Here is a 56,054-nt window from a genome sequence, read left to right as displayed (position 1 = left end):
CGCGGCGGCGACCTGGTATCCGGAGGCGTTGACGGCCATGGCGAGTGTCGGGGCTTCGGCGGCGGTCGCCATCATGCGGGCTTGCATGCCGGGGATGATCGCGAAGCCGAGGAGGCCGATCGCCACGACTGCCGCCACGGTGAGCGCCGGGGAGGTCGCGACGAACCAGCTGCCCGCCAGGACCGCGGTCAGCAGGCCGAGAAGAAGAGGCTGGAAGAGTCGCGGGTTGCGGTCGTAGAGCGTGCCGCCGACGAGGTTTCCGATGGTCGCGCCGACGCCGTAGGCGAGCAGGAGGACCGGCAGGCGAGCGGCCGGATGCCCGGCCAGGCCGGTGAGCAGCGGGGCGAGGTAGCTGAACACCATGAGCACCCCGGCGTTCCCTACCGCGGTGACGGCCAGCGACATCAGCACCGGGCACCGGCGCAGCATCCGCAGCTCCGCGACCGCCGAGGTCCGGTGTTCTTCGTTCGGCGAGGCGAGCTGCCAGAACACCAGGCCCAGCCCGATCAGGCAGGCCGCGGCGATCGCGGCGAACGTCGCGCGCCAGCCCCACAGGCCGCCGATCCGGGTGCCGATCGGCGCCCCGAGGATCATGGCGAGATTCATCCCGAACGCCAGCCGGGCGACCATGGTCCCGGCCCGCTCGGGCGGCGCGGATCTCACCGCGAACACGATGGCCTGGGCGAAGAAGGTCGAGGTCACGAGCGCGGTGACCACCCGGGCCGCGAGCAGCGGCGCGAATCCGGGAGCGAGGGCGGAGACCGCGTTCCCGAGCACCGCGACGGCCAGCAAGGCGAGCATCAGCCGCTTCCGGTCGATCCCGGCGGTCGCCGCGGTGAGCAGCGGGCCGCCGATGATCATGCCGACGGCGTACGCGGTGACCAGCAGTCCCGCGGCGCCGACGGAGACGTGGAGGTCGGCGGCGACCTCGGGCAGGATTCCGGCCACCACGAATTCGCCGGTGGTGATGCTGAAAACGCAGAACATGAGGATGAGGAGACGAAGCATGCCCGCACGCTAAACTCTCACGTCGACGTGAGAGTCAAGCCGGACAGCGAGGGAACCCAGGTGAAGATCGGAGAACTGGCGCGCCGGACGGGAGTCAGCGTGCGAGCGCTGCGCTACTACGAGGAAAAAGGCGTGCTGCGACCGGAGCGGATGCCCAGCGGGTACCGGATTTTCGCTGAATCGGACGTCCGCAAGGTCGCGCACATCCAGACCCTCCTCGCCGCGGGCCTCGGCATGGAGGTCATCGGCGAGATCCTGGCCTGCCTGTCCGGCGAGTCCCTGCTGCTGGACGACTGCCGCGAACGCCTCGAAGCGGAGCGCCGCCGGATCACCGGCGACATCGACCGGCTTCTGCACACCCGGTCGCTGCTCGACGATCTGCTCGCGACCACGCGCTCCCCGGCCGCAAGCGGGGTCGGTTAAGCGTCGGGGGTCAGTTCTCGGCGGAGGCCTTCCCGTCGTCTTCGTTTCCGTTGTGGTGTGCGGGAAACCCGTCGGTGTATTCGCGTAGTTCGGAGAGTCGCGGTGGACAGTTCGGCGAATGCGACCACGCGCCCCGGCCGCGCTGGTGTAGTCCGGGTTCCGCGGCTTCGCGATCGGGCAACCGCGGTCGCTTAACCGTCGGCGGCCAGTTCCTCGTGCAGGCCTTCCAGTGCGATGACGTCGTCCTCATTCCCGTTGTGCGGCGCGGAAAACCAGTCCGTGTACTCGCGCAGTTCGGACAGCCGCCAGTCGAGGGCGAACAGTTCGACCATTTCCGGGTCCAGGCCCGGAGCGCCGGGCAGGTCGGCGTAGTCGCGTTCGCGCGGGGCGACCGCCAGGGTTTCCCAGTCGACCAGGCGCAGGCCGTCGGGCGTGGCGACCTGGTTGTCGTTGTGGGGTTCGCCGTGGGTCGGGACCCAGGAATCGCGGCGGGACGCGGCCAGGGCGGCCAGTTCGAGATAGCGGTCGGTCCAGCGTTTGATCGCGTCGCCGCGGGCGGCCAGCGCGGTACGGGCTTCCTCGGCCAGCGGGCCGGACGTCCAGGGGTCGGCGGTGCGGGCGCGCAGGTCATCGGCGAAGCCAGGGCCGACCTGCGGGGACCAGTCGCGCAGGCCAGCGGGTGGCGGGGTGCGGTGGAGGGAGTCGAGCGCGGCCAGGAGTGCCGGTTTGTCGACCTCGTCCTCCGCGGGGCTGCGGCCGTCCAGCATCGGGGTGACGCTGAGCGCGCCGACTCCGGTGTCGACGGTGAACCGGCCGGATCGGGCCGGCAGCGGCGCGCAGACGAAAGCCAGCCCGGAGGCGGCCAGTTCGCCGGCGCTCGCGTAAGTGCTTTCCAGCGACGCCGCGGTGTGCCGGGGTTCGAGCTGGTCCAGCGTGACGAACAGCGTGTCGGTGCGCCAGTGGTGCGCGCCGAAACCCCAAGGCAGGTAAGCGATCTCGGAGACGGGCTGCCAGTGTTCGGCGAGGACGCGGGTGATGGCGTCGTCGGCGAGGAAGGCCGGGCGGGAGCGCACAAATCGGATACTAGGCAGGGCTTCGCGGCGGGAGCAACGGAGTTTCAGAACAGCTCGGTCCGGTAGTTTTCGTCGATCACGTCGTACAGGCCGCCGCTGACGAGGTCGCCCAGGCTGTTGTTCATCTTCTGCGCCTGCTCGGCGATGGACAGCGTGTAGAAATCGCCGCCGAGAGTGGCCGCTTCGGCGAGTCCGCGGGTGTCGCCCTCCCACAGTTTCGCTCGGATGACGGCTTTTCCGCACTGTCCGAACACTTCGCGCACGCGGACGATCGTCGCGAGCACGGCGGGTTTGCCGTCGGCGCTGAGCATGGCCAGCAGTTCCTGGTCGTCGGTGACGAAGGCGTCCCCGTTGACCCGCATCACCTCGCGCAGGCCGGGCACGAAGAAAACGAGCCCGATCGACGGGTTGACGCTGAGATTCTCGAAGGTGTCGGCGAATTTGTTGCCCGGACGGTCGGGGATGGCGAGCGTCCACGGGTCGAGGATCCGCACCGACCCGGGCGGGTCGCCTTTCGGGCCGACGTCCATCAGGCCGTCCGCGCCGAAGGTGGCGGCGCAGAAGAACGGGCTGTGCGCGATGAACCGCATGGCGAATTCGCCGAGCTGCGGTTCCTTTTTCTCGGCGATGAACTGGTCGGGGAAACCGATGATCTCCCGGACGCGTGCCATGGTGATCGGAGCGAAGGAATCTGCCGCGGTGGTCATGGTTTCTCCCGTCACAGGTCGAGGACGAGGCGTGAGGTGCGGGCGCGGGACACGCAGACGAACATCCGGTCGCCCGCCTCCTGCTCGCTTGAGGAGAGAATGCCGTCGCGATGGTCGGGGATGCCGCCGAGCACCTTGGTCTCGCACGAACCGCACAGGCCGGACCGGCACGAGGTCACCGTCCGGATGCCCGCCTTTTCGAGCGCGTTCACAATGCTTTCGTCGGCGGCGACGGACACGGTTTTCTTCGAGGCCGCGCATTCGACTTCGATCGGCTTGTTTTCCGCCGGGGGTGCCGACGGGGCTTTGAAGCGTTCCAGGCGCAGGGTTTCGGCGGGCCAGTTCTCCGCTGCGGTGTCCAAATCGGACAGCAGGGACGCCGGTCCGCAGGCGTAGACCTTCGCGCCTGCCGCCACGGGCTTTTCCAGTGCGGCCAGCGAAATCCGGCCGACGGTGTCCGACGGGCGACAGTGCACGCGCTCGCCGTAGCCGCGAAGTTCGCCGAGGAACGGCATCGACGCGCTGGTGCGTCCGCCGAAGTGCAGCTGCCAGTCGGCGCCCTGGGCTTGCGCGGCGCGGACCATCGGCAGGATCGGCGTGATGCCGATGCCGCCCGCCACGAAAACGTACGAGGCGGCCGGGCGGAAGGCGAAATTGTTCCGCGGCCCCTTGATCGCGATCCGCTGGCCGGGCCGGAGAAACGCGTGCACGTATTCCGAACCGCCGCGGCTCGCGCGTTCCCGGCGGACGCCGATCCGGTAGTACGAGCGTTCGCCGGGCGGACCGCAGAGCGAGTACTGCCGTTCGACGCCGTTCGGCAGCACGAGGTCGAGGTGTGCGCCCGGTTCCCAGCTCGGCAGCGGCTTCCCGGTGGTGGCCGCCAGGTCCAGCGAGACGACGCCGTCGGCTTCCCAGCGCAGCTGCCGGACGAAGACGTCCAGCGGTCCGGCGGTTCCGGTGTTCGGGGGCATCGGCTTCCCTCCTTTTGTTAACGCTGTTACTTGCCGCCTCGCCGAGGGTATTGGTAACGTCGTTAACATGTCAACCGGCACGAAACGGGCGGGAATCGCGGCGACGCGGGCCGAGCGCGCGGTGGCCGAGGCGCTGGACCTGGTCGACGCGGGCGGGCTGGAGGCGCTCACCATGCGCCAGCTGGCCGACCGGATGGGGCTGCACCTGCCCGCGATCTACCGCCTGTTCGACGGCAAGGACGCGCTGATCGACGAGATGGCCGAAGCGATCCTCGCCGGCGCGGTCGCGAAGCTGCCCGGCGAGGACGGCGACTGGAAGGACCGCGTGCGGGCCATGGCGGCCGGCTTGCGCACGGCGCTGCTCGCGCACCGCGACGGTGCACGGATCGTCGGCGGGAACTACGCGGCCAAGCGCAGCAATCTGACCTTTGTGGACAGTCTGCTCGGCGGGCTGCTGGCGTCCGGGTTGCCGCGGCAGCGGGCGATCTGGGCGACGAGCGCGGTGTTCTGCTACGTGCTCGGCGAGACGCTCGAGGAACAGGGCGCGACCGGGGACGAGGTCGAGGTGCTGAAGAGCGTGCTCGGAAAACGGAAGTACGGCCACCTCGAGGCGGGGCCGGTGGAGCCGATGCTCGATTTCGACGAGCGGTTCCGGTTCGGGCTGGAGTTGCTGCTCGCCGGGGTGGACGCGTTGGTGGAGCGGCGCTAGGTCTTCGGCGGTCGCGGAGCGAGGGGGCCGGGCATTCGCGGATTCCGTCCAGTCGGTGAGCGGTGCGCCGGGCGTCCGGCGAATCAGGGCCGCGGGCTGATTCCCGCCACTGCGATCCGGAACAGGCGGCTTGCCTCGGCGGCCGGGTCGGGGTGGTTCTCGGAGGTCAGGGTGATGCCGACGATCAACGCGATCAGATCGCCGATCGTCACGTCCGGCGAGACGGCTCCGTCGCGCGCGGCGTGCGCCAGCAGCGGGGCCGCGGAATCTTCCAAGGTTGCCGCGCAGGAGTTTCCGTGCACCGGATCAGGCACGTCGTACGCCAGGGCGGCGGCGAGGCCGCGCGCGGTCACGCAGTAGCTGACGACGTCGTCCAGCCAGTCCAGAAGCGCGCGGCGGCTGTCGGATTCTCCGGCGAGTTCCTGGGCGCGCGCGGCCAGCAGCGCGATCCGTTCCCGCGAAACCGCTTCCAGCAGGGCGTGCCGGGTGGGGAAGTGCCGCCGCACGGTCGCGGAGCCGACCCCGGCGGTGCGCGCGATCTGTTCCAGCGACGCGTTCGCCCCGTGTGCGGCGACCTCCGCCTCGGCCACCTCGAGGATCCGCGCGTAATTGCGCCGCGCGTCCGCGCGTTGCTGGCCGGGCATGGCGTGACCTCCGGGTTTGCTAAGTGGCGGGCCCCGCCGTATCGTAGCGGACACGAAACGGCGGGCCCCGCCATTTAGCGTTCGCAGGGAGAGTCATGGGCGAGCAAGCACCGGTACTGGTCGTCGGCGCGACGGGACAGCAGGGCGGCGCGACCGCGCGTGAGCTGCTGGCGGCAGGCGTTCCCGTCCGGGCGTTGGTGCGGGATCCGGTGTCGGACCGGGCGAAGGCGGTCGAGGCGTCGGGCGCCGAACTCGTCGTCGGGGATTTGCACGATCGGGACAGCTTGGCGCGCGCGGTGAAGGGCGTGCGGGCGGTGTTCAGCGTGCAGATGCCGGACCTGAGCGGGCCGGAGCCGGATTTCGCCGGCGAGGTGACCCAGGCGGTGAATCTCGTTGAAGCGGCGAAAGAAGCGGGTGTGCCGCAGTTCGTGCACACATCGGTGAGCGGTGCGGGATTGCCGGGACGGATCGACGAGCGCTGGGCGTTCCTGACGCCCGGGATGGAGGCGAAGGCGACGATCCAGGACCGGGTCCGGGCCGCGGGGTTCCCACGGTGGACGCTGCTCAAGCCGGGGTTCTTCATGGAGAACTTCCTGCCGTCCGCGCGGTACGTGTTCCCGCGCGGCATCGAGGGCGGGCTGGTGACGATCCTGCGGCCGGAAACCCAGTTGTCGCTGGCCGCGGTGCGGGACATCGGCCGCGCGGCCGCGGCGGCGATCGCGGAGCCGGAGCGGTTCGACCGGGTCGAACTGGAGCTGGCGAGCGACTGCCGGTCGATGGCGGAGATCGCGCCGATCCTGTCCCGTGTGCTGGGCGTGCCGCTGGCGGTGCCGGACATGACCGAGGAAGAGGCGCTGGCCGCCGGGATGCCGGCGATGGGGTTCTCGCACAAGATGCTGAACGCGATCGGGCAGCCGGCGCGGCCCGAGTTCGCGCGGGCATTGGGGATTCCGCTGACCAGTTTCGAGGAGTGGGCGGAGACGGCCATGCGGGGCTGAACGCCCGGCGCGGCAGGTCTTCCGGCCGGGACCGTTGCTCCGTTCGTGTCCTCCGGTTGGTGCTGACGGCACTTCTGCCCTCGCGGACTTTCCGGTTTTCGTGCCGCCGGAGCGCGGTTGTTTGTTACCTTCTTGGCCCGGAATCCGCGGCCGCACCGGCCAGTGAGGAGCGCTTCGATGCCCGCTGTCCAGCCGTCCGCCGGGAAACGCGCGGGCCGCGATCCGGACGCTACCCGGCGGGCGCTGGTCGACGCCGCGCTCGAACTGTTCGACAAGGACGGTTTCCACGCCACCTCGGTGCAGAAGATCGTGGACACCGCGAAGCTCACCAAAGGCGCGTTCTACTACCACTTCGAATCCAAAGAGGACGTGCTGCGCGAAATCCACGACCAGTTCATGGATTTCCAGCTCCGGCGGCTGCGCGAGGTGCTCGCCGAGGGCGGCGCGCCGGAGCGGGTGCTGCGCCGGGTGATGACCGAGGTGCTGGTCGAGCCGATCGGCCGCTACCGGTCCGAGATCTCGATTTTCCAGCAGGAGCGCCGGTTTCTTTCCAGCACGACGTTCGCCGCGATCGAGCGCAAACGCGACGAGTTCGAAGCGCTGGTCACGCAGGTCGTCGAGCGCGGCATCGCGAGCGGCGCGTTCAAACCGGTCGCGACCGCGCGGGTGCTGGCGTTCGCGGTGATCGGCGTGGCCGCGTGGGCGCACACCTGGCTCGATCCGCGCGGCGAGATGACGCCCCGGCAGATCGGCGACGCGTTCGGCGAGATCGTGGTCGCCGGTCTGCGCACCGGATCGCTGGCGGAGAGCCGGGCCTGAAGCTCTGTTCTGGCACGGCGGGCTGCTTTCCCGGTAGAAAGGGAAGATCATCGGGGAGGGAGCACCCAGTGAAGGTCCTTCTGCGTAAATTTGTCCCCATCGCGGCGGCCGCCGTTCTGGCGGTCGCGCTCGCACCCCCAGCGGCAGCGAGTCCGGCCGGTCCGGTGGCGGCTGCGGAATGGCGGGTCGCCGACGGGCAACTGCTGTGGACCGCGCCGAAACCGCTGTTCGGCGACGGTGCGGTGGAGTTCTGGTCCGGCGGCAAACTGCTCGGCCGAGCGCAGCCGCAGGCCGATCTGCGGACGTTCTCGCTGCCCGCGGGCGGGATCCGCGATCTGCGCGGGCTGGAGGTGCGTGTCGGCGGTCGTTCGCTGACCGAACCGCCGCATGCGACGGCGAAGCAACCGGCTGCGGCGCCGCTGCCCGAGTTGCCCGCGAACGCGGTGGATCCCGGTAAACCCGGGCAGTTCGCGACGGTCAAGGGCGAATACGCGCTCGACCCGGTGCGGCTGCCGGGACTGGACGGGCCGATCGAGATGCAAGGCGTGGTTGTCGCGCCGAAGCACGCGCCGGGGAACCGCCCGCTGGTGGTGTTCCTGCACGGCCGCCATCAGCCTTGTTACGACCCGAACGATCCGGACGGCTATTCGACCGCCTGGCCGTGCCAGACCGGGATGCTGCCGATCCCGAGCTACCGCGGGTACCTGCAGACCCAGGAATTGCTGGCGTCGCAGGGATTCGTGACAGTGTCCATTTCGGCCGACGCGATCAACGCGCTCGACCACGCGGCGCGGGACGGCGGCGCGCAGGCCCGGTCGTCGCTGGTCCGGCTGCACCTGGCGCACTGGGCGGCCGCCCCGCGGATCGTCCGGGACGCGCCCGCCGCGGATCTGTCGAATGTGGTGCTGGTCGGGCATTCCCGCGGCGGCGAGGGCGTCAACCGCGCGGCGATGGACAGTCTCTACCCGCCGCCGGGCGACACCGGGTTCTCCGGGCCGGTCCGGTGGAAGATCCGCGGCGACGTGCTCATCGCGCCGACGGTGTTCGGCCTCGATCCGGTGCCGGATGTCCCGTCGGTCACCTTTCTGCCCTCGTGCGACGGCGACGTCTCGGATCTTCAAGGGCAGCAATACCTCGACGCGGCACGCGGGGTCAGCCGGGACGCGGCCCTGCACAGCGCGCTGTATGTCTCGGGAGCGAACCACAACTACTTCAACGCGGAATGGACGCCCGGCGTCGCGGTGGCCCCGGCGCAGGACGATTTCCATTCTCCGGAACCGGATCCGAACTGCTCGCCCGGCGTGCCCGCGCGGTTGACGGACGCGCAGCAGCGAGCGGTCGGCGCGACCTATGTCGCCGCGGCGGCGCAGCTGTTCCAGAACCACGATCTGCGAGTGCAGCCGCTGCTCGACGGTTCCGGCGTGCGTGCGCCGTCCGCCGATCCGGCGCGGGTGTTGACGCACGCGCTCGGCGGCGCGCGGACGCCGGTGCTGGTCCCGGATTCGTCGACCAACGTCACCGGCAGCGGCGACGTGTGCCAGCAGGTCGGCCCGGACCGGCGGTGCCTCACGAATTCCGGCGCGTCCAAATCCCCGCATTTCACCGGGCTGGAAGAAGCTCCCGATCCGACGCGGACCGCCGTGCACGTGCGTTCCGCGACGGCCGGGGTTCCGGCGAAAATCTCGTTGCCCCGCCCGGTTTCCGCGAACGGCGCGCGGGCGCTGGCGATGCGGATCATCGCGCCGGAGAACGTTCCGGCCGAGTCGTTCGACGTCGCGGTCTTCGACGCGCGGGGCCAGCGGACGAAACTGGGCGCGGTGACGGTGGCCGGGCTGGCCGGGACCGAGCGGACGAAATCGTTCTGGGGCCAGGAAGTCCGGGTCCCGCTGCCGCCGCACCTGGAGATAGCCGGCCTGGAGCTGACGCCGCGGACGGCGGGCGGCGAGGCGTGGCTGCTGGACGCGTACGCCTGGCGACCCGGCCTGCCGGACCCGAATCCGGCTTCGCTGACCCGGATCGACCTGGGTTCGATGACGGTCAAGGAAGGCGATTCCGGCTCGAAGACCTACCAGATCCCGGTCACGGTGACCGGCGACAGCGGCGGTTCGGTGCGGGTGTTCCGGGCGGACCCGGTCTCGCCGATGTCGGTGAAGTGGACGTACCAGGCGGTCACGCTCGCGCCGGGGCAGCACACGCTCGACCTGCCCGTGACGGTCGTCGGGAACACCCGGTGGAGCTGGCCGTACCGGATGCTGGCCGAGGTGAAGGCCGCCCACGGCACGGTGGTCGGGGCGGCGGAGGGGTCGCTGAACGTCGACAACGACGATCCGGCGCCGAAGATCAGCGTCGGCGAGTCGAAGGTGTCGACGGTCGAGGGCGGTGCGCTGACGTGGCCGGTCGGACTGTCCACAGTGGCCGATTCGGGGATCAGCGTGCTCGGGCAGGTGATGGCGCCGAAGACCGGGCCGGAGCTGATGACGTCGGATGTCGACCCGAAATGGCTGGTCGAGCACGGCGTCGATCCGGAGAAGAAGCAGCCGCTGTCGGAGGCCCGGCTGACGGTGGCGGTGCAGATCCCGGCGGGGTCGACGAGCGGGGAGCTGACGATCCCGACCCTGCGGCACGCCGGGGCCGATCCGGCGAAGCAGGTGCTGCTGCACGTGACGGGCCAGCCTCGGGAATCCGGACCGGACGTGGACGTCACGGGGACGGTGACGGACGCGGGCTGACGCTGGGTCGATCCTCCTGGTCCGGCGTTCGGGCCAGGAGGATTTTCCGTTCGTTCCGGGCGGTTTCGCGGAAACCGTGCCGCAGGTAGAACGCCTGGGCCCGGGTGTTGACCGCGAGGACTTCGAGCACGAGCGGCTGTCCCCGCTCCGCCGCGACGCCGATCAGCCACCGGAGCAGCCGCCCGCCGATCCCGCGGCCTTGGAAGCGGGGGTCGAGTTCGATCCGGCCGAGAAAAACCTCGGCCGGCCGGTAGTCGACGACGAGCAAGCCGGCGTCCGCTCCGTCGACCGTGATGATCTGCCAGGTGCCGGGGACGAAGGCGCGGTCGTGGTAGCCGCGCTGGATTTCGTCGTCCCATCCCCAGATCGCGGCGACATGTTCGCCCAGCGCGGCCCGGTGCACCTGGAAACAGAAGTCGCTGTCCGCGGCCGTCGCGGGACGCAGGTCGACTTCGCTCGGCATGCGCGCCTCCGCTGCTCGGGAGCGCTCAGGGTAGCGCGTCCACCGGTCGTGCCTGCGCGAGCGCGGCAGAAGCCGCGGCGTGACCTGGACAGTCCAAATCGGACAAAGAAGCCCCGGCCTCCCGGCGATCGCGGTGCCTGCGTCTCACTGGGACTGACGGTGCGCCCGCGGAGTCATCAGCCGCGTGATGAGCGGCGTCGAGCCGAGCCCGTGCAGGACCACGCTGCCCAGGACGCAGACGACTGTCAGCGTCAGGACGAGGTCGCTGGCCTCGCCGGTCAGTCCGTTGATCGCCAGCAGTCCGAAGACGACCGACGTCGTGCCGCGCGGGCCGAGCGCGCCGACCAGGAACCGGTCCCGCAGCGGCATCCGCGTTCCGGCGAGCGACACCAGCACCGGGACGATCCGCAGGACGGTCAGCGCGAGCAAGCAGAAGACGACCGGCTGCCACGGCACCCCGAGGGACACCATGACCACCGCGGCCCCGCCGACGACGAACCACATCGCCATCGTCAGGATTCCGGTGACCTCTTCGAGCAGCTGCAGATCCTCGGCCGGCCGGGCGAAGTGCTCCCGGGCGGGGCTGTCCGCGGTACGCAGGTGTCGCGCGGCGAAGGCGCGGTAGACGTAGCGGAAGGCGATGCCGGAGACGAAACAGGCGACGAATCCGTTGCCGTCGATGGCGACTGTCGCGGCATAGGTCAGCAGGGGAGTGGTGAGAATGGTGATGCGCCGCCCCTGCCCGGAAGTCCAGCCGGAGCGGACCGCGAGGAAGAGCAGAACCCCGATGACCGTCCCGACGACGCCCCCGGCGACGACGGCTTTGAGCGCGAACGGCAACGCGGTCGCGAGGGCTTTTCCGGCGGTGTTCGCGGTATTGTCGCTGCGCGCGAGAATAAGCGCGAACAGGAACAGCGGCGAGACCAATCCGTCGTTGTAACCGCTTTCCACGTTCAGCACGCTGCGCACTTGCGGCGTCAGCGTTTTGTCCCGCACGACGCGTTCGGCGGCGGCGAAATCGCTCGGGATGACGATGCACGCGACGATCAGCAGCAACGGCCACGGCAGTTCCGGGAAAAAGGCCCAGCCGGCCAGCATTGCCAGTCCGAGGCTCAGCGGCAGCGCGAGGAACAGCACGCGCGCGACGAGACCGGGCGCGTGTCCCCACAGCCGTCCGCCGCGGACCTCGGTGGCGTCGACGAAAAGCAGCATCGCGAGAATGAGTTCGGCGACGTGCTGGGCGACTTCCGTGTCGAAGAGGTCGAGCAGTTTTCCCGGATTCGCGAACATCGCGGTCGCGGCCCCGCACAGCACCATCAGCACGGGTGCGGCGATGTTCCACCGGTCGAGCCGCTTGGCCGCGAGCGCGCGCAGCAGGACCGCGGTCGAGAGGACCAGCAGTGCGGGGATCATCGTTCGTCCGGCTCCACGGCGTTTTTTGGGACTGCCCAGCCGTCTTCGGCCGCTGACGCTCCACAGTGTACCGGCGGAGGCGGACGGGCTCCGGATTTCCGGGTGTAGGTCACGTCCACCCGGAATCGGTCGGTGGTTGGACGATTCGGCGGATCCGGGGCCCTAGCTTCGGGAAGGCGGGTGTTCCGGCCCGCCTGACTCGACAAGAAGGCCGTGATGACTGACGCTCTGATCATGGGCGGGATCCTGCTCGCCCTCGTGCTTTTCACCCAGGTGGGCCGCCGTCGGCACAACCTGGTCATGGGCATCATGCCGTTCGTCTCGTGCACCGTCATCGGGGTCCTGTACTTCACCGGCGGGATCTCGCTGACCGGGCCGAACGTGGTGGCCGGCCTGGTCGGGGCCGTCGCCGGGGCGGTCGCCGGCGCGGGGCTGATCGCGACCACCCGGGTGGAGCGCAGCGCGGTCACCGGGCGCGTGCAGACCTGGGCGGGCTGGCCGTACCTGCTGATCTGGCTCGCTGTGCTGGTCGGGCGGCTGGTGTTCGTGTGGGCGGTGGAGAACGTGCGCTCGTTCGCCGCGAAGGTCGGCGAATTCCTGGTCAGCGCCGGTCTGGACGAGGACGGGGTGGGCTTGTTCTTCGTGCTGATGGCGCTGGCCATGGTCGCGGTGCGGGCCGGCGGGGTGCTGTGGCGGGCGCGACGGCTCGAGCCGGCATGTGATGGGCAGCCGGTGCGGGCCTGACTACGCTGAGCAGCGAAGACGCCCAGGGGGAGGGAACGCGATGACTCGGCTGCCGCTGGTCCTGATGCGGCTGCTCACGCCGGTGGCCTTCGTCGCGATTCTCGTCACCGCGCAGCCCTCGGCGGAGTGGGAGTGGGCGCCGATGGCCGCTTCCGCCGCGTGCGGGCTGGCGTTCGGGATTCTGGACCTTCGCTGGCCGCGGGCGGGGGCCGTGCTGCTGTCGCTGGCCGCGCTGTTCGGCACGGTCGTGACGGTCGCGGACCAGAATCTCACCGGACCGTCGTTGATATGTCTGTCCTTGCTCGTGTTGTCGTCGCTCGAGGCGATCCCTCCGGTGGAGATCGGCACGGTGGCTGCGGTCGTGGGGGTCGCAGCCACTGTCGGAGGCTGGCTTGCCGGGCAGCCGGCCGGGCTCGTCGCGGGGAACGCGCTGGCGGTGGCGGTCGTGGTGCTGCTCGGGCTCAACCGGCGGCAGTACCGGGTGCAGGCGCGGCAGGCCCGGGACCTGCTGGACCAGACGCGGCTAGCCCAGGAGGCCGTGGCCCGCGGCGCGACGCTGGAGGAACGCGCCCGGCTGGCCCGGGAGGTCCACGACATCCAGGCGCATTCGCTCTCGGCGCTGTCGCTGCATTTGCAGGCCGCGGCGCGGATGGTGGCCGAGTTGCCGTCGCCGGACGAAAAACTCGCCGCCTGCGTGGAGAAGGCCGGGCAGTTAGCGCAGGAGGGGCTGATCGAGACGCGGCGCGCGGTGCACGCCTTGCGCGGTGCTCCGATGGCGTTGCCGGAGTTGTTCGGTTCGCTGCCGGACACCGCGTCGATCCAGGTGACCGGCGAACCGCGCGAACTCCCCGCGGACGGCACCCTGCTGCTGTACCGCACTGTCCAAGAAGGACTGTCCAATGCGCGCAAGCACGCGGCGGGCGCGCCGGTGTCGGTCGAACTGTCCTATCTGGACGATGCGGTGACGATGACAGTCCTCAACCGGACCGGTTCCGGCAGCGGACTGCCCGGTGCCGGATACGGCCTCACTGGCCTGCGCGAGCGCGCGGAGCTGGTCGGCGGCGAGGTGACCGCGGGCCCGGATGGCGCGGGCTGGCGGTTGTCGGTGAGGATCCCGGCATGACGATCGTGCGCGTGCTCGTGGCCGAGGACCAGCCCGCGGTGCGGGAGGGGCTGGTGCTGCTGGTCGGGCTGCTGCCGGAGATCGAGGTCGTCGGACAGGCGGGCGACGGTCTCGCCGCGGTCGAGGAAACCCTGCGGCTGCAGCCCGACGTCGTGCTGATGGACCTGGACCTGCCGCGCTGCGACGGGGCGGCGGCGACGCGGCGGATCGTCGCGGAGCTGCCGGGCACGCGGGTCGTCGTGCTCACCACCTACGCGGACAGCGCGTCGATCGTGCGCGCGCTGGACGCGGGCGCGGTCGGCTACGTGACCAAAGCGGCGAACGGCGACGAGATCGGCCGGGCGATCCACGCGGCGGCGGCCGGGCAGACCGTGATGGACCTGTCGGTGCAGCGGACGCTGCTGGCCGCCGCCCGCCGCCCGGCCGCGCCGCCGGAGGACGGGCTGACGGCGCGGGAGGTGGACGTGCTGAAGCTGGTCGCGGGGGGACGGAGGAACCGGGAGATCGCGCGGGAACTGCAGGTCAGCGAGGCGACGGTGAAGACGCACGTGAACCGGATCTTCGCGAAGACCGGCTGCGGGACCCGGGCGCAGGCGGTGCGGTACGCGCATCAGCACGGGTACGCGGACTGATCCCGGAGCTCTCCGGCGCGACAAACCAACGTCAGCGCCCGGCGGTGCCCCTTCGCGACCGACTGGCCGAGCGGCGGCGTCTGTCGCGGATTCGCGGCCTACCGCCCCGAACCCTCCCGCACATACCGCGAAAGCGTCGCCGCGCCAACGCGTTCCACCGACACGCATTCCAGGTGCGCGACACCCGTGCCGTCCGGGAACAGCCGGGTGCCGTTGCCCACGATGGTCGGGAACGTCAGCAGCCGGTACTCGTCGACGAGGTCCGCCGCGAGCAGCGTGTGCACGACGCTCAGGCTGCCGGTGACGACGACGTCGCGTTCTTCCCGTTTCACCGCGTCGACCAGGTCGCCGTCGAGGACCGACGAGTTCTGCCACGCGCTCGGGTCGGCGAGGGTGCGGCTGGCGACCAGCTTGGGCACGGCGTTCATCCGCCGCGAGAACGGGTCGTCGCGGTGCGGCCACAGGCCGGAGAACAGTTCCCAGGTCTTGCGGCCGAGCAGCAGGACCCCGTCGTCCAGCGTGCTCCCGAGGCGGAATTTGTCGCCCGCGACGGACTCCGGGCCGTGCCGGAACGCCCAGCCGCTGCTGGGGGCGCTGCCCGGGTCGGACGCGATGCCGTCGAGGGTGACGAACGAGATGACGATGACGCTCATGGCGGAGGTCCCTTCGGTCGGTGTCGCCAGTACCTACCGGCGGCCCCGGCCGAACTCATCGGTCTCGGCTAAAAAATCTTCGGCGGCAGGTCGAACGCCTCGAAAACGCGCGGATCGGCGAACACGACGTTGTGCGAAATCCGCCCGCCGGTCACGGTGAAGACCTGCAGGGTGTGCAGCTGCCCGTCGGAGGTGTAGGCGGCGAGCGCGGGCTGTCCGTTCGCGCGGAGCCCGCGGACGGTCCAGCCGGCCCCGCGCATCTCGAACACCCGGTGCAGGAACCGGCCGTAGTCCTCGCTGCCGCGGAACCAGAGCGGGACCGGCGGCATTTCCAGGATCGCGTCGTCGGTGAGCAACTGGACGAGTGCTTCGACGTCGGCGGCCTCGAAGGCACGCGCGTACCGGTCGATCACGGCCTGGGTTTCGGCGTCGTCCGGTTCGGCGATCTCGTCCATCCCGCCCGCGTCGGCGAGCGCGGCGCGGGCTCGCTGCAGCGCGCTGTTGACCGCCGGAACGGTCGTCTCCAGCTGGGCGGCGACCTCGGCCGCGCTGAACTCCAGCACCGACCGGAGCACGACGACCGCCCGTTGCCGTGCCGGGAGGACCTGCGTCGCGGCGATCCAGGCCAGCCGCAGCCCGGCGCGGGTGTCGGCGTCGCAGCGGGCGTCGGGAAACGGCTGCAGCCACGGGATGTCCGCCGACGGCCGCAGCGGCGCGCCCGGATCGTCGCTGGCGGCGCCGAGGCCGGACGGCAACGGGCGGCGGGCGCGGCCTTCCAACGCGGTCAGGCAGACGTTGGTGGCGATCCGGTACAGCCAGGTCCGGACCGAGGCGCGAGCCGGGTCGTAGCGGTCGCGGGCTTTCCACGCGCGCAGCAGCGTTTCCTGCACGAGGTCCTCGGCTTCGTGGAACGACCCGGCCATCCGGTAGCAGTAGGCGGTCAGTTCGCCGCGGTGCGGTTCGAAGTCCACCGCGTCATCATCCGGCACGCGCGACGCTGAGGAAACGGTCGACCACCGGGTTGGTCTCGTGGTCGGTGCGCGAGATCGCCGAGACGGTCGAGAACGCGCCAGCGTCGGTCAGGGCGAGATAGCGCAAGCCGGGCAACTGCAAGGCGCGCAAGGCGTTCGGCACGATCGCGATGCCGGTGTCCGCGGCGACGAGGCCGAGCATGGTCGGGAACTGGACGGCTTCCTGCACCACGCGCATCCGGAAGCCGGCCCGCAGGCACAGCGTTTCGATGTGGTCGTGCAGCCGCGAGACGCGTGTGCGCGGGAAGGCGAGGAAGGGTTCGTCGGCCAGCTCCGCCATCTCGACGGTTTCCTTGTCCGCCAACGGATGCGTCTCGGACACGGCCACGATCAGCCGTTCGCGGCCCAGCGGGTGCACGGTCAGCCCGGCGGCCTCGCCGACCTCGCGCGCGATGCCGACGTCGAGCTGACCGTCGCCGAGCGCGGCGATCTGCGCGTCGGTGGTCGACTCGGTCAGTTCGAAGCGGACATTCGGCCACTGCCGGCGCATTTCCAGCACCGTCGCGGGCACGATTTCGAGCGCGGCGGAGCTGACGAAGCCGATCCGCAGCAGCCCGAGTTCGCCGCGCGCGGCGTGCGCGACCGCGGTGAGAGCGTGCTGGCTGTCCGCGAGGACCCGGCGGCCTTCGGTCAGCAGCACGCGGCCTGGTTCCGTCAGCTCGACGCTGCGGGTCGTCCGCAGGAGCAGCCGTACGGACAGCTCCTTCTCCAGCTTCGCGATCTGCTGGCTGAGCGCGGGCTGGGCGAGGTGCAGCCGTTCGGCGGCGCGGCGGAAGCTGCGTTCCTCGGCGACCGCGACGAAGTAGCGAAGCTGGCGGAGTTCCACGCCAGTGATAATGGTTCCTTATCAGTGCGTAGGCAATAGATACTTCACTCTGTGTTCCGCGCGACTTAGCGTCATGGACGACAGGCACCGTCGCGAACGTCGAGGAGCACCCCGTGGATCACGCATTGTCGTTGCAGCACTTCGTAGCGGGACGGTGGGTTCCCGGCGACGGACCGGTCGCGCAGAGTGTCGATCCGGCGGATCCCGCGCAGATCGTGGCCGAATACCGCACGGCTGGTTCGGAGTTGCTCGACGAGGCGGTGCGCGCGGCGGTGGCTGCGCAGCCGGAGTGGGATCGCCAGGGCACCATCGCGCGCGGTCTCGTGTTGCGGCGGGCCGCCGAATTGCTCGCCCAGCGCGCCGAATCGGTGGCCGCGCTGATGACCCGCGAACAGGGCAAGACGCTGGCGGAGTCGCGCGGCGAGGTGGCCGCCTCGGTCGAGACGCTGCACTACCACGCGGGCCGGGCGCGCAGTGCCGACGGCGTGCTCTACCCGTCCGGCAACCCGGACGAGGTCGTGCGGACCGTGCGGCGTCCGCTGGGGGTCGTCGGCGTGATCACGCCGTGGAACTTCCCGGTGCAGATCCCGGCGTGGAAGCTCGCGCCCGCGCTGCTGTGGGGCAACTCGGTGGTGTGGAAGCCGGCCAGCGACACGGTCGCGCTGGCGGTGGCGTTCGCGGAGATCCTCGTCGAGGCCGGGGTTCCGGACGGCGTGCTCAACCTGCTGCTCGCGCCCGGTTCGCTCGGCGCGGAGCTGGTGGAGCGGCCGGAACTGGCTGGGGTCACATTCACCGGATCGGTGCCGGTCGGCCGGGCGATCCAGGCCGCGGTCGTGCCGCGCGGGGCGAAGGTGCAGCTCGAACTCGGCGGGCACAGCGCGGCGATCGTCCTGCCGGACGCCGACCCGGCGCAGGCGGCAACGGCGCTGGTCACCGCGTCGATGAGCGGGACCGGGCAGAAGTGCACGGCCGCTCGCCGGATCATCGCGGTCGGCGAGGCTTACGACCGGCTGGTCGCCGAGTTGTCCGCCCGGGTCAAGGGGCTCGTCGTCGGGCCGGCGACGACGCCGGGAGTCGAGATCGGGCCGTTGGTGTCCGCCCGCGCGGCGGAAGAGGTCGAGGGCGCAATCCAGCAGGCGGTCGACGAGGGCGCGACGGTGCTGGCCCGCGCGAATTGCCCGGAGGGCGGCGCGTTCGTCGCGCCGACGCTGCTGGCCGGGACGCCCGAACTGACGATCAGCCAGGAGGAGGTGTTCGGACCGGTCGCCACCGTGCTGCGCGCCGCCGACCTGGATGAGGCGATCCGGCTCGCGAACGGCACTCGGTTCGGGCTCACCGCGGCGGTGTTCACCGACGACGAGCGCGCGGTGCGGCGGTGCCTGCGCGACCTGGACGCGGGCATCGTGAAGGTCAACGCGCCGAACACCGGGTCCGAGGTGCACGCCCCGTTCGGCGGTCTCAAGGACTCGTCGTTCCCCGCGCCGCGCGAACAGAACGGCGAATCCGCCGCGGAGTTCTTCACCTGGACCAAAACCGCGTACCTGCGGACGTCCGCGCCTCGGGAACAGTCGTGACCCGGCCCGCGGACACGGCGCTCGCCCCGGAGGAACTGGGCGCCGCCCGCTACACCCGGCACAGCTTCGCGCGGTCCTTCCTCCGCCAGGCGGCTCGGGAGCGTTGGGCGGTTTCCACGGTTCGCTGGGAGTTCGACGACGTCGGGCACGGCGAGGCGCTCTACCGGATCGACGCGGGCGGAACGCTTCTGCACTTCGCGGTGTTTTCCACCGTCCTGCAGGAAAGCGAGCGCACTGACCGCGTGATCGCGAAGCGCTGGGATGTCACCGCTGCCCTGGTGGAAGGTCCAGTTCCGGACACTCGGATGGCAGAGCTGCGTCGTGAAGTACCACGGCAGGAAGCTGGCCGCGCCGACGCCGCGACGCTGGTGTGGACGCGGGCGAACCGGAGCGAGCGGTTCTTCGCCTACGTGGTATCTCAACTTGCTGCCGGTGAACAGCCGGCCACTGACACGATGGGCGACGCCTGCTATCTCCTGCGCAGCACCGCCTTCTACAGCAACGGAAAGTTCGGTCTCGCCGACTTCGACCGGCTCGCCGAACTCCCGCCGCTGCGGGTGCCGTACCGCGCGCAGATGCTGGCCGCGTGGCTGCTGCGCGAGTTCAGCTACGACCTGGCCGAACACTGTGCCGCACGGCGAAACCCTGCTGCGGCGAAGCTTTCCGGCGAGTGGCGGCGGTACCTCGGCCTGGGCAACGCGACCGGACTCGGCATGGTCCCGTTCGTGGTGAACCATCCGCATATCCTGGACGCGTGGTGCTCGGCCCGGGAACTGCCGCTGGCCCACGCCCTCGGTACTGAAGCCGATGCCGGTTCCGTGCGCCGGGCGAGCGAACTGCTCGACCGCGCCCGCCAGTACTTCCGCGAACGCGACACCTTGGCGACCGCGCCGTACCTGTCCGGACCCGAACTGGCCCAACGGCTCGACGGAATCGCCTCGCTGCTCGGCGAATACCCAGCGGGCGGTTTCCGTTGGCGAGACCTCGACGACCGGGCCGCGGCGTTCGGCCCCGAGGCCCGGGCGGTGCTGCACACCGTTCTGGTCGAGCTGGACGATTCGCTCGACTCGGAGATCGAGCACCTGCTGACCTGCGACCAGCGGCGGCGAGTCGACCTGAGGCAGACCTGCGGACAACTGCGCGACCTGCTGGCCGACCGGTACGACTGGACACGCGAATTCGACTTCACCGACCCGAACGAACAGGCGAGGTTCTGGTTCTCCGCGGAGGACAACGAGGAACCACGGCGCGGCAAACGCGGCCAGGACCCGGGCGAATCGATGGAGCACCCGATCGACATCGCCCGCTCCGTGCACGCCCTCCGGCACGACCTGGCCGCCGCGGACGCCGACCGTTCGGTCGCCGAGTTCCTGCTGGAATTCCCGTGGCACCGCGGCATTGTCGCGCGCGTGCAGTCGGTCGCCGGACTCCGTTACGGCGAGGTCCGCGCGAACCTGCTCGCCGACGATTTCCTCCCGCTGCACCTGCAGCGGTTCCAATTGGCCCTGTACGGCATGGAGAACTACAGCCCGCAGTCCACCGACTGGTTGCGCGTCACGTTGTTCTCGGGCGCGCCCCGGGCGCGCGACGTCGAGTCCGGAGTGGACGACGACTGGCTGTTCACCCGCAAGCCCGGAAAGGAGTCCTGAGTGGACCCCCTGGAGCACGGCGACCTCACGGTCGTCGACGGACTGCAGATCAACAACTGGGACCGCAAAGTCCTGGAGGAGCTGAAGGCCGGCGGCGTCACCGGCGTCAACGCGACCTGTGCGGTCTGGGAAGGCCCGCAGGAAACGCTGCGCGCGGTCGCGGACTGGTACGAACTCGCCCGGGACAACGCCGATCTGGTCGTCCTCGCCGACAGCGCCGACGACATCCGGACGGCGAAGCGCGACGGCAGGCTCGCCGTGCTGCTCGGCTTCCAGAACACCTCGCCGTTCGGCGACGACTACCGGATGGTCGAGGTGTTCCACCGTCTCGGCGTCCGCATCGCGCAGCTGACCTACAACATCCAGAACCTCGTCGGCGGCGCCTGCTACGACGAGCACGATTCCGGGCTCACCGCGTACGGCCGGTTCGTCGTCGCGGAAATGAACCGCGTCGGGATGCTGGTCGACCTGTCGCACGTCGGCAACCGCACCAGCCGCGACGCGATCGACGCCTCGGCGGGGCCGGTCGCGATCACGCACGCGAACCCGCTGTCCTTCGCGGATTCGCCGCGCAACAAGCCGGACGACGTCATCGAGGCCCTCGCCGCGCGCGGCGGAGTGCTCGGCTGTTGCTTGTACCCCAACGTGATCGGCGGCGAGAAGACGACCCGGCGGCAGTTCTGCGAGATGGTCGCGGGACTGGTCGAGAAGATCGGGCCGGACCACGTCGCGCTCGGCAGCGACTGCACGCGGAACTGGTCGCAGGACTACGTCGCGTGGCTGCGCAACGGCCGGTGGCGGCCCGCGTCCGCGGTGCCGGTGGAACCGCAGTGGCCGGTGTGGCCGAACTGGTTCGCCGGACCGGCCGATTTCCCCGTTCTCACCGAAGGATTGCTGGAGGCCGGCTTGGCCGAAACCGTGGTGGCGCAGGTGCTGGGCGGCAACTGGCTCCGGCTGTTCGACACGGTCTTCGCCGGAGCGGGACAATGACCGCGGCGCGGGCCGAGCGCGTGCCGGCGGCGGAAACCGTGCGGACCCGGGTGTCGGTGCGGGAGATCCATGAGGTCTCGCTGCGTGCCCTGCGAGCGTCGGGGCTGAGCAGCGGCGAGGCGGAGTACCTGGCCGAGGTCATCGCGTCCGCCGAGGTCCACGCGGGCGCCGGGCTCGACGCTTTGGCCACCGAGACGACCCGGATCCCGGCCGGACGAATCGGTCTCCGGCTGGAGCATTGCGACGGGTACGCCGTGGCGCACGACCCGGCTTCGCGCGGTCCGCTGCAGGCTTTCGTGCCCGCGTGCGAAACGGCGGCCGTGGTGGGCACGTTGGTGGTACCGGGGATGGCTGGCGCCCCGGTGCTGGAGTGGGCCGCGTTGGACATCGCCGAACGGTCTGGCCGCGTGCTGTCCCTTTCGGACGGTTCACAACGCACCATGGTGACTCCGGACGGGGACTTGCTCCGGCTTCCCGCTGAAGCTGAACCGCGTCCGCCGGTCGCGGGATTGATGATCCGCCCGCTGACCGACGTTCCCGCCGGTGAGCTGATTTCCACTGCGGAGGAACGGAAACAGCGGCATCGCGAAGCAGTCACCCATGGCGTGTCCGTGGAAACTCCACTGTGGACTCTCGCGTACTCCATCGCGCGCGGGTTCCTGATTCCGGACCACCGGGAGGGCCGATGAACTCGCGCGAGCTGGTGGCGCATCCGCACGGACCGCGTCCGTACGCCGGGGCAGCCGTTTTCGGCGGGGTGATCTGGGCGTGCGGGCAGGTTCCGGCCCGGCGGGACGGGAGCGTCCCGGAAGCGGTCGACGAGCAGGTGCGGGTCGCCCTCGACAACCTCGAGGACACCTTGCGGGCCGCCGGAGGGAGCCTGCGCACGCTGCTCAAACTGACGGTGTTCCTCGCCGACCTCGGCGAGTTCGACGCCTACCACCAGGCTTACCTCGACCGTTTCGCCGGCATCGACCTGCCGCCGCGGACCACGGTCCAGGTCGCCGGATTCCGGGGGACGAAACGCATCGAGATCGACGCCGTGGCGGCGGTCGGCAGCGAGGAGACCAACCGACATGAAGACTGACCGCGCACCGGACACCGCTGTCCGGGCGACCCTGGATTCCGCCCGGCTCAACGGGTTCCACCGCAAACTGGCGCTGTACTCGTCCGGCGGGCCGTTCCTGGACGGCTACATCCTCAGCATCATCGGCATCGCACTGGTGCAGATCGGCCCGCAGTGGCACATGGACTCGCTGTGGTCCGGCCTGATCGGCGCGTCCGCGCTGGTCGGCGTGTTCATCGGGGGAGCGGTGTTCGGCCCGCTCACCGACCGCATCGGCCGGAAACTGATGTACACGATCGACCTGATCGCCATCATCGTGTGCTCGGTGCTGCAGTTCTTCGTCGCCGACGCCGCGCAGTTGTTCGTGCTGCGGCTGCTGATCGGCGTCGCGGTGGGCGCGGACTATCCCATCGCGACCGCGCTGGTCACCGAATTCGCGCCGAAAGCGTGGCGGGCCCGGTTGGTCGGCGGGCTGAACGCGATGTGGTTCGTCGGCGCGACGGTCGCCGCGTTCGTCGGCTTCTTCCTGCTGAACGTGGACCAGGGCTGGAAGTGGATGCTGCTGTCGTCGGCGGTGCCCGCGCTGCTGATCGTCGTCGCCCGCACCAGCATTCCGGAATCGCCGCGCTGGCTGCACAGCAAGGGCCGGGACGCGGAAGCACTGGAGGTGCTGCGCGCGACGATCGGCGAGCACGCGACGCTGGACGATCTTCCCGAAGCCGAAACGAAAACCCCGATGTCCGCGTTGTGGCGCGGCGGATATCTCAAGCGGGTCGTGTTCATCTCGATTTTCTGGACGTGCACGGTCGTCCCGCTCTTCGCGATCTACGCGTTCGGCCCGCAGATCCTCGAACTGTTCAACCTCGGCGGCGGCAACCTGTCGCATCTCGGCTACGGCCTGATCAATTTCTTCTTCTTCGTCGGCAACATCGCCGCACTGCTGTTGGTGGACCGCCTCGGCCGCCGCCCGGTGCTGATCTGGGGCTTCGCGATCTCCGCGGCCGGGCTGTTCTACCTGGGTCTGCAACCGGGTGCCGCGCTGTGGCTGATCGCGCTCGCCTTCGCGGTGTACGCGGTGTTCAACGGCGGACCGTCCATTCTGGAATGGATCTACCCGAACGAACTGTTCCCGACCGAGGTCCGTGCCTCCGCGGTGGGCCTGTGCACCGGAATCAGCCGAATCGGCGCCGCGGTGGGCACGTTCGCGACGCCGTGGTCGCTCACGAATCTCGGGTTGTCGGCGACGATGTACATCGCGGCCGGGATCGCCGCATTGGGTGCGGTGGTGAGTGTGTTCATGGCTCCGGAGACGAAGAACGTCGATCTGCACGTGGCTTCTTCGTTGAGCTGAAATACGGGCCCGGCGCGGGGATGCGCCGGGCCCGTTCTCGGTTCAGTTTTTGTTGGTGCCGGGGGTGAGGACCTTGTCGATGACGAAGACGGTCGCGTTCTTGGTCGGGATGTTGCCGCAGAGGATTTTGGCGCCGTTGACGGTCATGTTGTCGCCGGAGCCCTCGATTTTGAGCGGTCCGCCCGCGGTGTTGAGCGAGGTGACGGTTCCGGCTTGTTCGAGGCCCTTGGCGTCGTAGCGCTTGCCGACGACGTGGTACTGCAGGATCGGCGCGAGCTGGTTCGGGTTGGCGGCCAGTTCCTTGAACTTCGCGTCGCCGAGGGCGTTGAACGCCGGGTCGGCCGGGGCGAAGACGGTGATGGCCTGCTGGCTGTTGAGCGTGTCGACCAGGTTGGTGGCCTTGACCGCCGCGACCAGCTTCGTGAGCAGCGGGTTCGTGGAGGCGGCGGACGCGACCGGCTGCGGGCCCATCGAGTCGAGCGAACCCGGTGCGCTGCCCTGCGGCAGCTGGGAACAGGCGGGGCCGAAGACCTGGTCGTTGGTGGTGACGCCGGAACCGCTGCTGGACATCGGCGCGGACATCGGGGCCGAGGACGGCATCGCCGACGGGGAGCTGTTCGAGGCCTTGTTGTCGGTGCTGGTGCCGCACGCGGTGAGGGCGAGGGCGGCCGCGGCGCCGATACCGGCGAGGCGAAGGGTCTTCACGGGAATTCTCCGTTCACAGTGGATTGTTCAAGAGGGATTCGGAGCCGGGGCGGAAGCGGATTGGTCAGGAAGCGAGAAAAGTCGTGGAATGCCATCCGGTCGCGCCGTCGGGCACGGTGCCCGCGCGAGCTTCGGTCTGCGTATAGCCGGAGTTGTCGGTCGCGCGCACGAAAACCTGGTGTGTTCCGGGCTTCACCGAGATCTGGGTCCACCACATCCGCCAGGTATTCGGGTTCACCTCAGCCGACAGCGTGGTCGGCTGCCAGGGTCCACTGTCCACTTTGATCTCGACGGAAGCGATACCGGTGTGCTGCGCCCACGCGACGCCCGCGATCCGCACCGTGCCGGAGGGAACGTTCTCGAAGCCCTTCGGCGTGTCGATCCGCGATTCGGTTTTGATCGGCGCCTGCTCGGCCCAGCCGCGGCGGAGCCAGTACGCCTGCCGGGCTTTCCACGTGGTGACCTCGATGTCCACCACCCATTTGACCGCCGAGACATACCCGTAGAGCCCGGGCGTGACCAGCCGTGCCGGGAAACCGTGTTCCAGCGGCAGCGGTTCGCGGTTCATCCCGATCGCCAGCATCGCGCCGCGCGACCGGTCCAGCGCGGCCGCGACCGGGGTGCCGGACGTCCAACCGTCCACACTGGAGCAGAACAACTGCTCCGCGCCCGGACGCACTCCGGCTTCCGCCAGCAGGTCGGCGAGGTCGACGCCGATGAAGTTCGAAGTGGACACGTAGTCGCCGCCGACTTCATTGGACACACACGTCATCGTCACGGTGCGTTCGACGAGCGGCCGGTCGCGGAGATCGCGGTAGCGGTACCGGACTTCCCGCTCGACCATCCCGTGGATCCGCAGGCTCCAGTCCTCCGCACGCACCTGCGGAACCGACAGGGCGGTGTCGACGCGGTAGAAGTTCCGGTTGGGCGTGAGGAACGGCGGCGTCCCGAGCTTGGCGAAATCCGCGTCGGCAGGGATCGGCGGGGCGGAAACCGCGGGCACGAGCGGCCCGATCGCCTCCCGGGAAGCCGTGGCGTCCCGGGATCCGCTGATCGCCTGCCCGGCGCCGCCGAGAACTCCGGCCCCGACCACGGTGCCGACACTGCCGAGCAAGAACGACCGCCGGGACGAGTTCGTTGCCTGCTGTTGCGAAGCAATTCGGTGCAGCAGAAGGAAAACTGCCACGCCGACCGTTAGGCTCGCCAGCGGAGCCAGCAACGCGACCGCGGTCAGATCCGGCCGCGCGGCCACCGCAAATCCGCCGATCAGTCCAAACGCGACAATGAGCGCGGCGCCCGGCCACGGCGCTCGCCGGGACAACAGCCCGGCCGCGGCGGAGACGACCAGCAACACCACCGCCATCCCGCCGAGCAGGACGGTCTTGTCGTAAGTGCCGAAGGTCCGCACCGCGAAATCCTTCAGCGGCAGCGGCGTCAGATCGATGGCCCCGTTTCCGACCGCGAGGTACGGCGAGGCGTTGACGTTGCCGAACGACGCCGCGAGATGCCCGGCGGCCAGCGCCGCGACCAGGGCGAGCACGCCGCACAGCGCGGCCGGGAGGATCCGCAGACGGGAGGTCATGCCGGGTATTCGCCGCCGGACCGGCCGCGGATGGGTGGCCGTTCTTCACCCGTCCGGGGACTGGGTCACCTTTTTCGCCGCATTTGTGCGATCTCGTACCCGCCCGGCCGTTTCGTCGGCTAAGTTCCCCGGCAGCCGAACGGACGAGCGATTCGGGAGAACGGGGACACCGATGCGGCGAATGTTGATCACCTCCGCCTGCCTGGGGATGCTGGCCGTCGCGACCGCGTGCGGGGGCGGCACCGTTCCGACCGGCCTGCCCACCGACCAGGCCGGACCGGCCGGGCAGCAGCCGCCCGCCTCGTCCGCCCAGCCGGAAGCGGTCACCGCCGATCCGCCGCAGGCGTTCGACACGAGCAAGGGCGTTTCGCTGCCCCGCACGGCGCTGCAATCCAACCTGGGCGGGTCGGTGACGTCGAAGTTCCTGACGCTGCGCGACCGCACCGGGTACATCGTCGCCCCCGAATCGCTGAGCGCGGTCGACGTGCTCACCGGCCGCGAGAAGTGGAACACCAAGATCGAAGGCCCGGCCGCCGACCCGAACGCGCACAACGGCCCGTTCGTCGAGCAGAGCGGCCCGCGTCCGCCGCTCGTCACGGACGAACTCGCCGTCGGAGCCGTGCCGCTGCGGATGCCCGAACAGGGCACGACGCCCGGCTATGTCGCGCTCGCGGTCATCGCGGTGAACCCCGAAACCGGGGCCAAGGCCTGGCAGACGAACACGAAGGTCACCGACGACCAGTACGGGATCAGCGGCGGCCGTTCGGTCACGCACGTCGTCGCGGTCACCGGCAAGGCCGTGGTCGCCAGCTTCGCGCAGTCGGACCACACGCTCACCGTCGGGCTCGACCCGGCGACCGGGCGGCAGCTGTGGGAGCGCAAGGACTACGACGCGGGCAGCGTGAACGGCGACGTCGTGGTCGGCGTCGACTCGAACGTGGCCGAGAACTCCTCGATGGTCCAGGCGACCGCTCTCGACGTGGCCACGGGCCAGCAGAAATGGGTCGCCGCCGCCAAGTCGAGCGCGGTCGAGATCCTCCAGGGCGACCCGGCGATGGCGGTCCTGAAAGCGAACGAGTACAGCACCGGCCACGCGTTCCTGAAGTTCCTCGACGCGGCGACGGGCGCGGAGAAATTCTCGGCGGAGGGCACGCGAAACCTGGGCCCCGACTCGTACGGCGACTGCCTGTACGACGAGCAGTCGGTGCTCGCCTGCCTGGACTCCGGGGTGCTGACCGCGTACGACGCGAAGGCCGGGACCAAGCTGTGGAGCCTGCCCGACCAGGCCGCGAACCGGGTCCCGCCGGGCGGCCTGACCGTCGCCTGGCACGGCGCGCTGTACGGCTACACCAACGGCCGGCAGCCGATCGTGCTCGACGCCAAGACCGGCAAGGACCTGTCCACCGAGGTGGGCTTCGTGCCGGACTGGGTCAGCAAGTACGCCGCGGCGGGCGTCGACAAGGACGGTCAGCCCAAGGCTTATCCGGTCAAGAAGTAGCCGGCGCGCCGTCCTCCGCGAGGATCTGCTCGCGGAGGATGTCCGCGTGCCCGCAGTGCTGCGCGAATTCCCGCAGGACGTGCAGATAGACGAACCGCAGCGGCAACGGGCCGCGCCGGTTGCCGGGCAGGATGTCGGTCAGCTCGAGCGCGGCGGTGGCCTGCCGGGCGGCTTCGCCCGCTTCGCGGTGCGCCTGCTGGACGGACGCGATGGTGTCGTCGTCGGCGAGGTCGAACGATTCGTCCGGCGTCTGCGGGATCCCGATCTCGGCGCGCGAACGGCCGGTGACGGCTTCGTCGAACCAGACCTTCTCCACGAAGGTCACGTGTTTGACCAAGCCGAGCAAGGTGGTCTTCGACGGCACGAGCGACCGGCGGGCCTGCTCCTCGGTGAGCCCGTCGAGGCAGTGCTGGAGCGCTTCGCGGTGCTCGTTGATGAAGTACTCGAACTGAGCCTTGGCGGGGTCGTCGATCGTTGATTCCATGGACACGGGACCAGCTTGCCGGATCTTCGGGGCCAGGTGAAGGAGCAGCGGCCGCTAGGGTGCGGAACAGCTCTTTCCGGCATCGAGGTGGGCCAGCGCGGCTTCCACCGAATTGACCTCCGCGAACCGGCCCTGAGCGCGGAACAAGTCGAGCGCCAGCTGCCACACCGTGCGCGCCGCCCCGGAGTCGCCCATTTCCCGGTGGGTGTGGCCGAGGTGTTCGAGGGTGTCGGCTTCCAGATAGGTGTTGCCGCTTTCCCGGTACAACGCGAGCGCCTCGCGGTAGTGCTCGACGGCGTCGGCGTGACGGCCGGTGTGGTGCGCGATGTGCGCGAGGCTGTCGAGGACGTCGGCCACCGCCGGATGGTTTGCCGTCCGGTAGAGCCGCAGCGCGCGTTCGCAGTGCGGGCGGGCTTGTTCGTGCTGGCCGAGGAGCGTGAGATACCAGCCGACGCCGTTGTGCGCCTGCGCTTCCCAGACCGGGTTTCCGAGCGGGCGGAACAGTTCCAGCGAGCGGCGGGCGTGTTCGAGCGCGGCGCGATGGTCACCGTACAGTTCCCAGGTTTGCGCGAGATCGTGTTCGATGATGGCGCGCACGCGCTGGTCCTCGCCGCGGCTGGCCAGGTCTCGCGCCTCGGCGAGATGCGCGAGGGCGTCGTCGTGGCGGGCGCCGCGGGCGCAGGCCAGGCCGTAGCGGCGGTGGGCGAGGACGCGGGTCTCCGGAGTGCCGAGCGCGTCGGCGGCCTGCACCGCGACGGGCCAGACCGCGAGGTCCTCGTGCAGGAATCCGCGCCGGTAGTGGTAGGCGGTCAGGGCCCAGGCAAGCTGCCACGCGGGTTGATGCCACCCTTGAGCGAAGGCGATTCGCTGGGCGTCGAGGAGACAGTCGTGGTCCGCGTCGAACCAGTCGAGGGCTTCGGCGGTGCTCGCCGGCGGATGCGGATAGGGATGTTCGTGTCCGGTGTCGATGCCCTGCGGGAGGACACCATGCGGATGCAATACGCGGTTTCCGGCCAGCGCGGTGCCGGTGTAGTAACCGATGATGCGAGCCAGCGCCGCGGTGCGTGCCTCGGCGGGAAGGCCGGGGTGGGTTTTCGCGAAGAGACGGACCAGGTCGTGCATCCGATAGCGCCCGGGTGCGTCCTCCTCCAGCAGTGAAACCCGTTCCAGCGCACGGAGAATCGCTGCGGCGGCGTTGGGGGACAAGCCGGTGAGATTGGCCGCCGCGCGGACGCTGACGTCCGGTCCGGGCGCGAGGCCGAGCAGTTCGAACACCTCGGCGTGCTGCGGCGGGAGAGCGCGCAGGGACCACGACAGGACCGCGGCGACACTGGCGTCTCCGTCGTCCAGCGCGCTCACGTCGGTGAGTTCGGCGGCCAGTGCGGCCAACGGGAATCCGGGGTGTTCGGCCGCCCGAGCCGCCAGGATTCCCAGTGCCAAGGGAGAACCGGCGCAGCGGGTGACGAGTTGTTCGGCGGCGTCCGGGTCGGTGTCGAGATAATCCGCGCCGAGACGGGCGATCAGGACGCTTCGGGCGTGCGGGGCGGGAAGCGGCCGGACCGCGAGCGGTGTAGCGCCGTGGGAGGTCGTCAGGCTGGTCATCCGGTTGCGGCTGGTGACGACGACGGCGCACCGCGGTTCGCCCGGCAGCAGCGGCGTGATCTGACTGGTGTCGCGGGCGTTGTCGAGGACGACGAGAACGCGTTTCCCGGCGAGAAGGGTGCGGTAGAGCGCGGTTTGCGCGTCGGGTCCAGGCGGGATGGCGGTGCCGGTGACGCCGAGTGCGTGCAGGAAACCCCGCAACGCGACGTCGGGCGCGGTCGGGTCTCCGTCCGGGCTGAAGCCGCGCAGGTCGACGTAGAGGCGGCCGTCCGGGAACGCGCTCGCTTGCCGGTGCGCCCAGTGCAGCGCGAGGGCGGTTTTGCCCATTCCGCCACCGCCGTGCAGGACGGCGATGGGGACCGCGGCGTGTCGTTCGGTGAGGATGTCGAGCTGGCGGAGTTCGTCCTCGCGCCCGGCGAACCGAGGCGGCGGGGAAGGGAGTTGCTGGGGGACCGGCGCGGCCCACACTCGCGGCGGCGCGGGTGCGGGCGTTTGGGCGGCGAGGATTTCCTCGTGCACCGCGCGCAGGTGCGGCGACGGGTCGGCGCCGAGTTCGTCGACGAGCATGGTGCGGGTGCGCTGATAGCGGGCCAGCGCTTCGTCGGTGCGCCCGCTGAGGTGCAGGGCGCGCAGCAAAGCGGCGGCGATGCGTTCGTCCAGCGGGTATTCGTCCGCGCGCTGGGCCAAGAGGCCGAGGACGGTGCCAGGGTGTCCGCGCCGCAGCTGCCGATCGGCATAGTCGAGTTCGGCGGCGGTGCGCTGGCGGGCGAGGGAATGCCGGACGCTGTCGGCCCACGCCGAGTCGAGCCCGAGCAAGGCCTCGCCCTGCCACCGGCCGAGAGCACGCTCGTACAACTGCGCGGCTTCGCCGTCGTCGACGGTCGTGCGGGCCTGGCTGACGAGGTCGGTGAACTGGTGCAGATCGAGCGCGCGCGGATCCGGCAGCGGGAGGACGTATCCGCCGGAGCGCCGTTCGATGCCTCCGCCGTGCGGTTGCAGGACCCGGCGGAGGCGGGCGATGTAGGTCTGCAGCGCGTTCGCGACGCGGGACGGCGGATGCTCGCCCCAGACCCGGGGCGCGAGCTGGCCGGCCGGGACGACCCGGCCGGCGTCGGCCAGCAGCGCGGCCAGCACCAGCCGCTGCCGCGCGTGCCCGACGGCCAGCGCCTCGCCGTCCGCGAGCGCGCCGACCTCGCCCAGCACCCGGAACTCCAACGCCATTCACGAACCTCCCCGGTCCACCGGACGAGGCTAAAGCATTGCCGGGCGGGCATGAATCAGAAGACAGCCGCGCCTCGCGGTCAGTCCTCAGTGGACAGACAAGCACGGCCGCCGTGGACCCCTCCCGGGCCGGGCCGGGATACTGGGGCACGGCAACCGGTTCGAAGCGGAAGGGGCTCGACGGTGACGCGGCGCGGATCCACGGAGCAGACGAAAACGTGCGGGAACGCCGGATCCGGACGGATCGGGTGAATCGCCGTCGCATGCCGCGGCTGCGCCGTCCGGCCACGACCGCGGACGAGCAGGTCGGGTTCAACGGCGCGTTCGCGGCCGCGCTGACGCGCGCGATCGGGTCGATGCCCGCGCTGTACGTCGTCCTCGCGCTCGTCGCCGGATGGATGGCGCTGGCGACCTGGGGCCCGCTGCGCGCGGTGGACCCGTATCCGTTCGCGTTCCTGCTGTTCCTGGACAACGTCGTGCAGCTGGTGCTGTGCCTGGTGATCCTGGTCGGCCAGCGGGTGCTCGGCGGCGCGGCCGACCGCCGTTCGGTGCAGACCTACGAGAACGCCGAGGCCGTCTTCGAGCAGATCGCGGACCTGCAGCGGCATCTCGACCAGCACGACCGGGCGCTCAGCCGCGGTGTGAGCCTGCTGGAGTCGAGCCCGCATCCGTGGATCCAGCAGCACCGGGTGCAGCGGCCGCCGCAGGCGCTCGACCAGGCGGTGAGCGTCAACGGCCGGATCGCGGCCTGGCTGACGCAGCGGCTGGGCAGCATGTGGGCGTTCTACCTGGCGGCCGGGACGCAGGTGGTCTGGATGGGCCTGGCCGCGCTCGGCGTGCAGCGGCTCGACCCGTACCCGTTCGCGTTCATGACCTTCCTGTCCACGCTGGTCCAGCTGGTCTTCATGATCGTGATCATGGTCGGGCAGGGCGTGCTCGGCCAGGCCGGCGACCGGCGTTCCGAGCAGACCTTCCTCAACGGCGAGGCGATCCTGCACGAATGCCGCCGGATGAAGGCCCGGCTGGAGGCGCAGGACCGGCTGATCGAGGACCTCAGCCGCTACACCCGCGGCGAGCTGATCGAGGATCTCGCGCGGGCGATCCACGACGTCGACGGCCACGCCCAGCGGACCGTCCACGCCTGGGTCCCGCCCCGCTGGGACCAGGCGCCCGAGGAGCACAAGGCGGTCACCCGCGCGCAGGCCCGGCAGCTGGGCGAGCACCTGGCGCTGGTCGGCTGCGTGATGGTGCCGGCCTTCGACCCGTCGCTGACCGTCGTCTTCGGCGAGGACGAAGTCCTGCTGCTGGCCCAGCGGGAACACGACCGGTGGCGTTCCGAGCAGTCCGCCGGCGAGGTGGCCGACCCGGACCTGGTGGGCTGGGACGACCTGCCGGAACCGGTGCGGACGCGGAAACTGCACGTCGCGCGCAGCATTCCGGGCCTGGTGGCCAGCGTGGGCATGCAGGTGGTCCGCGACGGGCGGGCTCGCGGCGGCGCGGGCGAGGAGGACTTCACCGCCGAGGAATGGGCGACCCTGCAGCGGGCGATGATGGCGTCGGGAATCCTGGTCGGGCTCTCGGTCGGCGGGGTCGATTCGGACGAAATGTTCGCGCTGGTGAAGACCTTGCGGGAAGCGAGCGTCGCGCATCCGAGGCGTTTCATCCGCGAGGTCGCCGCTTCGTCGGCCTTCGACACGGGACTGCGGCCGGGCGTCAAATACGCCGAATACCTGGGGTACGCGGAAAAGACCATCCGCGCGGCCGCGGCGATCGTCGCGAAGACCGCGCCGGCGGAGCTGCCGGACTTCCGCGAGTTCCTGGTGGAAATCGCCACCGTCGTCGCCGAAGTGAACCAGGAAGGCGGTTTCCTCGGGGTGGGCGCGCAACGCCGGACGCCCAAGGAGGTCGCGGCGATGGACGCCGTCCGGCTCGCCGCGCGCGGCACGACCGAGGTCACTTGATCGCGTGGCCGTACCACGGATTCCCGAGACGCTGCGCCTCAGGCCGCGGAGACGGCACCGGCGAGGTCGGTCGGCGATTGGCCGGGCACGAAGTCGCTGACGTTTCGTGCCCGCCGACGCCGCGTCGCCGAGGTTGCCGCGCGCGGTCCCGGCAGGTCACCGGGATGCGGCGGCCGCCACCTTCGCCGTGATCGGTTCCAGCACGGCAATCAACTCTTCGAGTTCGGCGGCGCTCAACGCTTCGTACGGCGCCGCGGCGAGTTCGTCGGTCAGATTTTCGATGCGTTCCTTCGCCTCGCGGCCCGCGTCGGTGAACCGGCCCTCGGCGTCGACGAATCCGCGTTCGCGCAAGCCGTTCATGACCGCGGCCAGCCGCTTCTTCGGCAGGTGCTGAACGCGTCCGAACGACTCCGGCGGATGGATGCCCATTTCCAGCGCGGACAGAATATGCGCCTCCGTGCCGCCGATCCGCGCGCCGACCAGCGCGGCGATGTGCCCGTCCCCGCGGTGCTCGCGCAGCATGGTCGCGGCATGCCACAACCGGGCCACCGGATCGCTCGGCACCGGCCGGGTCCGCATTCCCGCGTACATCATCCGTCCCTCGGTGGGCGCGCTCGTCGCGGCTTTCGCGGTCAGGTCGGCGGCGCGCACCAGATCCGGGGAGTCGGCCAGTTCGCCGAGAATCCGCCGCAGGGAGGCCGCGCTGCCCCGTTCCCGGGCGGCGACGGACTCCTCGGGCGGGATCGTCTCCCACGCGCTCGGGATGTGCCGCGCGACCTCGCCGTCGGCGAAGTTGTAGAAAGCCGCGTGGACGACCTCCGCCGGCACCCGTCCCAACGGTGCGGCGCGGCTGGCGAAATAGCCGTCCCAGTAGGTGCGGTGACCGAGCGCGGCCAGTTCGTCGTTGCATTCGTCGGCGAAGAACGTGACGAGGCAGATCGGCTCCAGAAGCTCGAACATGCGCCGCGCGGTGCTGGTCATCGCTGCATCATGCCAGCGCAGTGAGGAAAACGTCGGCGATTTGCCCGTCGAGGTCGATCGACGCGACCGCATTCTCCGCACTGTCCGCAGCAGGCGAGCGAAGGACGACTTCGGCTCGGTACAGCCCGCGCCGGGTCATCACGTTGAGGGCTCGGGTCGGCTGGTCGAGCGTGACGCTTACGGTGTCTTCTCCGGCGAACCGGATCTGGTCGCCGCGGTCGAGGTCCTTCACGGTCCCGTTGATCGTCAGCCGGAGCGGCCCCAGCGCGGTGAAAAGCCGGTCGATTCCCGGGAAAGCCGAGAACGGCGCGTCTTCGAGCAGGTCCGCGACGCTGATCCGCCACCGCGTTTCGCCGGCGGGATCGGTGTCGGCGGCGAGTTCCCTGGTGGTACCGGCTCCGTTGCGCCAGGGAACCGGGGTGATTTCGGACGGGATGAGCATCAGAGCATCTCACTCGTTCGCCCCGGCAGACGCAAACCCGGGCGGTTCACCGCGGCAACAGCGTGCGGACCGCGTCGGGGAATCCGGCCACTCCGTCCGGTCCGGACAGCGCCAGGTTGAAGAGAAACCCGGGCAGCAGCGCCAGAATCGCCTGCGCGAGAGCGTCGGCCGAGGCACCGGTCCAGGTCCCGGTCTCCTGGCGGCTGCGCACGAGACCAGCCACCTCGGCACTCATCTCGGCTGACGCGGCGGTGAGCCGGTCGGCGAGTTCCGGGTTGCGCTGCGCTTCCGACCAGACCAGCACCGCCATGCTCGCCAGCTGCCGGTCGCGGTGCAGCTCGGCCACGGCCTCCAGCAGTTCCGCCATCACCTCGCCGACGCCGTTCTCGCCGCCGCTGCGGGCGAGGGCCGCGCGCAGCACGCCGGTGACGTCGTCGAGGTTCTGCGCGGCGACGGCGACGATCATGTCCTCCTTCTTCGGGAAGTACCGGTAGACCGCGCCCGCGGACTTGCCCGCTTCGGCGAAGACGTCCTGCATCGACGTGCGGTGGAAGCCGTTGCGGAGGAAACAGCGGCGCGCGGCCGCCAGGATCTCTCCCCGCTGGTCGTCCTTGTACTGCTGGCTCACCCTCGGCACGTCGCGCTCCTCGCCTTGACATCTCTCGCCCCGGCAGCTTAGCGTGAAAGAAAAGCGGATGTCCGTCCTCTTTTACGTGTCAGGAGAGCCGCCCGTGCCCATGCCCCCCGTTCCCGACGTCACGCTGACCCCGGTCGCGTCCTTCCCGGAGAAGTACTTCCCGGAAAACCTGGCCGTCCGCGCCGACGGTTCCGTGCTGGTCACCGTCCTGCTGCAGCAGGAGCTGTGGCTCGCGCCGGGTCCGGTTCTCGTGCACCGCTTCGACCATCCGGTGACGGGGATCGTCGAGGTGCAGCCGGACGTCTTCGTGATCAGCCTGACCGAGGGGTACACGACCCACGAATCCCACTTGGTCCGGCTCGACCTCACCGGCTGGACGCCGGGGGAGCCGGTCGCCCCGGAGGTGATCTTCACCTTCGACGACCGCGTGCGCGCACTCAACGGCAGCTGCCTGCTCGGCCGCGGAGTGCTGGCCGTCGCCGACTGCTTCGCCGGGCTGATCTGGCGCGTCGACCTCGATGCCGACGCCCGCGGCGCACAGGCCCGGGTCTGGCTGGCCCACGACACCATGGCCGACGATCCGGACGCCGAGGTCGCCCCTCCGCGCCAGCCGGGCGTCAACGGCGTCCGGTACAGCGCGCGGACCGGGTACCTCTACTACACGTCCACCGCGCAGAAAGTCTTCATGCGAGTGCCGGTCGACCCCGCGACGCTGGACCCGTCCGGTGGTGCGGAATTCGTTGCCGCGATCGACAACGCGGACGACTTCGCCGTCGACGAGGAAGCCGGATTCGCTTACGTCACCAGGCATCGCGCCAACACGCTCGACCGAGTGCCGCTGATTCCGCGGCACGGCAGCGAAGTCCGGCATGTCGCGGGCGAGCCGTTCGACGAACTCCTGGTCGGGCCGTCGAGTGCGGTATGGGTGCCGGGGGAGGAGGGGCGGGCCCTTTACGTGACCACGGACGGCGGCACGACTGCTCCGCCGGACGGGACTTTCCGCAATGCCAGGCTGTTGCGGGTGGAACTGCATTGACCGCTGCCCCAATTTTGGCGCAGGCTCAAGGTTTGCGCGCCACCCCGGCCAGCATCGCCGCCTCGCTCGGATCCGCGAAGTCGACTACCGGCGTGTCGGGTCCGCTTTCCTCGGGACGCCAGGCGGCGGTCCACGTGACCCCCGGCTCCACGAACTCGAAGTCGCCGAACAGCGCGCGGATTTCCGCGTTCGAGCGCAGCACGTGCTTGCTGACATTGGTGTCGTACAGCTCGATCACCGTGTGCAGCTGTCCGGCGATGTCCTCGGGCAGTCCCTCGTGGGTGATCTGCGACAGCACCAGATACGAGCCCGACGGCAGCAGCTCGCGGTACCGCGCGACGGCCTCGGGGCCGAGGTCGCGCCCGTCCGGGCCGGGCTGCTGGATGTGCAGGACAGCGGTGACCAGCAGCGCCAGCGGCTGGTCGAGGTCGATGACGCCGGTGTCCGCGACGGACTGCCACAGTTCGTCCGGTTCGCGAAGATCACCCTGGATCACCGCGTGGCGTGCGGGATCGCCGTGGCGCTCCAGCAAAATCCGCGAATGCGCGACCGCGACGGGTTCGCGGTCGATGTAGACGACGCGCGAGTCCGGGGCGACGTCGTCGGCGATCTGGTGCACGTTGCCCATCGTGGGAACGCCGGAGCCGATGTCGACGAACTGGCGCACGCCCAGCCGCACCAGGTACCGCACCGCGCGGTGCAGGAAGGCGCGGTTGGCCCGGGCGCAGTACATCCCGGCCGGAAAGGCGGACAGGACCATCTTGCCGAACTCGCGGTCGATGGCCCAGTTGGCCGTGCCGCCGAGATACCAGTCGTAAACCCGTGCCACGCTGGGCCGGTCGAGGTCCACGTCCGGGATGGGCTCTTCAGGTCCTTGCGCCACGCCGCCTCCCCCGCAGTCGTGATCAATCGTAGCCAACCCGGCACGGACAGGCAGCGCTGCCGGGCGCGGCCGCCGTCGCCCGCGCAGCGGCCTGGACAACTCGGCCCGTGCTTACCGAATGCGCAGTGTTTTCGTGAATAGCCCACAATACCGTCGCGTCTTGGTGCCGCGAAAGCACTCGATGATCGTCTTTGAGTAGGCTGGCTCCGACGACTTCACTGGGGGAGCGATGACTGAAGAAATCGAACCTGCGCGCCGGGCCGCCGTGCGTTTTCCGGGAATCAGCCCGAGAGCCTACGAACACCCGGTGGACCGCGGCGCGCTCGCCACGCTGCGCGCGGTGCCCGGTTTCGCGCAGGTGATCAAGGCGGTCTCCGGTTTCTACAACGAACGCGGCGAACGGCTGATGGCGCTGGCGTCGTCGATTCGCGTCGGCCCGAAGCAGTACCCGGAACTCGACCGGCTGCGCCGCGAATGCGCCGAGACGCTGGACCTCCCCGCGGTGCCGAACCTGTTCGTCTACCAGGATCCTCGGATGCAGGCGGCCGCGCTCGGCATGGACGAGCCGTTCATCCGGATCAGCACCGCGCTGGTCGACCAGATGAGCCACGACTCGCTGCGGTTCGCCATCGGCCACGAAATGGGGCACGTGCTGTCCGGGCACGCGGTGTACCGGACGATCATGGTGCGCCTGATCAACCTCCAGATGTCGATGTCCTGGACCCCGGTGAGCGCACTCGGCATCCGGGCGATCATCGCGGCGCTGAGCGAGTGGTACCGCAAGGCCGAACTGTCGTGCGACCGCGCGGGCCTGCTCTGCGGCCAGGACCCGACCGCCGCGCTGCGCGCGCAAATCCAGCTGGCCGGCGGGGTCGACCCGTCCCGCATCGACATCCCGTCCTTCCTTCAGCAAGGCGCGGAATACGAGGCGGGCGAGGACATCCGCGACAGTCTGCTGAAACTGAAGTACGTCGAAACGGAAACCCACCCGTTCGCCGTGGTCCGCGCGACGCAACTGCAGAAATGGGCCGCGTCGGAGGAATACCGGGCAATCCTGACCGGCGACTACCCGCGCCGGGACGACGACACGCCCACCACGGACTGGAAGGACGACCTGAAGTCCGCGGCGAAGTCGTACAAGGATTCGTGGACCGCTTCGGCTGATCCGCTGACGAAGGTCTTCACCGAAGTCGGGGAGACGGTGGCGGATACGGCAAGCAAGGTATGGGCGAAGTTCGGGGGCGGTTCGGAGAACGGGAACTCCTGAGGGGAGGCGCTGGTGTGCCCGCGCCTGTCGCCGCTGATTTCTGGGAGAGCCGATGACCGAAGCCGATGCCGAGTCTCTTGTCGACGAGATCGCCCGACTCCTCGAACTCCGCACACCTCTGCCGACCGACTGCAAAGAACTTCTCAACCGCTTCCCCGGTGGCGTATTTCGCAGGATCGGTATCTACAGTCCGGTCGCGACTGAACAGGCCTGGATCAAGTACCAGCGCGATCTCGACGAAATCCTGACCAGCACCGGCCAGGACAACCTGCTGGGATGGGATCTCTCCGGTATCGCCGTCGATTTCATCTCACCGATGAGCCGCTAACCGGGCCAGGCGGTCACCTTCCGGGGTGTTCGACAGCCAGCACAAACCCAACTTGGGCGACCAGGAGACCGCCTGGCAGTCGCGGACAACGCGTTCGACGGTGTCCTCAACCGACAAGGTGGCCCACGGCTCGAACCCCGTATCGCCGATCTCTCCGACGACCATCAGGCCTTCACGAAGCAGATAACCGAGAACAGCGGCGAAGAAGCCAGCGAAACGGTCGCTGTCTTTGGGGACGACCTGGGAGGCGTTCCAGATCAGCGAATCGACCGGAACCCAGTCGTCGAGTCCTTCGTCAAGCGTCGGGGCCACAGCCTGTTCGCGCATTTCCCCCACCTCTCGCTCATCCATCGAAATGCACCTCTCTCGCCCTGTGGCAGTGCCCTGAAATGACGCCGACTCAGCGCGGTCCGGGCTGCCGAGAAGGAGCTGCCCAGCTGGCAAGGAGTTTGAGCCGGTCTTCGGATTCGGTGCCGGGTTCCGCGGTGTAGGCGATCAGGTCGTGCACCGCTCGGCCGGACAGTGGCAGATCGAGGGACTGGAAGGTCAGTTCCAGGCGGCCGACGTCGGGGTGCTGGAGCCGTTTGACGCCGTCGTGGCGGATCAGGACGTCGTGCGCGGCCCAGAGGTCGCGGAACTCGGCGCTGAGAGTGCACAGTTCGCCGATGAGTTCGCGCAACGCCCGGTCGTGCGGCTCGCGCCCGGCCTCGGCGCGCAGGAGGGCGGCGGTGGCAGTGCAGGCGGCGTCCCAGTCCACGAAGAAACGCTGTGCGCTGGGGTCGAGAAAGATGTAGCGAGCGAGGTTGGGGCGGCCGCGCCGGTCGACGGTGGCGCTCTCGAACATCGGCGCGTACAGGGCTCGGGCCAAGGCGTTGCTGGCGACGACGTCCGTGCGGCCGTTGCGGACGAACGCCGAGGACAGCGTCATGGAATCGAGCAGCCACTGGACGCGGGCCGGAATCTCGACGTCCCGGCGACGCGACGGCGTGCGGCTCGCGGGCCGCGACGAGCGGGCGAGGTCGAACAGGTAGGTGCGTTCGTCGTCGTCCAGCCGCAGGGTGCGAGCAACGGCGTCGAGGACAGCTTCGGACACGCCGCCGACGTGCCCCTTCTCCAGCCGCGTGTACCACTCCGTGCTCACCCCCGCCAGGACAGCGACCTCCTCGCGCCGCAGCCCCACGACCCGGCGACGGCCGCTGGTCGGCAGCCCGGCCTCCTCGGGGGTGATCTTGGCGCGTCGGCTGGAAAGGAAATGCCGGATCTCGTCGCGCTTTCCGGGCAGCTGGTCCATGACATCCACGGTATCCGCAGGTCGTGGCGCGAAGGGGGTTGAGGTCGTACCCCCGATAAACGCGGTCTGCTCCGGTGCCAGCCGACGCGGTCTCGTAGAGATCGGGAAACGAGAATGGAGGCAGGGACATGACGAGCAAAACACTGCCCGCTCCGTCGGTGGCACTGGGCACCTGGGCCTGGGGAGACAGCGGCGAGCCGGGCGACGGCTATTTCGGCAGCGAGCTGACCGCGGCCGGCCTGCGAGAGATCGTCGACAAGGCGCAGGCGCACGGATTCACCCTGTGGGACACCGCGGTGGTGTACGGAATGGGCCGCTCGGAGAGCGTCCTCGCGGAGGCACTGAACGGCTACGCCCGCGGCGACTACCAGCTGTCGACGAAGTTCACCCCGCAAGCCGCGGGCGACGGCGACGATCCGGTCGCGGACATGCTGGCCCAGAGCCTGGACCGGTTGGGCACCGACTATGTCGACCTGTACTGGATCCACAACCCCGCCGACGTGGCCCGCTGGACGCCGGCTCTGATCCCGCTGCTGCGGGCCGGCAAGATCAAGCACGTCGGCGTCTCCAATCACAACCTGAAGGAGATCGCCATGGCCGACGAAATCCTCGGCGAGGCGGGCTTCCGGGTGGAGGCGGTCCAGAACCACTACAGCCTCCTGCACCGGAGCTCCGAGCGCGCGGGCATTCTCGAACACTGCCGCGCGCACGACGTGCGGTTCTTCTCTTACCTGGTCCTCGAACAAGGAGCGCTGACCGGCCGATACAGCCCGGCCAGTCCCATGCCGGAGGGCAGCAGCCGGGCGGCCGGGTACAACGGGATCCTTCCCCAGCTGCAGCCGCTCACGGACCGGCTGCGGACGATCGGCGAGGACCACGGCGGGTCTGCCGCCGACGTCGCCACCGCGTGGGCCATCGCCAAGGGAACGACCCCGATCATCGGAGTGACAAAGGCAGCCCACCTCGACGGGTTGGTGCGAGCTGTCGGCATCGAGCTGACCGACGAGGAGATCGCGGAGCTGGAGTCGCTGGCAGATGCCGCGGAAGTCGACACGCTCGCGAGCTGGGAGCACGAGATGTAGCGGGCGGGTGCAGAATGTCGTCTCCTGTCAGGCATGTGGTGCTTGCCGTCCGGGATCGCAGCTTGGGAGCAGCACCGCGCGCCGCGGAGTTCGACGGTGAGTGCCCCGGTGGACGCGGCAGCGACGCCCCGACACGTTCGACGCAGAAAAACGCCACCTGCTCGTCGAGGCGTGTCGAAACCGCCATGGCCCGTTCGTAGAGGAGATAAAAGGTTCGGCAGCGGGCCGGGCCGCGATGAGGAGGCAGCACCATGGCTGACACGACCAAGCGCGAAACCAGGCCGTTGCGGTTCGGGGTCGTCGCTCCGATCACCTCCGACCTGCCGACCTGGCGCGATCAGCTGTGCGGCCTGGCGGACACCGGCTACTCGACGATCCTGATGCCCGACGTCCCGCAATGGCAGCCGGCACCGGGCCCCGCGCTCGCCGTCGCCGCGACGGTCACTGACCTGCGGGTCGGTACCTGGGTATACGCGTCACCGGTCCGCCCGGCGTGGAGCACGGCGTGGGAGGCGCACTCTTTGTCCGTGCTCACCGAGGGCCGTTTCGAGATGGGCATCGGAACCGGCCGTCCGGGGATCGCCGATCAGCTTCGCGAGCTGGGCCTGCCGGACGTACCCGTGAGCCAGCGGCCAGACCAGGTGCGCGAGGTCATCGCGGCCTTGAGGGACCTGGACGGCCCCGACTCGCACACTCCGGTCGTGGTGGCCGCGGGCGGTCCGAAATCGCAGGCCGTCGCCGCGGAACTCGCCGACACGGTGACCTTCGTGATGCCGCAGATCGAGACCCGGGCGCAGACAATGCAGCGGGTGCGGCAGTTCGACAACCGGCGCGGCGTCGAACTGGCATTGCACGTACCGGTGATCGGGGACTTCGCCGCCGCGTTCATGACCGGACCCGACACGGACACCGCCGCCGTCCGAGCCGCGGACTCGGTGGCCTACCTCCCCAACGATCCCGCGGCCGCGGCCGACGAAATCCTGCGGCGGCGAGAGGAAATGGGCTTCTCGTACTTCGTATTCGGAGCCGGTGCCGCCGGCCCGCTCGCTCCGGTGGTGGCCGAGTTGGCCGGACGGTAGACAGCTGGGTAGTTTCCGGCAGCGGCAATCAAAGCAGCTGTCACCGGCGGCAGATAGGGTGTTGCCGTGGTCGAGTATATGACGCCCGCGCATATCGCGGTCGAGATGAGCGATCTCCCGGCTCTGCGGGACCTTTTGGACCAAGGTGTCGATGTCGACGAAGAATGCAATGGAATGACGTTGTTGCAGCACGCCATTGATGTCGAAGGTGACGGTCATGTGCAGACGGGCAATCCGTTGCACGTCGACCTCACGGCCTACCTTCTCGCTCGCGGAGCCGACCCGCTTCGTCGAAGCAATGATTTCGAGCAGGTGACAGCGGAGGAGATGGCTGAACGCTACGGCCATTGGCTCGCGCTCGCTCTGTTTGACGCATGGAAAAAGCGGGCGAGTCGGTAGAGGAGCGCTTCGCCCACCGCCAACTCACCCGGAAGGAACAGGCCCTGATGAACGACCACGAGTTCTGGGCACTCGTCTCCTTGGCGCGGCGGGACCCGCCGGCGACGGATCAGGCCGCTTTCGCTCCGCTGGAAGAGGAACTCGCCAGGCGCGGCGAAGCTGAGATCAAGGAGTTCGAGGACATCCTCGCCCAGCGTCTTTACGACCTGGACCGGTCAGAGCTGGCCGCGGTGCCGTCCGCAGCCACCGGTTTGCCGCTCTCCAGCGATTCCCTCCTGTACTACCGGGCAGCGGTGGTGCTGGCCGGGGAACAGGCCTACCGGTCCGTTCTCGAAGACCCGGAGAAATTCGGTTCGTCCACCGGAACCGGTGGACCAGAGGCCGAATTTCTGCTCTACGTCGCGCAACACGCGTACGAGAATTCGACAGGAAAAGAATGGGAACACGTCAGCCCTGTCGACTACGAGACGGGATCGAACCCGGCGGGCTGGAGCTGAAGCGGGGCCAGTCCGCGACCGGTGGGCCACCGGCCACGCCTTCCCCGTCGACAATGGTGTCGGCGTCGTCCGGTGACGCCGTGGTGACACTCGAGTGGTCATATGCGGGACATGGAGCATGCCCGTCCCGAACCCGGACCGACGCCAACTCGGGTCCCCGTGCCGGACATTGTGCCAGAGGAATTGCGCGAACCAGGTCGCCCGCTGGACCAGGCTGTTCGGGCTCGCGCCGAAGCCGACCTGCACTGGGATTTCAGCAGGGTACGGGTGCATACCGGCGACCGGGCCGCGAGTTCCGCGCGGGCCATCGGCGCGACCGCGTACACGCTTGGCCAGAACATCGTGTTCGGTGCCGGTCGTTACGCGCCCGGGACTGCCGAGGGGAATCGGCTGCTGCGGCACGAACTCATCCACGTGCGCCAGCAGCCCGTGGGCTCGCCGAGCCGTCCGCTGCGCCTGGGCGACCCGCACGCGCCGGCCGAGCAGCAAGCCGACCTGGTGGACGCCGCGGGCGTGATCCGGCGCCAGACCGACCCCGAGAGCCTCACCAGGGAGCAGATCCTCGATTTGTTCGGCCAGTCGACGTCGAAGGAAGACTTCATCCTCAAACTCGGCCTCGGCCCGGTCAGCGACAGCCGGCTCGCCTCCTACCTGCTCGGCAAGGGGTTCACGCCCGCCAGGGAACGGGAGGACCCGGCGATCGCGGCCATGCCGCACGCGGACCCGGGCCGCCCCGGGGACGAGATCGTGGGGCGCGTCATCCAGCGGGAGTCGCCGGACATGATGGGTTTCGTCGGCACTTACGAACGCGGCACCGCGCGTGAGCTGGACCAACGGCAGGAGCAGGCGAACGAGCAGACAAATCTGATGATCATGGGGAACTTCATCAGCGTGCTGGGCGCCGTGCACCAGAACACGATCACGCCGAGGATGGGCGAGGTGCAGGTAGAGCACCAGGCCGCGCCCGCGCCGCGCTCTGCCGCGGGGAGGCGGCTGGCGCAGGCGCTCGGCCCGGGACCCGGTCCCCGGCCGATCCCCGGCGCGACCGAGTTCCCGCAGGCACGTGAGCTCGCGGTGTCGAGCCTGCGCCTGCTCGGCGAGTACGAACAACTCGCGAATGCCAAGCTCCCAGGCATCGTGACCGAGCTGACCAAGAACCCGCGCGAGACCTCCAATCGAGTGCGGCTGGCCAGTTTGGGCGCGGACTTCCAAGCGCTGATGAACGAGGTCGGCGACGCGGCCACGCTGAATCCGAGCCAGCGTCGGCGCGCGGAGGCGATTCTGAGCGAGGCACGTCCGCTGGGCAAGCAGCAGTACGCGAACCTTCGTGGCCGGATCACCAATCAGTTGCGGGAAGACGAGCAGTTGAAAGGCATCGCGCAGCAGCTGGTCAGGAGGGGTGACGCCATCGACGACGGGCGCGGTGCGCTGAAGGTGCGGATCAAGGACAAGAACACCGGTACGATCAGCTACGAGCCGCTCAACCTTGAACACCGCATCCGTGAGACCGATAATCCGTGGGCGACCAAGTTGCCGGGCAACCTGGCGGTCACCGACGCGCCGCAAAACCAGCAGTACCTGGAAAGCCTGCGCGAGCTCGGATCCATCTGGCCCAGCGGCGACCGGGTGGAGAGCTTCGTGGTCAAGCACGGGCTCAACAAAGAAGGGGTGGACTTCCGCCCGGGTGCTCGATGACATGACGGGGCTTGGGCGATCTGGGAGGGGAAGCAACGCTGCGGCAGAATTCCGCGATGCCGCGGCATTCCCGATCTTGACCTGACCGAAGTGGGCCGAGGCGCTGATTTTGCGCTTCTTCGTCGAGGCGTCGCATTCGCTTGGGATCGAGCAGCCCCACCGAGACCTACAACTACCGCGACGCAGGCCAGTACACCTCCTCCGCCGACGCCGCCGGCAACAGCTTCACCGCCAGCTACGACAGCCTCGACCAAACCCGACCGCGGAACCTGACCTACACCAGCGGAGGCTCCGTCACCACAAACGTGTTCGCCACCACCGCACTTGGCCTGACCCAAGACGTGCACAATGGCGCTCGCACCAGTCTCGCCCGTGACCCGAAGGGTGTCATCGTTGCCGAGAAAACCGGCTCCGGTGCCCGCTACAACGTCGTTACCGATTATCAGGGCAGCGTCGTCGCCCTGATCTCCACGACCGGCGCGGTCGCCGCGACGTACAAGTACGACCCCTACGGCGGCGTCACCGCCTCAGGCGCCGCGGCCGGGGACAACCCGTTCCACTACCTCGGCCAGTACCAGTACGGCGCGGACCACATTCTGGGCTACCGGTGGTACTTTCCCGGATGGGGCCGCTTTACGTCTCGGGACCCCACCCGCCAGGAGATCAACCACTACGCCTATGCCAAGGGAGACCCGGTCAACAACAGCGATCCGACCGGAGCCTCGTCGATCGGCGGAAACATCGAAGCCTGCTACTGCCTCTGCATCGGATACACAGGTTCGTGCGGGACCAACCACAAATACGGGAACTCGATCTCCTTCGGCTTCGGCAGTCCGGGCATCAGCGGAGGCCTGGTGTCCAGCAGCGGAACCCCCAATGGGAAATTTGGCGTAGCGGGGGTCGGCAGCTGCTCCGCCGGCCCGGCGAGCTTCTCGGTCAGCACGAGCGGCACAGCGTCCGGGTCGCTCGGCAGCTCGCTCTCGACGCCGAAATGTTCGGCAAGTCTCAGTTTCTCGTTCTAGCCCGCAACCAGTTTGGAGTTGATCCACGATGACGATCTAGGGCAGCCTCAGCGCCATCGCCGCGGTTCTGGCCCAAGCCCCGCCCTCAGGGACGTGGGAAGTGCCGCCCTGGGTCGGCATCATCTTCGGCATAGTTTTGTCCTTGTCGGAATATTCGTCGTGACAAAATTAATCCAGCGCGGAAAGAAGAAGCGTTGATTATGCGAGTTTTCCTGGGCATCGTCGCGGCGCTCTTCGGCGTCGCCATCATCGTGTTCAACAAGAATTTCGCCCTGTTGAAAGAGTCGAAGAACGGCGAACAGTCTTCACGGCGGCTCACCTATAATCGAGTGGTGATTTGCGCGGTAGGACTGGTGGCTCTGGCGGCAGGAGCATTGACGGCAGCAGGAGTGCTCTGATCCCTGCCTCCGGATGACCGGATGCTCCGCCCCCTGTGGCGCGACATCGACGCGGGCGACCATCTGCTGTGACGACGCCTGTGGCCGTGAGATAAACATCTTCCAGCCACAGGCGTCTCGCTGACATCAGCGTCTAAGGTCCTGTTTGGAGACAGTGGAAGAGCTGTCCGGGCATGTGGTTGAACAGCTGCCGTGCGGCGCGGGAAACGGTTGGGGAGCCGCTGGAAGTTTTGCGCAGCAACAGGTCCGCTCGAGAATCTTGGTTACGTCGATCGGCCCGCTTTTCGAACAGCGACGGTGGACCCCTGCCCAGGTGTGCCGCCGCGCTCATGCGGCAGGCTCCAGGACAGACGTCGAATTCAGCTGCCGAGCCGGGCCGGTCCGCGATCGCCGCGACCACAGCAGGAGCACCAGCGCTTGCCGGGAATCTGCGGATCAAGCGAGAAGCCCAGCGTCCGTTCATTCTCGGGGGCTTGAGAGTTCGACAGGAAAAAAGAACGAGAACACGTTAGCCCTGTCGACTGCGAGACGGGCTCGAACCCGGCGGGCTGGAGCTGAAACGGGGTTCGGAAACGAAGTGGTGAGGATTCGTCTCGCACAAAGAGCGCGGCCAGGTGCCGGCGGCTGGCCGACCGCAACTACCAGTCGGCGCTGAGCGGGGTCTCTGTTCTGGTCTCGGAGTTGCAGGCGAACCGGCTCTGTCTGCCCGCGTGACCCAGGGAGGGTGATGCTGGGCCCTGTAGCGGTGGGCTATCTGCGCTATGGTTCACCCGTTGAGGAGCATCAAGTCGCCTTCGCTCCCGTCAGGCTTGAGGAACGTGTGCGGCTGAAAGCGTGCGTAGAGGTTGTGCCCGATCGTGCTGCAAGCATCTGCCGGCTCGTCTCCGGATCATGACCTTGAGCGCGGCGGCTGATGAAATCGAGTCCTGGCAACTCGGGAGAATTCGCTGAATGAACTCCACCGAGGCGGCCGGAATCGGCGGATCTCCGATAGGCGATGGAATTCATTCGCGTCATGGGGCGGTGTTCGATTTCGCCTGCCGCGAGGAGTCAGGTGAACCACGAGTTCAGTGCGCGGCAGTTGTTGTTCGCGTTGCCGGCCTGGTGGCGGCGAGGCGGTACGTGCCCGGCGGGACCGGCGCCAGCCATGCCGCGGGGTAGTCCGTGGTGGGCGGATCGGATCGGCGAGCCAGGGAAGAGGGAATCGTGCGGCGTCGCAGTGCCCGCGGATCGTGAAGGTGCTCTTGTCGGCAGCCTCAAGTGACGTGGATCACTCATCGATGAGGGCCGGTCAGGGCGTCCGAGTCGGGACCAGCGTTGGAGTGCGCAGGTGAAGTCCTCAAATAGGAGTGTCACCAAGCCCCGCACCAACGCCCGCCCCGCGCCCCACAGCACGAAAAAGGGGCTGAACCCGCAGGTCCAGCCCCTCTAGGTCGGGATGACAGGATTTGAACCTGCGACCCTCCGCTCCCAAAGCGGATGCGCTACCAAGCTGCGCCACATCCCGGCACCCCCGAAAACCCCGAGGCCCGGAAGCCCGGAAGCCCGAAGTACCCGGGGGGTGTACGACCCACCCTAGCGGGCACGCTAAGCTGGCTTCGCTCCCGGGTCACCGAGGGCGCTGCGGGTGTAGCTCAATGGTAGAGCCCTAGTCTTCCAAACTAGCTACGCGGGTTCGATTCCCGTCACCCGCTCCAAGCTTTCTACCTCGGACGACGACGCCGCGTCCGCCTCCAGGCGGGCGGCGATCACGTCCAGCAGCAGGTCCGTGTCCACCGGCTTCGTGATGTAGTCATCCGCTCCGGAAGCCAGGGTGCGTTCGCGGTCTTCCTCCGTCGCTTTCGCTGTGACAGCGATCACCGGCAGGTCCTCGTGGGCCGCTTCGGCTCGGATGGCGGCGATGGTCGCGTTGCCGTCCAGTTCCGGCATCATCACGTCCATCAGCACCAGCGCCGTGTCCTCGTGGCGTTCCAGCGCCCGGATTCCGGCCACGCCCGTGTCGGCGTAGATGACTTCCAAGCCTGCCTGCTCCAGGACCGCCGCGAGGGCGAAGACGTTGCGCAGGTCGTCGTCGACGATCAGGACCTTCTCGCCGTTGAAGCGTTTCGGCGCGCTGTTCGGTTCGGCCACCGTGATGGTGCTCGGCAGGACCGGCAGCTTCGGCGTGGGACGCACCGGCGTCGTCGGGGCGATCAGGTTCGCCGCGCCGACCGGCAGGTACAGCGTGAAGGTGCTGCCCTTGCCGGGGACGCTGCTGACGCGCAGTTCACCGCTCAGCAGCTCGGTGAGCTGCTGGCTGATCGACAGGCCCAGCCCCGTTCCGCCGTACTTGCGGCTCGTGGTCCCGTCCGCTTGGCGGAAGGCGTCGAAGATGACTTCCAGCTTCTCCTCCGGAATGCCGATCCCGGTGTCCTCGACCGCGAACGCGATGATTCCGGCCGCCGAGCGCAGCGACTCCTGTTCGACTTCCTCCGGGTCGGCCATCCGGATGTGCAGGCGCACACCGCCCTCGTCGGTGAACTTCGCGGCGTTCGACAACAGGTTCCGCAGGACCTGCTGGAGCCGGTGCTCGTCGGTGTGCACGCTGCCCGGCACCGGCGGGTCGATCAGGACCGCGAACTCCAGGCCCTTGTCCGCGGTCAGCGGGCGGCACAGGGACTCGACGTAGTTCACCAGCTCCGGCAGCGTCACGTCGGACATCTGCAGGTCCAGCTTGCCCGCCTCGACCTTCGCCAGGTCCAGGATGTCGTTGATCAGCTGCTGCAGATCCGACCCGGCCGCGTAGATCGTCTTCGCGAACTGGATCTGCTTCTCCGTGAGGTTGCCCTCCGGGTTCTCCGACAGCAGCTTCGCCAGGATCAGCGCGCTGTTGAGCGGGGTCCGCAGCTCGTGCGACATGTTCGCCATGAACTCGTTCTTGTACTGCGACGCGACCGTCAGCTGCCCGGCCCGTTCCTCGAGTTCCTGGCGCGCCTGCTCGATCTCGATGTTCTTGACCTCGATGTCGCGGTTCTGCTGGGCCAGCAGAGCCGCCTTCTCGGCCAGTTCGGTGTTCGACCGGCGCAGTTCGCCCTGCTGGGCCTGCAGCTGCTCGGACCGTGCGCGCAGTTCCTGGGCCAGCCGCTGCGATTCGGTCAGCAGCGCCTCGGTGCGCGAGTTCGACAGGATCGTGTTGACGTTGACGCCGATCGTGTGCCGCAGCTGCTCCAGCAGGTCCAGATGCACCGCGGAGAACTCGTTGACCGACGCCAGTTCCAGCACGCCGAGCACCTCGCCCTGGAACAGCACCGGCAGCACGATCACGTTGACCGGCGGGGCCGAGCCGAGCCCGGACGACACCAGCGCGTACTCCGGGGGAGCGCCGTTGACCAGTATCGTCCGCCGGTCCACCGCGGCCTGGCCGATCAGCGATTCGCCGAGCCGGAAGCGCAGGCCGGTGCGGGCCTGGGCGAGGCCGTAGGCGGCGATGCAGTCGAGCAGCTTGTCCGGGTCGCCGCCGTCCTCGTCGTCGTGCGCGATGAAGAACGCGCCCTGCTGCGCGCTCACCAGCGGGGCCAGCTCGGACAGGATCAGCGTCGCCACCGACGCGAGGTCGCGGTGGCCCTGCATCCGCCCGGACAGCCGCGCCAGGTTCGTCTTCAGCCAGTCCTGTTCGCGGTTCGCGGAGGTGGTCTCCTTGAGGTTCGCGATCATCTGGTTGATGTTGTCCTTGAGGTCCGCCAGCTCGCCGGACGCGTCCACGGTGATGTGCCGGGTCAGGTCGCCCGCGGTCACCGCCGTCGCGACCTGGCCGATCGCGCGGACCTGCGTGGTCAGGTTGCCCGCCAGCTGGTTCACGCTCTCGGTCAGCCGCTTCCAGGTGCCGGACACGCCCTCGACCTCGGCCTGGCCGCCCAGCTTGCCCTCGGTGCCGACCTCGCGGGCCACGCGGGTGACCTCCGCGGCGAACGCGGACAGCTGGTCGACCATCGTGTTCATCGTGGTCTTGAGCTCGAGGATCTCGCCCCGGGCGTCGACGTCGATCTTGCGGGACAGGTCGCCGCGCGCGACCGCCGTCGTGACCTGCGAGATGTTCCGCACCTGGCTGGTCAGGTTGTGCGCCATGAAGTTGACGTTCTCGGTCAGGTCCTTCCAGGTACCGGCCACGCCGGGGACCCGCGCCTGACCGCCGAGGATGCCTTCCGTGCCCACTTCCCGGGCGACGCGGGTGACCTCGTCGGCGAACGCGCGCAGCGTCTCGACCATGTCGTTCAGCGTCCCGGCCAGCGCCGCGACCTCGCCCGCCGCGTCGATCGAAATCTTCTTCGACAAGTCGCCGTTCGCCACCGCGCTCGCCATCGTCGCGATGCTCCGGACCTGCACGGTCAGGTTGTCGGCCATGACGTTCACGTTGTCGGTGAGGTCTTTCCAGATCCCCGCGACGCCGGGGACGCGCGCCTGGCCGCCCAGCCGTCCTTCGGTACCGACCTCGCGGGCCACGCGGGTGACCTCGTCCGCGAAGGCGGACAGCTGGTCGACCATCGTGTTGAGGATGTTCTTCAGCTCGAGGATCTCGCCGCGCGCGTCGACGGTGATCTTCTGCGTCAGGTCGCCGCGGGCCACCGCCGAGGTGACGTGCGAGATGTTCCGCACCTGCTCGGTCAGGTTGTTGGCCATGAAGTTCACGTTGTCGGTCAGGTCTTTCCAGGTGCCCGCGACACCCGGCACGGTCGCCTGGCCGCCGAGCTTCCCGTCCGTGCCGACCTCGCGGGACACGCGGGTGACCTCGTCGGCGAAGGCGGACAGCTGGTCGACCATCGTGTTCAGCGTGGTCTTCAGCTCCAGGATCTCGCCCTTGGCGTCGACCGCGATCTTCTTCGTCAGGTCGCCGCGCGCGACCGCCGTCGCGACCTGCGCGATGTTGCGGACCTGCGCGGTGAGGTTGTTCGCCATGAAGTTCACCGAGCCGGTGAGGTCGCGCCAGATGCCGGCGACCCCGGGCACGGTGGCCTGGCCGCCCAGCTGCCCTTCCGTACCGACTTCGCGGGCCACTCGGGTGACCTCGTCAGCGAAGGACGAGAGCTGGTCGACCATCGTGTTCATCGTGGTCTTGAGCTCGAGGATCTCGCCGCGCGCGTCCACGGTGATCTTCTGCGTCAGATCGCCCTTCGCGACCGCGGTGGTCACGTGCGAGATGTTCCGGACCTGGTCGGTCAGGTTGTCGGCCATCTGGTTGACCGAGTCAGTCAGGCCGCGCCAGGTGCCGGCCGCGCCGGGGACCTCCGCCTGACCGCCGAGGCGGCCCTCGGAACCGACCTCGCGGGCGACCCGGGTGACCTCGTCGGCGAACGACGAGAGCTGGTCGACCATCGTGTTCAGCGTCGTCTTGAGCTGCAGGATCTCGCCGCGCGCGTCGACGTCGATCTTCTTCGTCAGATCGCCCGCCGCGACCGCCGTGGCGACCTGCGAGATGTTGCGGACCTGGTCGGTCAGGTTGTCCGCCATCAGGTTCACCGAATCGGTGAGGTCGCGCCAGGTGCCCGCCACGCCCGGCACCCGCGCCTGGCCGCCGAGGCGCCCTTCGGAACCGACCTCTCGCGACACCCGCGTGACCTCGTCGGCGAAGGACGAGAGCTGGTCGACCATCGTGTTGATCGTGTTCTTCAGCTCGAGGATCTCGCCCCGGGCGTCGACGTTGATCTTCTGCGTCAGGTCGCCGCGGGCCACCGCCGTGGTGACCGAGGCGATGTTCCGGACCTGCTCGGTGAGGTTGTCGGCGAGGAAGTTGACCGAATCGGTGAGGTCGCGCCAGGTGCCGGCCACGCCGGGGACCTCGGCCTGGCCGCCGAGGCGGCCCTCGCCGGCGATCTCGCGGGAGAGCCGGATCACTTCGGCGGCGAACCGCGACAGCTGCGCGTTGAGGCCGTTCACGGTCTTGGCCAGCTCGGCGTACTGCCCGCGCAGCGGACGGCCGTCCAGCTGCAGCGCCATCGGCTGCGACAGATCGCCCTCGGCGACCGCGCCCAGCACCCGGTCCAGCTCGACGACCGGGCGGCTGACGTCCTCGATCAGCCCGTTGACCGTGTCGACCGCGGTGGCCCAGCCGCCGGGGCCGATCTCGGTGCGGACGCGCTCGTTGAGCTTGCCCTCCTGGCCCACCGCGCCGCGCACGCGCATGAGTTCCGTCACCAGCCGCTGGTTGCGCTCCGCGATGTCGTTGAACGCCGACGCGAGCCGGGCGGTGATCCCGTCGCCGTGCGCCACGAAGCGCCGCCGGAAGTTGCCGTCCCCGAGGTCGTGGACCGCGGCGAGCAGCCGCTCCAGCGCCGCGGCCTCGTTCGCCGGTACGGAATCCGGGTCAGGGGCCCCGGAGTTCCGGGGGCTCCCGGAAGCCTGGGGAGTCTCTGTCATCTCTGCCGACCTTCCCACCACGCGTGTGCCAGCCATGGTCGTCGACCCAGCCTGCCACGGTTCGCCCTACACTTCGACCCAGTCCGCCCGCGCACACTGTGCCAACCTGGAAGGACCAGGACCGTCAGGTCGACCCGGAGGCAGGAGGTTCGTGCATGGTGTCACGGCCCGCTCCGGCGTCGGCCCTGCCACCCGGCGCCGAGCTGCCCGAGCACGCCGGTTTCTGGCGCTCGGTGCTCGACGACGTCCTGGAGCCGGTGTTCCTGCAGGACCCGGAAGGCGCTCTGCGCTGGGCCAACGCGGCCGCCGAGAAGCTCGGCCCGGCCGAGCTCGTCGGCGTGACCGAGACCACCGGCAAGGTCGGCCACCGGCCGGCCAAGATCCGCGCGCTGCCCGGCGGCTGGCGCGCCTGGACCGTGGTCGACGACGGCCGCCGCCGTCCTGAGGAGTTCCTCGCCGAAGCCGGTCCGAAACTGGCGCTCGCGCGCGGACGGCACGGCACGGCGCGGGTGATCGCCGAACTGGCGGCGTCCGCTTTGGGCGATTGCGCCTTCGTGCTGCTGCCGACCACCCGCGGCCGCTGGGAATGGTGGAGCTGCACCGAGCACGGCGCGGCGGGCCACGGGCGGATCCGGCGGGTTCCGGCCCAGGTCGCGCCCGTGGTGTCCGACGCGGTCACCGACGGCGTCCGGCCTGAGGCGCGGGCGGTCCCGGCGACGGAAGTGGCGGCGCTTCCGGCCGCGGTGGCCGAGCCGCTCGAAGGGCACCTCGAGGTTTCGGTGGTCTCGTTCGGTTCCGGCATGGCGGGCGCGGTGCTGCTCGGCAGGCGCGGCGAACCCGCGTTCGGGCTGGCGCAAGGCGAGGCGGTCGAGGCGTTCGCGGAGGCGGCCGGCACTGCGCTGGCGAACGCGCAGCGCTACGCCAGTCAGGAAGAAGCCACGCGCGGGCTCGAATCGACGTTGCTTCCGACGCCGCCGGCGCAGATCGACGGCGCGAATTTCGAGCTGTGGTACGAACCCGCCGGCGGGGTGCTGGGCGTCGGCGGCGATTTCTACGACGTCCTCTCCCGCGAGGACGGCAGCGCGTTCGTGGTCGTCGGCGACATCTGCGGCAAGGGCGCCGAGGCGGCCGCGCTGACCGGCCGCGTGCGGCATTCGCTGGCCGCGCTGCATCTCGTCGAACGCGACGGCCGGACGATGCTGCGGCTGCTCAACGAACTCCTGATCTCCGGCGGCAGCAACCGGTTCGCGACGCTCGTGCTCGGTTCGGTCGCGGCCGCGGAGTCCGGGCTCGACGTCACCCTCGCCTCCGGCGGCCACCCCGCCCCGCTCGTGCTGCGGCGCGGGGGAGGGGTCGAGGAGATCAGCGTGCCGGGCACCTTGGTCGGCGTGTCGCCGCAGGCGCGGTTCGCCGAGGCGACGACGCATCTCGAGGAAGGCGACGTCTGCCTGCTCTACACCGACGGCGTCACCGAAGCCCGCAACCGCACGGAATCCACCGAACTGTTCGGCGACGAACGGCTCTACACGGTGCTGGAGGACTGCGTCGGGCAACCGGCGCGCGAAGTCGTGCGCCGGTTGCGCGAGGCGGTGCGGGCCTGGCTCGGGAACTCCGGCCACGACGACATCGCGGTGCTGGCGATCGAGGCCGCGCCGCGCGCGGAGTAACCCGCTGTTTCCTTGCCCGGCAAGGGGAATTCACTTCCCGGGCTGGACCTCCGGCTCCGGTTCCGCCGCCGGCTCCGGCGCGGCGGCGGTCTCGGGATCCGGTTTCGGTTCGGACGCCCGGGCGGTTTCCGGGCGCTCGAAGTGTTCGCGGCACTGCCGTCCGAACCGACGTGCGTGTGCGGTCATCGGTCCCACCTCCCCGGCTCGCCACCAGGATCGCGCGCCGGGACGGACTTCGCCACCGAATTGCGCGGCGTCAGCCGACCGGGTGGTCCGGACTGTCTAATGTGGATTCTTCCCGCTCGGCGGCCCGGTGACGGTGTTCCGCGGCGGTTTCGTCTGCCCCGGCGGGGTTCTCGGCGGATTCCCGCTCGGCTGGCTCTCGGGGTTCGGCTGGTCCGACTGGCTCGGCGGGTTCGGCCGGCTTGCCGACGTCAGCCCGGCCTGCGGCGGCGGGCCGGGCGGAAGAGCCGTGGTCTGCGGGGGCGTCGCCGCGTCCGTCGAACGGACCGGCGGGGCGGACGGCGAACGCGGCGGAGCGGAGTCCGGCGAATCGGACGGAGCGGAAGACGGCGGGGAAACCGGAACCGGAGCCGGTTCGGGGCCGGGCGCGGACCCGGTGCCGGGGCGGAGCGGGGTGGCGAACAGCAGCGTCCCGGCCGCGACGAGCGCGACCGGCAGCCCTGCCGCGAGCAGCGCGCGGCGGCGCGAGACCTGATGGCGGCGGCGGAAGACCGCCAGTCGCGTTTTGAACGGAAGGCGCAGCGTTTCCGTGCCGCGCAACGCGCGCGCCACGGCGGTCGCGGAGGGTCTTTCCTCCGGATCGCGCACGGTCATCGCGCGCAGAGTTCTCGCCAGCGGGTCCGGCGTCCCCGGCGGTACCCGCGGCGACCGATGCAGCCGCACGACCGCGGTTTCCGCCGCCGTGCCCGGGAATTCGCGGACGCCGGTGAGGCATTCCAGGAGAACGAGCCCGAGCGCGTACACGTCCGACGCCGGGCCGGGAGGTTCGCCGAGGACCTGCTCCGGCGACAGGTAAGCCGCCGTCCCGACGACCGCGCCGGTGTCGGTCACGCGGGTCGCGTCCACGATGCGCGCGACGCCGAAGTCGGCGATCCGCGGGCCGTCGCCGGACATGAGGATGTTGGCGGGTTTGAGGTCGCGGTGGGTCACCTCGTGCGCGTGCACGTGGGCGAGCGCCTCGGCCAGCTGTGCGCCCAGTTCGACGACCTGGCCGGCGGGCAGCGGCCCGGAGCGCAGCCATTCGGACAGGTTGGGCCCGGGCACGAAGTCCATGACGAGGTACGCGTGCCCCTCGTCGACCCCGGCGTCGACGAACCCGACCAGCCCCGGATGCCGCACCGCGCGCAGCGCCGCGATCTCCTGCTCCCGGCGGTTGCGGCCCATTTCCACCGCTCCGGCGTGGAAGAGCTTCACCGCGACCGCGGCTCCGGTTTCGCGGTCCTCGGCGCGGTGCACGCAGGCTGTCGCGCCTTCGCCGATCCGTTCGACCAGCTCGTACCGGTCGTTCAGGACCAGCGGAGCGGGCCCGTACCCGCCCAGCGCGAACCGTCTCGCGGTCGTGGCCGCGTCCGCATCGCCAGAGTCCGTCATCTCCGGTCACCTTCCGCCGGGGCAGCCCGGTCAATTTACCCGCCCCCGGGCGGCGGCAAACGCGGAGTCGGCCGCGGAAAAACGCGCGGCACCGGCCGTCGCGGAGGTTCGCGGGTAGAGTGGCTTACGGACACTACCGGCGCGCGCAATACTTGCAGCTACATTGACCGGCGCCGATGCTGCCCGGGGCCGCGGCCGCCCGCAACCGGGGCCGCCTGGAGGAGGTGCACCATGTCGTTGTCGGACGACGCCGTCGAGGCGCGCGCGCAAGGCTGGCGGACGTTGGCGGCGCTGCACGCGCGGATCGAAGACCGGCTGAACCGCGCGCTGGAAAGCGAGCACGAGCTGTCGGTGAGCGAGTACACGGTGCTCGACGTGCTGGGCCGCCAGGACGGCTTCCACCTGCGGATGAGCCAGCTGGCCAACGCGGTGGTGCTGAGCCAGTCGGCGACGACCCGGCTCGTCACGCGGCTCGAGGAGCGCGGCCTGCTGTCGCGGTACCTGTGCCAGGACGACCGGCGCGGCATCTACACCGAGGTCACGCAGTCCGGGCAGCAGCTGCTGGCCGCCGCCCGCCCCACGCACGACGCGGCGCTGTCGGCCGCGCTGGCCGAGGCTGAGGAGCTCCCGGAGCTGGCGCCCTTGGTCACCGCGCTGGGATCGCTCACCTTCGCCGCCAAGTGACGTTCCGTGAAGG

The 56,054-nt window shown here is 69.6% G+C and carries 51 protein-coding genes and 2 tRNA genes (1 of these 53 cut by a window edge); 29 read left to right on the top strand and 24 right to left on the bottom strand.

Annotated elements, in window-relative coordinates; all coding sequences use genetic code 11:
* A protein-coding gene (locus SSMG_RS27165) for an MFS transporter (protein WP_009081264.1) crosses the window boundary here: on the bottom strand, nt 1-1,008 show its 5' portion. The gene continues 159 nt to the left of window position 1, outside the view; only the first 1,008 of its 1,167 coding nucleotides appear in the window; the start codon lies at nt 1,006-1,008; its stop codon lies off the left edge, out of view.
* Between the two features lie 27 nt (nt 1,009-1,035).
* Here SSMG_RS27165 and SSMG_RS27160 point away from each other — a divergent pair, with 27 nt between their 5' ends.
* Nucleotides 1,036-1,431 carry a MerR family transcriptional regulator gene (locus tag SSMG_RS27160; protein ID WP_234392752.1) on the top strand — a complete coding sequence of 132 codons (396 nt, stop codon included), beginning with the start codon at nt 1,036-1,038 and terminating at the stop codon, nt 1,429-1,431.
* A gap of 191 nt (nt 1,432-1,622) precedes the next feature.
* Here SSMG_RS27160 and SSMG_RS27155 read toward each other — a convergent pair whose 3' ends face one another.
* Genes SSMG_RS27155 through SSMG_RS27145 form a run of 3 tightly spaced genes read right to left on the bottom strand, consistent with a single transcriptional unit; the run spans nt 1,623 to nt 4,182 of the window.
* Entirely contained in the window at nt 1,623-2,504 is an 882-nt protein-coding gene (locus SSMG_RS27155) for an aminoglycoside phosphotransferase (RefSeq protein WP_100266896.1), read from the bottom strand.
* Nucleotides 2,505-2,548: 44 nt separating this feature from the next.
* Nucleotides 2,549-3,211, bottom strand: a complete 663-nt coding sequence (locus SSMG_RS27150) for an MSMEG_1061 family FMN-dependent PPOX-type flavoprotein (RefSeq protein WP_009081257.1) — start codon at nt 3,209-3,211, stop codon at nt 2,549-2,551.
* Nucleotides 3,212-3,222: 11 nt separating this feature from the next.
* Nucleotides 3,223-4,182, bottom strand: coding sequence for a PDR/VanB family oxidoreductase (locus SSMG_RS27145; RefSeq protein WP_009081255.1), 960 nt, complete (start codon nt 4,180-4,182; stop codon nt 3,223-3,225).
* Nucleotides 4,183-4,249: 67 nt separating this feature from the next.
* On the opposite strand from SSMG_RS27145, the gene SSMG_RS27140 reads away from it, so the two are divergent.
* Entirely contained in the window at nt 4,250-4,891 is a 642-nt protein-coding gene (locus SSMG_RS27140; protein WP_009081253.1) for a TetR/AcrR family transcriptional regulator C-terminal domain-containing protein, read from the top strand.
* Nucleotides 4,892-4,974: 83 nt separating this feature from the next.
* On the opposite strand, the gene SSMG_RS27135 is transcribed toward SSMG_RS27140, so the two are convergent.
* Nucleotides 4,975-5,535 carry a TetR/AcrR family transcriptional regulator gene (locus tag SSMG_RS27135; protein ID WP_037715015.1) on the bottom strand — a complete coding sequence of 187 codons (561 nt, stop codon included), beginning with the start codon at nt 5,533-5,535 and terminating at the stop codon, nt 4,975-4,977.
* 95 nt (nt 5,536-5,630) lie between these two features.
* On the opposite strand from SSMG_RS27135, the gene SSMG_RS27130 reads away from it, so the two are divergent.
* The 3 genes from SSMG_RS27130 (at nt 5,631) to SSMG_RS27120 (ending at nt 10,081) form a co-directional block, all read left to right on the top strand.
* On the top strand, nt 5,631-6,533 hold the full coding sequence (locus SSMG_RS27130; RefSeq protein ID WP_009081250.1) for an NmrA/HSCARG family protein: 903 nt from the start codon (nt 5,631-5,633) through the stop codon (nt 6,531-6,533).
* A 177-nt stretch (nt 6,534-6,710) separates the two neighbouring features.
* Complete coding sequence (locus SSMG_RS27125) at nt 6,711-7,352, top strand: TetR/AcrR family transcriptional regulator (RefSeq protein WP_100266895.1); 642 nt, start codon at nt 6,711-6,713, stop codon at nt 7,350-7,352.
* Between the two features lie 68 nt (nt 7,353-7,420).
* Entirely contained in the window at nt 7,421-10,081 is a 2,661-nt protein-coding gene (locus SSMG_RS27120) for a hypothetical protein (RefSeq protein ID WP_199841093.1), read from the top strand.
* Here SSMG_RS27120 and SSMG_RS42650 read toward each other — a convergent pair.
* On the bottom strand, nt 10,053-10,544 hold the full coding sequence (locus SSMG_RS42650) for an N-acetyltransferase (protein WP_009081246.1): 492 nt from the start codon (nt 10,542-10,544) through the stop codon (nt 10,053-10,055). The two genes, SSMG_RS27120 and SSMG_RS42650, sit on opposite strands and share 29 nt — an antisense overlap.
* A 144-nt stretch (nt 10,545-10,688) precedes the next feature.
* Nucleotides 10,689-11,957 carry a cation:proton antiporter gene (locus SSMG_RS27110; protein ID WP_009081245.1) on the bottom strand — a complete coding sequence of 423 codons (1,269 nt, stop codon included), beginning with the start codon at nt 11,955-11,957 and terminating at the stop codon, nt 10,689-10,691.
* Between the two features lie 216 nt (nt 11,958-12,173).
* Here SSMG_RS27110 and SSMG_RS27105 point away from each other — a divergent pair, with 216 nt between their 5' ends.
* From SSMG_RS27105 to SSMG_RS27095, 3 genes are read left to right on the top strand one after another with little or no spacing between them, the layout of a single operon-like run.
* Nucleotides 12,174-12,701 carry a hypothetical protein gene (locus SSMG_RS27105; RefSeq protein ID WP_037715013.1) on the top strand — a complete coding sequence of 176 codons (528 nt, stop codon included), beginning with the start codon at nt 12,174-12,176 and terminating at the stop codon, nt 12,699-12,701.
* Nucleotides 12,702-12,741: 40 nt separating this feature from the next.
* The gene (locus tag SSMG_RS27100; protein ID WP_050788292.1) at nt 12,742-13,824 is read left to right on the top strand and encodes a sensor histidine kinase; all 1,083 of its coding nucleotides are present in this window, start codon (nt 12,742-12,744) and stop codon (nt 13,822-13,824) included.
* On the top strand, nt 13,821-14,456 hold the full coding sequence (locus tag SSMG_RS27095; protein WP_037715011.1) for a response regulator transcription factor: 636 nt from the start codon (nt 13,821-13,823) through the stop codon (nt 14,454-14,456). The genes SSMG_RS27100 and SSMG_RS27095 overlap by 4 nt, the downstream gene beginning before the upstream one ends.
* A 98-nt stretch (nt 14,457-14,554) precedes the next feature.
* Here SSMG_RS27095 and SSMG_RS27090 read toward each other — a convergent pair whose 3' ends face one another.
* The 3 genes from SSMG_RS27090 to SSMG_RS27080 form a co-directional block, all read right to left on the bottom strand.
* The gene (locus SSMG_RS27090) at nt 14,555-15,109 is read right to left on the bottom strand and encodes a dihydrofolate reductase family protein (protein WP_037715009.1); all 555 of its coding nucleotides are present in this window, start codon (nt 15,107-15,109) and stop codon (nt 14,555-14,557) included.
* Between the two features lie 68 nt (nt 15,110-15,177).
* Nucleotides 15,178-16,080, bottom strand: coding sequence for an RNA polymerase subunit sigma-70 (locus SSMG_RS27085; protein ID WP_037715007.1), 903 nt, complete (start codon nt 16,078-16,080; stop codon nt 15,178-15,180).
* Between the two features lie 7 nt (nt 16,081-16,087).
* Nucleotides 16,088-16,966, bottom strand: a complete 879-nt coding sequence (locus SSMG_RS27080) for a LysR family transcriptional regulator (protein WP_009081239.1) — start codon at nt 16,964-16,966, stop codon at nt 16,088-16,090.
* Nucleotides 16,967-17,079: 113 nt separating this feature from the next.
* Between SSMG_RS27080 and SSMG_RS27075 the strand changes: the two genes are divergently transcribed.
* From SSMG_RS27075 to SSMG_RS27050, 6 genes are read left to right on the top strand one after another with little or no spacing between them, the layout of a single operon-like run.
* Nucleotides 17,080-18,540: an aldehyde dehydrogenase gene (locus SSMG_RS27075; protein ID WP_009081238.1), complete on the top strand. Its 1,461-nt coding sequence runs from the start codon at nt 17,080-17,082 to the stop codon at nt 18,538-18,540.
* Nucleotides 18,537-20,189, top strand: coding sequence for a hypothetical protein (locus tag SSMG_RS27070; RefSeq protein WP_009081237.1), 1,653 nt, complete (start codon nt 18,537-18,539; stop codon nt 20,187-20,189). Before SSMG_RS27075 ends, SSMG_RS27070 begins: the two co-directional genes overlap by 4 nt.
* Nucleotides 20,190-21,179, top strand: coding sequence for a membrane dipeptidase (locus tag SSMG_RS27065; protein WP_009081236.1), 990 nt, complete (start codon nt 20,190-20,192; stop codon nt 21,177-21,179). It abuts the gene before it with no gap.
* Entirely contained in the window at nt 21,176-21,868 is a 693-nt protein-coding gene (locus SSMG_RS27060) for a hypothetical protein (RefSeq protein WP_009081234.1), read from the top strand. Before SSMG_RS27065 ends, SSMG_RS27060 begins: the two co-directional genes overlap by 4 nt.
* Nucleotides 21,865-22,266: a RidA family protein gene (locus SSMG_RS27055; RefSeq protein WP_009081232.1), complete on the top strand. Its 402-nt coding sequence runs from the start codon at nt 21,865-21,867 to the stop codon at nt 22,264-22,266. Before SSMG_RS27060 ends, SSMG_RS27055 begins: the two co-directional genes overlap by 4 nt.
* A complete protein-coding gene (locus tag SSMG_RS27050; protein ID WP_009081230.1) occupies nt 22,256-23,596 on the top strand; it encodes an MFS transporter in 1,341 nt (446 codons plus the stop codon). The genes SSMG_RS27055 and SSMG_RS27050 overlap by 11 nt, the downstream gene beginning before the upstream one ends.
* A 42-nt stretch (nt 23,597-23,638) precedes the next feature.
* On the opposite strand, the gene SSMG_RS27045 is transcribed toward SSMG_RS27050, so the two are convergent.
* Together SSMG_RS27045 and SSMG_RS27040 are read right to left on the bottom strand one after the other, a co-directional pair.
* Entirely contained in the window at nt 23,639-24,301 is a 663-nt protein-coding gene (locus tag SSMG_RS27045) for a fasciclin domain-containing protein (RefSeq protein WP_009081228.1), read from the bottom strand.
* A 64-nt stretch (nt 24,302-24,365) separates the two neighbouring features.
* Entirely contained in the window at nt 24,366-25,883 is a 1,518-nt protein-coding gene (locus tag SSMG_RS27040) for a molybdopterin-dependent oxidoreductase (protein WP_009081227.1), read from the bottom strand.
* Nucleotides 25,884-26,055: 172 nt separating this feature from the next.
* Between SSMG_RS27040 and SSMG_RS27035 the strand changes: the two genes are divergently transcribed.
* Nucleotides 26,056-27,381, top strand: coding sequence for a PQQ-binding-like beta-propeller repeat protein (locus SSMG_RS27035; RefSeq protein ID WP_009081226.1), 1,326 nt, complete (start codon nt 26,056-26,058; stop codon nt 27,379-27,381).
* Here the strand turns inward: SSMG_RS27035 and SSMG_RS27030 are convergent.
* Complete coding sequence (locus tag SSMG_RS27030) at nt 27,371-27,865, bottom strand: DinB family protein (RefSeq protein WP_009081225.1); 495 nt, start codon at nt 27,863-27,865, stop codon at nt 27,371-27,373. The two genes, SSMG_RS27035 and SSMG_RS27030, sit on opposite strands and share 11 nt — an antisense overlap.
* 54 nt (nt 27,866-27,919) lie before the next feature.
* Entirely contained in the window at nt 27,920-30,688 is a 2,769-nt protein-coding gene (locus SSMG_RS27025; RefSeq protein WP_009081224.1) for a BTAD domain-containing putative transcriptional regulator, read from the bottom strand.
* A 113-nt stretch (nt 30,689-30,801) separates the two neighbouring features.
* Here SSMG_RS27025 and SSMG_RS27020 point away from each other — a divergent pair, with 113 nt between their 5' ends.
* Nucleotides 30,802-32,649, top strand: a complete 1,848-nt coding sequence (locus tag SSMG_RS27020) for a DUF1003 domain-containing protein (protein ID WP_009081222.1) — start codon at nt 30,802-30,804, stop codon at nt 32,647-32,649.
* Between the two features lie 156 nt (nt 32,650-32,805).
* Here the strand turns inward: SSMG_RS27020 and SSMG_RS27015 are convergent, their stop codons facing one another.
* Genes SSMG_RS27015 through SSMG_RS27005 form a run of 3 tightly spaced genes read right to left on the bottom strand, consistent with a single transcriptional unit; the run spans nt 32,806 to nt 34,709 of the window.
* Nucleotides 32,806-33,630, bottom strand: a complete 825-nt coding sequence (locus tag SSMG_RS27015) for a hypothetical protein (RefSeq protein ID WP_037715001.1) — start codon at nt 33,628-33,630, stop codon at nt 32,806-32,808.
* 7 nt (nt 33,631-33,637) lie between these two features.
* On the bottom strand, nt 33,638-34,072 hold the full coding sequence (locus tag SSMG_RS27010; RefSeq protein ID WP_009081216.1) for a HutD family protein: 435 nt from the start codon (nt 34,070-34,072) through the stop codon (nt 33,638-33,640).
* Between the two features lie 46 nt (nt 34,073-34,118).
* The gene (locus tag SSMG_RS27005; protein WP_009081214.1) at nt 34,119-34,709 is read right to left on the bottom strand and encodes a TetR/AcrR family transcriptional regulator; all 591 of its coding nucleotides are present in this window, start codon (nt 34,707-34,709) and stop codon (nt 34,119-34,121) included.
* Between the two features lie 100 nt (nt 34,710-34,809).
* Between SSMG_RS27005 and SSMG_RS27000 the strand changes: the two genes are divergently transcribed.
* Complete coding sequence (locus SSMG_RS27000; RefSeq protein ID WP_009081212.1) at nt 34,810-35,745, top strand: hypothetical protein; 936 nt, start codon at nt 34,810-34,812, stop codon at nt 35,743-35,745.
* Between the two features lie 25 nt (nt 35,746-35,770).
* On the opposite strand, the gene SSMG_RS26995 is transcribed toward SSMG_RS27000, so the two are convergent.
* Nucleotides 35,771-36,628 (bottom strand): SAM-dependent methyltransferase, encoded by an 858-nt coding sequence (locus tag SSMG_RS26995; protein ID WP_009081211.1) that lies wholly within the window; start codon nt 36,626-36,628, stop codon nt 35,771-35,773.
* A 229-nt stretch (nt 36,629-36,857) separates the two neighbouring features.
* On the opposite strand from SSMG_RS26995, the gene SSMG_RS26990 reads away from it, so the two are divergent.
* Nucleotides 36,858-37,895: a M48 family metallopeptidase gene (locus tag SSMG_RS26990; RefSeq protein ID WP_009081209.1), complete on the top strand. Its 1,038-nt coding sequence runs from the start codon at nt 36,858-36,860 to the stop codon at nt 37,893-37,895.
* A gap of 52 nt (nt 37,896-37,947) precedes the next feature.
* Complete coding sequence (locus SSMG_RS26985; protein WP_009081207.1) at nt 37,948-38,223, top strand: hypothetical protein; 276 nt, start codon at nt 37,948-37,950, stop codon at nt 38,221-38,223.
* Here SSMG_RS26985 and SSMG_RS26980 read toward each other — a convergent pair.
* Entirely contained in the window at nt 38,206-38,574 is a 369-nt protein-coding gene (locus SSMG_RS26980; protein WP_009081206.1) for a hypothetical protein, read from the bottom strand. The genes SSMG_RS26985 and SSMG_RS26980 overlap by 18 nt on opposite strands.
* A gap of 49 nt (nt 38,575-38,623) precedes the next feature.
* Nucleotides 38,624-39,514, bottom strand: coding sequence for a helix-turn-helix transcriptional regulator (locus SSMG_RS26975; protein WP_009081205.1), 891 nt, complete (start codon nt 39,512-39,514; stop codon nt 38,624-38,626).
* Between the two features lie 128 nt (nt 39,515-39,642).
* On the opposite strand from SSMG_RS26975, the gene SSMG_RS26970 reads away from it, so the two are divergent.
* The 7 genes from SSMG_RS26970 to SSMG_RS26940 all read left to right on the top strand — a co-directional run bounded on the left by SSMG_RS26970 (nt 39,643) and on the right by SSMG_RS26940 (nt 45,686).
* On the top strand, nt 39,643-40,596 hold the full coding sequence (locus SSMG_RS26970; protein ID WP_009081203.1) for an aldo/keto reductase: 954 nt from the start codon (nt 39,643-39,645) through the stop codon (nt 40,594-40,596).
* A 251-nt stretch (nt 40,597-40,847) separates the two neighbouring features.
* Nucleotides 40,848-41,675, top strand: coding sequence for an LLM class flavin-dependent oxidoreductase (locus SSMG_RS26965; protein ID WP_037714996.1), 828 nt, complete (start codon nt 40,848-40,850; stop codon nt 41,673-41,675).
* Nucleotides 41,676-41,741: 66 nt separating this feature from the next.
* Complete coding sequence (locus SSMG_RS26960; protein WP_009081200.1) at nt 41,742-42,074, top strand: ankyrin repeat domain-containing protein; 333 nt, start codon at nt 41,742-41,744, stop codon at nt 42,072-42,074.
* Between the two features lie 47 nt (nt 42,075-42,121).
* The gene (locus SSMG_RS42645; protein WP_050788291.1) at nt 42,122-42,571 is read left to right on the top strand and encodes a DUF4240 domain-containing protein; all 450 of its coding nucleotides are present in this window, start codon (nt 42,122-42,124) and stop codon (nt 42,569-42,571) included.
* Between the two features lie 159 nt (nt 42,572-42,730).
* Nucleotides 42,731-44,266, top strand: a complete 1,536-nt coding sequence (locus SSMG_RS42640) for a DUF4157 domain-containing protein (protein WP_158688099.1) — start codon at nt 42,731-42,733, stop codon at nt 44,264-44,266.
* 140 nt (nt 44,267-44,406) lie between these two features.
* A complete protein-coding gene (locus SSMG_RS26945; RefSeq protein WP_009081195.1) occupies nt 44,407-45,288 on the top strand; it encodes an RHS repeat-associated core domain-containing protein in 882 nt (293 codons plus the stop codon).
* Between the two features lie 200 nt (nt 45,289-45,488).
* Nucleotides 45,489-45,686: a hypothetical protein gene (locus SSMG_RS26940; RefSeq protein ID WP_009081193.1), complete on the top strand. Its 198-nt coding sequence runs from the start codon at nt 45,489-45,491 to the stop codon at nt 45,684-45,686.
* Nucleotides 45,687-47,119: 1,433 nt separating this feature from the next.
* Here SSMG_RS26940 and SSMG_RS26935 read toward each other — a convergent pair.
* Nucleotides 47,120-47,193 (bottom strand) — tRNA-Pro (locus tag SSMG_RS26935).
* A 116-nt stretch (nt 47,194-47,309) separates the two neighbouring features.
* Between SSMG_RS26935 and SSMG_RS26930 the strand changes: the two genes are divergently transcribed.
* Nucleotides 47,310-47,383, top strand: a tRNA-Gly gene (locus SSMG_RS26930).
* On the opposite strand, the gene SSMG_RS43020 is transcribed toward SSMG_RS26930, so the two are convergent.
* Nucleotides 47,352-52,076, bottom strand: coding sequence for a HAMP domain-containing protein (locus tag SSMG_RS43020; RefSeq protein WP_086024913.1), 4,725 nt, complete (start codon nt 52,074-52,076; stop codon nt 47,352-47,354). The two genes, SSMG_RS26930 and SSMG_RS43020, sit on opposite strands and share 32 nt — an antisense overlap.
* 155 nt (nt 52,077-52,231) lie before the next feature.
* Between SSMG_RS43020 and SSMG_RS26900 the strand changes: the two genes are divergently transcribed.
* The gene (locus SSMG_RS26900) at nt 52,232-53,743 is read left to right on the top strand and encodes a PP2C family protein-serine/threonine phosphatase (protein WP_009081190.1); all 1,512 of its coding nucleotides are present in this window, start codon (nt 52,232-52,234) and stop codon (nt 53,741-53,743) included.
* Between the two features lie 30 nt (nt 53,744-53,773).
* On the opposite strand, the gene SSMG_RS45615 is transcribed toward SSMG_RS26900, so the two are convergent.
* Entirely contained in the window at nt 53,774-53,929 is a 156-nt protein-coding gene (locus SSMG_RS45615; protein WP_158688098.1) for a hypothetical protein, read from the bottom strand.
* A gap of 96 nt (nt 53,930-54,025) precedes the next feature.
* The gene (locus tag SSMG_RS26895; RefSeq protein WP_009081188.1) at nt 54,026-55,357 is read right to left on the bottom strand and encodes a serine/threonine-protein kinase; all 1,332 of its coding nucleotides are present in this window, start codon (nt 55,355-55,357) and stop codon (nt 54,026-54,028) included.
* Nucleotides 55,358-55,588: 231 nt separating this feature from the next.
* Here SSMG_RS26895 and SSMG_RS26890 point away from each other — a divergent pair, with 231 nt between their 5' ends.
* Nucleotides 55,589-56,041: a MarR family winged helix-turn-helix transcriptional regulator gene (locus SSMG_RS26890; protein ID WP_009081185.1), complete on the top strand. Its 453-nt coding sequence runs from the start codon at nt 55,589-55,591 to the stop codon at nt 56,039-56,041.
* Nucleotides 56,042-56,054: the final 13 nt, after the last annotated feature.

Source organism: Streptomyces sp. AA4 (genome assembly GCF_000158875.1).
Classification (GTDB): domain Bacteria; phylum Actinomycetota; class Actinomycetes; order Mycobacteriales; family Pseudonocardiaceae; genus Amycolatopsis.
The sequence above is the reverse complement of the archived record's forward strand: the minus strand, read 5'-3'. Positions and strand labels throughout refer to the sequence as shown.

What these genes read in the sequence shown, in the direction of transcription:
- SSMG_RS27150 (WP_009081257.1), bottom strand. Translation starts at nt 3,211, where the DNA reads ATGACCACCGCGGCAGATTCCTTCGCTCCGATCACCATGGCACGCGTC.
- SSMG_RS27145 (WP_009081255.1), bottom strand. Translation starts at nt 4,182, where the DNA reads ATGCCCCCGAACACCGGAACCGCCGGACCGCTGGACGTCTTCGTCCGG.
- SSMG_RS27140 (WP_009081253.1), top strand. Translation starts at nt 4,250, where the DNA reads ATGTCAACCGGCACGAAACGGGCGGGAATCGCGGCGACGCGGGCCGAG.
- SSMG_RS27135 (WP_037715015.1), bottom strand. Translation starts at nt 5,535, where the DNA reads ATGCCCGGCCAGCAACGCGCGGACGCGCGGCGCAATTACGCGCGGATC.
- SSMG_RS27130 (WP_009081250.1), top strand. Translation starts at nt 5,631, where the DNA reads ATGGGCGAGCAAGCACCGGTACTGGTCGTCGGCGCGACGGGACAGCAG.
- SSMG_RS27125 (WP_100266895.1), top strand. Translation starts at nt 6,711, where the DNA reads ATGCCCGCTGTCCAGCCGTCCGCCGGGAAACGCGCGGGCCGCGATCCG.
- SSMG_RS42650 (WP_009081246.1), bottom strand. Translation starts at nt 10,544, where the DNA reads ATGCCGAGCGAAGTCGACCTGCGTCCCGCGACGGCCGCGGACAGCGAC.
- SSMG_RS27110 (WP_009081245.1), bottom strand. Translation starts at nt 11,957, where the DNA reads ATGATCCCCGCACTGCTGGTCCTCTCGACCGCGGTCCTGCTGCGCGCG.
- SSMG_RS27105 (WP_037715013.1), top strand. Translation starts at nt 12,174, where the DNA reads ATGACTGACGCTCTGATCATGGGCGGGATCCTGCTCGCCCTCGTGCTT.
- SSMG_RS27100 (WP_050788292.1), top strand. Translation starts at nt 12,742, where the DNA reads ATGACTCGGCTGCCGCTGGTCCTGATGCGGCTGCTCACGCCGGTGGCC.
- SSMG_RS27095 (WP_037715011.1), top strand. Translation starts at nt 13,821, where the DNA reads ATGACGATCGTGCGCGTGCTCGTGGCCGAGGACCAGCCCGCGGTGCGG.
- SSMG_RS27090 (WP_037715009.1), bottom strand. Translation starts at nt 15,109, where the DNA reads ATGAGCGTCATCGTCATCTCGTTCGTCACCCTCGACGGCATCGCGTCC.
- SSMG_RS27060 (WP_009081234.1), top strand. Translation starts at nt 21,176, where the DNA reads ATGACCGCGGCGCGGGCCGAGCGCGTGCCGGCGGCGGAAACCGTGCGG.
- SSMG_RS27055 (WP_009081232.1), top strand. Translation starts at nt 21,865, where the DNA reads ATGAACTCGCGCGAGCTGGTGGCGCATCCGCACGGACCGCGTCCGTAC.
- SSMG_RS27050 (WP_009081230.1), top strand. Translation starts at nt 22,256, where the DNA reads ATGAAGACTGACCGCGCACCGGACACCGCTGTCCGGGCGACCCTGGAT.
- SSMG_RS27040 (WP_009081227.1), bottom strand. Translation starts at nt 25,883, where the DNA reads ATGACCTCCCGTCTGCGGATCCTCCCGGCCGCGCTGTGCGGCGTGCTC.
- SSMG_RS27035 (WP_009081226.1), top strand. Translation starts at nt 26,056, where the DNA reads ATGCGGCGAATGTTGATCACCTCCGCCTGCCTGGGGATGCTGGCCGTC.
- SSMG_RS27030 (WP_009081225.1), bottom strand. Translation starts at nt 27,865, where the DNA reads ATGGAATCAACGATCGACGACCCCGCCAAGGCTCAGTTCGAGTACTTC.
- SSMG_RS27025 (WP_009081224.1), bottom strand. Translation starts at nt 30,688, where the DNA reads ATGGCGTTGGAGTTCCGGGTGCTGGGCGAGGTCGGCGCGCTCGCGGAC.
- SSMG_RS27015 (WP_037715001.1), bottom strand. Translation starts at nt 33,630, where the DNA reads ATGACCAGCACCGCGCGGCGCATGTTCGAGCTTCTGGAGCCGATCTGC.
- SSMG_RS27010 (WP_009081216.1), bottom strand. Translation starts at nt 34,072, where the DNA reads ATGCTCATCCCGTCCGAAATCACCCCGGTTCCCTGGCGCAACGGAGCC.
- SSMG_RS27000 (WP_009081212.1), top strand. Translation starts at nt 34,810, where the DNA reads ATGCCCCCCGTTCCCGACGTCACGCTGACCCCGGTCGCGTCCTTCCCG.
- SSMG_RS26990 (WP_009081209.1), top strand. Translation starts at nt 36,858, where the DNA reads ATGACTGAAGAAATCGAACCTGCGCGCCGGGCCGCCGTGCGTTTTCCG.
- SSMG_RS26985 (WP_009081207.1), top strand. Translation starts at nt 37,948, where the DNA reads ATGACCGAAGCCGATGCCGAGTCTCTTGTCGACGAGATCGCCCGACTC.
- SSMG_RS26980 (WP_009081206.1), bottom strand. Translation starts at nt 38,574, where the DNA reads ATGGATGAGCGAGAGGTGGGGGAAATGCGCGAACAGGCTGTGGCCCCG.
- SSMG_RS26975 (WP_009081205.1), bottom strand. Translation starts at nt 39,514, where the DNA reads ATGGACCAGCTGCCCGGAAAGCGCGACGAGATCCGGCATTTCCTTTCC.
- SSMG_RS26970 (WP_009081203.1), top strand. Translation starts at nt 39,643, where the DNA reads ATGACGAGCAAAACACTGCCCGCTCCGTCGGTGGCACTGGGCACCTGG.
- SSMG_RS26965 (WP_037714996.1), top strand. Translation starts at nt 40,848, where the DNA reads ATGGCTGACACGACCAAGCGCGAAACCAGGCCGTTGCGGTTCGGGGTC.
- SSMG_RS42645 (WP_050788291.1), top strand. Translation starts at nt 42,122, where the DNA reads ATGAACGACCACGAGTTCTGGGCACTCGTCTCCTTGGCGCGGCGGGAC.
- SSMG_RS26940 (WP_009081193.1), top strand. Translation starts at nt 45,489, where the DNA reads ATGCGAGTTTTCCTGGGCATCGTCGCGGCGCTCTTCGGCGTCGCCATC.
- SSMG_RS43020 (WP_086024913.1), bottom strand. Translation starts at nt 52,076, where the DNA reads ATGACAGAGACTCCCCAGGCTTCCGGGAGCCCCCGGAACTCCGGGGCC.
- SSMG_RS26900 (WP_009081190.1), top strand. Translation starts at nt 52,232, where the DNA reads ATGGTGTCACGGCCCGCTCCGGCGTCGGCCCTGCCACCCGGCGCCGAG.
- SSMG_RS45615 (WP_158688098.1), bottom strand. Translation starts at nt 53,929, where the DNA reads ATGACCGCACACGCACGTCGGTTCGGACGGCAGTGCCGCGAACACTTC.
- SSMG_RS26895 (WP_009081188.1), bottom strand. Translation starts at nt 55,357, where the DNA reads ATGACGGACTCTGGCGATGCGGACGCGGCCACGACCGCGAGACGGTTC.
- SSMG_RS26890 (WP_009081185.1), top strand. Translation starts at nt 55,589, where the DNA reads ATGTCGTTGTCGGACGACGCCGTCGAGGCGCGCGCGCAAGGCTGGCGG.